Below are 53,372 nucleotides of genomic sequence, written 5' to 3' on the forward strand. Positions count from 1 at the left end.
GGTCTGCGACTTGTAGCTCAGGGCAGATACTGTGAGCACCCAGCCTGGATGTTTCTCGATGGAGAACTTACCCTGACTGTCGCTGGACACGGCTATCTTATGCCCGCGATATTGCACGCTGGCATAGGAAACGGCAAATCCATCCTCATCTATGACTCGTCCTGTTATCTTTTGTTGGGCCATCAGCTGGAGTGTAGAAACCAGCAGCAGCACAACTACAAAATACAATTTTCTAAAAACCTTCATACCTTATTAATATATAGGAGGGCATAACTGCGATGCCCCACCCTTAACTTAACTCTTGACTACTAACTGTTTTTTCGTCAACTTTCTATTTCTGGCTGCAAAGTTAAGAATATTCTTCTGAAAATCTGCGAAAACTATTTAGTAATTTAAGTTTTTTATAAGATTTAAATGCTTTGCCGCCTATTTTTTCAGATTTATATCCAAATTAAAACTGATATTACTGATATTGATATCGCTGAATCTAAAATTCAACTTAAAAAATAAGTCTGCAACTGAACTCAAGAGAGGGAGAAGGAACCAACTGAACTCAAGAGAGAGAGAGAGAAGGAACCAACTGAACTCAAGAAGAGGGAGAAGGAACCAACTGAACTCAAGAGAGGGAGAGAAGGAACCTACTAAACTCAAGAGAGAGAGAAAGAACCAACTGAGCTCAAGAGAGAGAGCCATCAGCCCACCTCAAGCAATGTATTACAGCAGATAAGCCTCCATATCAGAGAGTTTCGTCAGAAGCCCGTCAGGCACACTCTCATCGTATTCCTTCTTTTCCCATTGCAACCCCTTGATCCACAATGTATGGCAACCCAGCTGACAGGCAGGAAGAATATCCTTGCTGAAGGTATCTCCCACCACTAGCACCTGCGAAGCCGGCAAATCCAAAGCACAGACACCCAGGGCGAAGATAGCAGGATTTGGCTTGCGAACACCCACTACCGCCGACTCTATGACGCGACTGAAATAACCATCGATGCCCGCATCCTTCAACACCTGATTGATATTGCCATAGAAATTGGACACAAGAACCATCGGATAACCCGCCTGCTTCAGATGCTCCAACACCTGTTTGTTTTCGGCCAAAAGCTGCTGGGTCTCACTATTGATATAGGCAGCCATCGATGCAGAGATTTCTGCTATCTCCGACTCACTCAACTCGAGCCTTTCAGCAAGAGCCTGCTGCTTCAGGGCATCGTCCTTACCGGTTTCCAACAAAGGTGCACTGGCGAGGAAAGACAACTGGAAATGTATCTTCATGCGGAGGATATCCTCGAAGTGGTCCTCAGCCTTCACCAGTGGATGCACTGCCAGCACACGCTCACCATACACGTAAGCATCGCGGAAAGAAGACTTGCCGATGGATACACCCGGCTCCACCTCCTCATCAGCATTCACGCCGATACCGAAGTGCTCGTAGCCTTTCCACAACACCTCCGACCAGTGGTCGCCCCTTGTATCGAGCGTACCGCCATAGTCGAAAATAATTCCCTTTACATCCAGTTTCTTATTCATCATTTTTCTGTTTCAAATCCTTATTTCCTATCTTGATAAGCAGGATGCCGACAGCTATCCAGAACAACTCTCGAAGGCGGGTAATGAGACCCGTATAGACGCCTAATGCACCCGTAAGATGCAGCCCGTCCACCGCCAGAGCCAGACCACCCTCACGCGCTCCCAACTGCATCGGAGAGAAGAAGATGAGATTGCTGAAGAGCGAAGAGAATGCCAATATCAGAATACTGTCGAGAATGTTCACATCCGCAGCGAAAGCCTTCAGGATGAGATAGATTTCCACACTCTGAAGCACGCGTGCTGCCACCTCGGAAAACAACGAGAGATAGAACGTGCGCTTGTGCTGACCGTGGAGCATCGCTATCTGGTCGTCTATCTGCTCCAGCGTTTCCTTCTTAGATTCCGCAAAGCCTCTCGCCCATTTCTTCACCATCGGGATATGCGTAAGGATTCGGATGCCCTTCTGAGCCATGCCCGTGCGATAACCGCGAGAGAAGAAGTAGATGCCCAGCAGGCAGAAAGCGCCTATCAGCACCAGCATGATGCCCATCGGAACGCCTACCGGATACATTGCCACGAAGAGGAATATCGACAAGAACCAGAACCAGAAATGCGAGAAGATGTGCATCATCACATAGAGGATAACCGACGAGGTGGCCTTGCTCACTCCCGTATAAGGCTTCAGCTCCATGATGCGGTAAGGCTCGCCGCCCATCAGTCCGCAGGGCGTAGTATAGTTGAGTGCAAATCCGCTCACGGTCAGTTTGTACACGCGCCAGAAGGAAAGCCCCTTCACCTTGCCCTCGTCATTGATGATGAGATACCAAGAGAGCGTGTTCACCATATACACCGCCAGCCACAGGGCGAGTATCAGCGGAAAGTAGATGCCCGCCTGCTTCAGATAGCGCCAGATGTCGGTATAGTCCATATCCATCGTACAGAGCATGATGACGATGGCGATGATACCGAAGGCCATGAAGATATTTCTGAACCGATTATTCATAAGAAGCTATTTTAACTAAAATCTCACAACAGAGCTTTTCGTGGCGATAATGCATATAGAAATATACGGCTGTGAAGACCACAATCTCCACACAGAAGTATATCCAAGGCATACCCACCAGGATGCTCGCAAAGAGCGTAAAGCTGCGCCAGTTGAAAGTCAGGAAGTTGGCATACTTCATCAGCGGCAGACTGCCCTTGCGGAAGTCGGCACGCAGATTATCCGGCAACTGGTTAGGATACTTGTGGCGAATGGTTTTCTTGAGTTTCTGAAACCATGGTGTCTCCTTCTCCTGCGCCAGCGTATAGTTCTTGTAGAAGAACTGGAAGAACTTCTGCAGCGGCTCCCTTTTCCACTTCATCTGCTTGTAGATAGCCACCTGCTTGATGGCATCATCCATCTCGCTCCCCTCCTTGCCCTTCAGGAAGAAAAGGTGTATCTGGCGATAGTAGTCGGCCAGACGGCACTGGCGGGAGTGGCAGAGCAGACCGCTCACGGCAGCCAGTCCCCATATCCAGAAGCTCCACTCTGGCATCAGACGGATGCAGATGCAGACATAGATGGAGATGAACCACAGGTCGCCGGCAGCACCGTCGAGGATACGTCCCAGCGCACTTTTCTGATTGGTGAGTCGCGCCAGCTGTCCATCACAACTGTCGTACATATTCGCCCATACGAGCAGCAGAATGCCCACGATATTGATTTTCAAATCGTTGAAACCGAAGCAGATACCCGCTCCCACGCCCAGGAAGATAGAAAGGATGGTTACTACATTCGGCGTAACGTGCAGCATTCTGAAAAATCTCGCCCACTGATAGCCTATCGGGCGATAGAAATAAATGTCAATATGCTCCTCGGTGTCTGCAGACTTCAGAGAAGCTTGATATTCCTGATTTGCCATTTCTTTTTGAATTACTATACCTATTTATATATTATCGCTATACCTATTTATATATTATAAAGGATTTTCTTTTTTTCTATATTTACTGGATTCCCGAAAGAGATAAACTCTGAGATCTTCACAAGAAACAATCTCTGAGACCTTCGCAAGAAACAATCTCAAGGACCTCTGAAAGAGATCATCTCAAGGACTTCAGAAAGAGATTATCTCAGGGTTTTCCACGAGAGATAAACTCTGAGATTCCCTTTTTTATTCTGCTTTCTCGAAATCCGTTACATTCTCAATAAACGGATGCTTTTCGAATTCCATGCAGAGACGCTTGGCTATATAATAAGCAGCAGCATCACGGCAAGGAGCGAAGCTTGGCCAGTCGTTGAAGTCGATAATTCTGAAACTGCCATCCTCGGCTATGATGCAGTCGCCGCCGTAGATAGGAGTCTCGAGCACCGTGGCAGCCCTGTCGGCAGTCTTTTTCAAATCCTCCACCACGAATGGAATACCCTGCGCATCGCCGTTGATTACTTCAAGACCGAACTTGCTGCGATGACCGCACTTTGACGGATAGAACCAGTAGAAGAAATCAGTGCCTTCCACGCCATAAAACTTCACGAGGTCGCCCTTCAGATGTTCATTGAGAACCACCGGAGAAATGTTTCTCATATCGAAACTCTGCAATACCTTCTCAGCTTCCTCGCGGGTCTCCACATAGCAGGTATCCTCCTTCTGCTGTGCACAGGCATTCCCACGCTTCAGCCAGCATGGATAGATATCCCAGTCGCCCAGACCATCAAAAGATTCCACTATCTTGCTCTTCGGCATCGGGATACCGTCCTCCATCAGCAGGCTGGTCATCTCCGATCTCACGCAGTTCATCACGCCCACCGGAGTGTTCAGTCCCGGAAGGCCATCGGCCATAGCTACTTCCAACATCTTGAGTGCATTGTTGCTGCGAGCCATACTGAAATAGCCAGCCACATCGTTCACAAACCAAACCGTGTTCATAAACTCAGAATACTCTTCAGGCTTTGTAAAGTGACTAACTTGCTCATCATTAGAATACTCACGGCATGGATAAACTGTCGCTCCGAGAGCCTTCAGTTGCTCACTCACAGCATTAAAGATGGCAGCGTCGCTATTTACACAGTTGGGTGAGAAACTGCTATCGCGCATGATACCATCGATAATCTTGCCTTCCAAAGGCAACAGGAATTTTCTTGCCTTGGCGATATCCTCCTTATGATCCACATCGAGAATCTTGTCGATAGGATAAGCCTCCAGGCGCAGACCTTCAGCCACAAGCTGGCGCTGGAAGTTGCGCATTCGGCTCATGCCCTGCTCCATACAATGATCGAGCACATCCAGGGCCTTGTCGCCCAGACAGTAGATGCCACCAGAAATCAGATGATCGTCGCCCTCGCACTGGTCGTGAAAACCGGTGATGAGCGGCTTGTATCGGTATCCCTGCTGGTCTATGAGGCTCTCGCCCTCCACGCCGGTCTGCTCCTTCACGCCTACCCAGAGAGGCTTCTCGTCGTCCACGTAAGGAGTCACAGCCATGCAGCCGTCGATATCTTTGACGCGCTCAAAATGGCGGATATATTTCTTGAATTCCTCTTCACGGAAAATCGTATCAACAGTAGTCAGGCAGAAGCGTTCACCCCTGAGATAAGGCGACAGGGCATGAAGGCTGTGCATAGAGCTTGGGGTAGTTTTCACAATGATTTTGAGCGGCACAGGCAGATCCAGCGACTTCAGATAACGGTGCACGCTGGTACTCTGTTTGTTGATGATGACCACGATTTCCGATGCTCCACAATCCACGAAGATACGCATCAGGCGCTCTATCATCGGCTGGTCACATACAGAAACTAAGGGCTTTGGCTCCTCTACGCCTTCCTGCGCAAGGCGACTGCCCTCACCGGCAGCAATAATTGCAAACTTCATATTATATTGTTGTTTAATATATTTTTTATAGAATCGATTCCTCTCAAAGGAAATGTATTCCTTTTTATAGAACGTATTCCTTTTAAAGAATGTATATAAAGGAACGTATCAGTACTCCTGTATTTTGAACATACTTTGGATACGAAACAACATTCATAGAGACGCAGACACCCCTTTTATAATACAAACTAATATTTTTAACGGATGCAAAGGTACAATAAATTTCTGATACGACAAACACTTGTCCGCAAGAATAAAACCTAAATAACTAAATTATTTTTCATTTCAGATAATTTAAACATACTTTCTTGGCTCTTACGACAAAACTTCTTACCTTTGCAGCATGAAAAGAGAGAGAGACAACTACACTTTCCTGACTCATGCATCAGTTCATAGAGTCATTTTCACGATGGCAATCCCTACAATCATCAGTATGCTGTCGACGAGCATGTACAACCTCGCCGACACCTATTTCGTGGGCACTATCAATACGCAAAGCGTAGCTGCCGTGGGCATTTCCTTCTCGGTGATGGCCATCATTCAGGCAGTAGGCTTCTTCTTCGGTCACGGCTCAGGCAATTATATTTCCCGCCAGTTGGGAGCCAAGGAGCACCGGAAAGCAGAGCAGATGGCCTCTACGGGCTTTATACTGAGCTTCTTTGCCGGGCTTCTCATCGCCATCCTGGGACAGATTTTCATCACTCCGCTCGCCATCTTCCTGGGTTCCACACCCACCATCCTGCCCTATACAGAGCGCTACTTAGGCATCGTCATGCTCGGCGCACCCTTAATGACAATGTCGCTCACACTGAACAATCAGATGCGTTTTCAGGGCAACACAATGTCGGCGATGAAGGGCATCCTGTCGGGAGTTTTGCTCAATCTGGTACTCGCTCCGCTGCTCATCATCTACTTCTGTATGGGCATTACCGGAGCCGCCATTGCCACCCTCATCAGCCAGACTTTCGGTTGCCTGATGCTCTTTTTGATGAGTAGAAGGGGGCAGAATATCAGAATCCGCCTGAAAGACTTTACTCCTAATAAACAACTTGCGAAGGAAATCATTTTTGGCGGAACTCCTTCCCTTTCGCGTCAAGGATTGGGCAGTGTATCCACCATCCTGCTCAACGTGGCAGCCGGAGCCTACGGAGATGCTGCCATTGCTGGCATGAGCATCGTAACGCGCATCTCTTTCTTCACTTATGCAATCGTCATCGGACTGGGACAGGGCTTCCAGCCACTCTGCGGTTTCTGCTATGGCGCCCATCTGTACCAGCGAGTGAAGGAAGCCTTCTATTTCTGTATCAAATGCGGTACAGTATTTCTCTCTGTATGTGCGCTGGCAGGCTTTGTTTTCTCCGAGTCCATCATCAGCCTGTTCCGTAGCGATCCAGACGTGATCCATGTAGGAGCTGCAGCTCTGCAATGGCAGGTGCTCAGCTTCCCGCTTGTATCAACCATTGTACTCACCAATATGCTGATGCAGACCATCCGCAAACCTATCCGTGCCAATCTTGTAGCAGCAGCCAGAAGCGGGCTTTTCTTCATCCCACTCATCTTTATATTGCCTCATTTCTTTGGTCTGCTGGGCGTGGAAATGTGTCAGGCTTGGGCAGATGCATGCAGCTTTACCATGGCCATTCCTATCGCCTGGAGTGCTTTTCGGGATATGAACAGATTAAAGAAAACAGGAGAGATTCCGGTAGAATAACTCAAAAACTGGTGAAGAACAAACTACATAAATAATCAAAGAAAACTGACAAATCTAAAAATTCTTCACATAAAGAAAAGTATTACTGTCTTTTCAAAAGACCGCATATTATTGCAATTATGCATGTATAATACATAATACAAAGCATAATTATACACTTACAATTTAAAACTAAGGTACAAAAAACAAGAATTCTCTGAAGTAAATCAAAGCACCATAGGAGGCAATATCTATAAGTACCAAAAAGCAATGTCATTTTAAAAACTGAAATTACTGAAATTGACATCGCTATGTTTTCTCTGAGAGATTTTCCACTCTGATTTTATAAAATATTTACATTAAAAAATCTTCAGACCATCTATCCAAGCAATAGTTATAATCTATTCCGGGAAGTTGCTTTCTCTATCCAAGCAGGCTACTTTCTCTTTTCTAGCAGACTACTTTCTCTAACCGAGCAGGCAGCTTTCTCTTTTCGAGCAGGCTATATTCACTCTCCAACATTACCAAATCCCTCAAGAAAAGACTCAAGAACAAGCAAAGCCCACAAACATCCTACAAGCAAAGCCCACAGCCACACCACATCCCTAATGCTCAAAAAACACACGAAAAACAAGCAAATCCAGCAAAATATCCCCAATATTCTACCCTTTAACATATTTTTAAAGTCAGTTTTGAAAAAAAATCGCTTATCTCGGCTTTTTGATTTGGAGATTTCAATCTTTTATTGTAATTTTGCAACGAATTTATTGACACACTGAATAACAATGAGTAAAGATACATTAACTCATCAGCTGACTGAGACCATCGAGGAACTTTCATGCCCAGAGTCACTGAAAGGTCTGTTTCATCAGCATCGAGACGGAAATCCACTCCCTTCGGGCAAGGCGCTCGAAGAAATCATCAGTCTGTCTCGCTCCATCCTTTTCCCGGGATATTTCGGCAACTCATCCGTCAATATCTCCACCATCAAGTATCACATCGGAGTAAGAGTTGAAAAACTCTATGAAAAGCTAAGCGAACAGATTCTTGCCGGTCTCTGTTTTGCCAACAACTGCGAGCACGAAACCCCTGCTGAACTGCAGCACCAGAGGGCCAAAGCCGGAGTCATCGCCGCCAAAGCCATCATGGAATTTCCGAGACTCAGAAAGATACTCGCCACAGACATAGAAGCTGCCTACGAGGGCGATCCGGCGGCTGTGAGCCAGGGAGAGATAATCTCCTGCTACCCCGTCATCAAAGCCATCACCAACTACCGACTGGCGCATGAGCTCTACAAGTTAGGCGTACCGCTGATACCGAGAATGATGACCGAGCTGGCCCACTCTGAAACGGGCATCGACATCCACCCGGAAGCCACCATCGGCAAGCACTTCACCATCGACCACGGTACGGGTGTAGTGATAGGAGCCACCTGCATCATCGGAGACAATGTGAAACTCTATCAGGGCGTAACCCTCGGAGCCAAGAGTTTCCCGCTCGACAAGGACGGCAACCCTATCAAGGGAATACCTCGCCACCCTATCCTGCAAGACGACGTCATCGTATATGCCAACGCCACCATCCTGGGCAGAATCACTATCGGCAAGGGATGCGTAGTGGGAGCCAACGTATGGGTGACCAAGGATATGCAGCCGAAAACAAAAAAGTATAAGAAAGAAAAACAAAGTTTATTAGATATAGAATTCAATAATGGAACAGGAATTTGAACTCATTGCCAAGACCTTTATGGGTCTGGAACCAGTCTTGGCTGAGGAGCTCACCCAGCTGGGTGCCAACAATGTACAAATAGGTCGCCGCATGGTATCTTTCACAGGCGACAAGGAAATGATGTATCGTGCCAACTTCCAGTTGCACACTGCCATCCGTATTCTCAAGCCTATCAAGCACTTCAAGGCTCGTAGCGCAGAGGAAGTTTACGACGAGGTGCAGAAAATCAAGTGGGACGACATCCTCGACGTAAAGAAGACTTTCTCGGTAGATTCTGTAGTCTATTCAGAGGAATTCCGCAACTCCCGATTCGTAACCTATAAGGTAAAGGATGCCATCGTGGATTGGTTCCGTGAGAAGATGGGCACACGTCCTAACATCAGCGTTTCCAACCCAGACATCCGTCTCAATATCCACATCGCTGAAGACAAGGCCACACTGAGCCTCGACTCAAGTGGCGAGAGCCTCCACCGCCGCGGATACCGCCAGGAGCAGGTAGAAGCACCGCTCAACGAGGTGCTCGCAGCAGGCATGATCCTGATGACCGGCTGGAAGGGCGAGTGCGATTTCATCGACCCAATGTGCGGTTCAGGCACCATAGCCATCGAGGCTGCCCTGATAGCCCGCAACATCTCTCCAGGTGTATTCCGTAAGGAATTCGCATTCGAGAAGTGGAATGATTTCGACAAGGATCTCTTCGATGCCATCTACAACGACGACTCACAGGAGCGCGAGTTCGAGCATCACATCTACGGCTACGACGTAGATATGAAGGCCGTGAACACTGCCAACCTCAACGTGCGTGCAGCAGGTCTCACCAAGGATATCACCATCCAGCACCAGGACTTCAAGGACTTCCAGCAGCCTGCCGAGAAGAGCATCATCGTGATGAATCCTCCATACGGAGAGCGCATCTCTACACCTAACCTCCTCAACACCTATAAGATGATAGGCGAGCGATTCAAGAAGGCTTTTGCCGGCAACGAGGCTTGGGTGCTGAGCTACCGCGAGGAATGTTTCGAGCAGATAGGATTGAAGCCTTCTATCAAGATTCCGGTATTCAACGGCAGTCTGGAATGCGAATTCAGAAAGTACGTAATGTTCGACGGCAAGATGAAGGACTTCCGCTCTGAGGGCGGCGTAGTGAAGACTGATGCCGAGAAGAAAGAGATGGCTCAGAAGCACAGATTCAAGAAGGAACGCGAATTCAAGAAGCGCATCACTGAGGAGACTGAAAACGAGGAAGACGACATCCGTTCATTCAAGTTCCATACCCACCGACTCGAGGACTTCGAGAAGCGCCGCGAGGAAATTCGCCGTGGAGGCAGGCCTCGCATCAGCGACAGCCGCAGAGGCGATGATGACGACGACAAGCGCGGAGGCCGTGGATTCAAAGGCGACCGTAAGGGCGGCAGAGATTTCAAGCGCGGAGGAAAGCGTGACTTCTCCAACTACGACGAGGATTAAGAAAGAACAAGTTAAGACCTCAAGCAGCGAAACACTGCATGATGAGGAAATAACAGAAATATTTTTTTTAAAAGAAAAGTATGATTCTAAAGAATTCAATTTATAAAATAACTTTCGCCGCTATGATTTCAATGATGGCAATGAATGCCGGCGAGGCTTCGGCACAGGGCAAGGCTTCAAAGACTCATACAGAAACATTCCCAGTAGTGGCTGCCCAGAAGGGAGACAAGGCCTTCACACTGGAAGACCTGAACTTCGGAGGCAACAACTACCGCAACATGGTAGCGAAAAACCGCTGGTGCACCTGGTGGGGCGATGAACTCGTAAGACAGGACATCAACGCCTGCTATCTCGTCAACAAGGCGACGGGCAAGGAGACCAAGCTCTTCAGCATCGACCAGATCAACCAGTGGATAGCACCTACCAAGGATATCAAGGTAAGAGCTCTTTACAATGCACAGTTCCCATTCGCAGGCAAAAGCATCGTAATGGTGAGCAACGGCAGCAAGCTGTTCACCATCGACTTCAAGAAGCACAAGCTCATCAGCGAAATGGAATATGCTGAAGGCGAAAGCCTGCTGGAAGCCAATGCCCAGCAGAATGCATTTGCCTATCTCAAGGGCAGCAACCTGTACGTGCGCACCTTCGACGTGGCCAACTACAATGCCATGACCAAGGACAAGAAATCGCACGATTTCCAGATTTCTACCGACGGAAGCCGCGAAATCGTATATGGACAGAGCGTTCACCGCGATGAATTCGGCATCTCAAAGGGCACATTCTGGAGCCCGAACGGAGAGAAGTTAGCATTCTACCGCATGGATCAGAGCATGGTGACCGACTATCCGCAGGTGGACATCCCGGAAATCGGATTCGACCATCCAGAGACTCAGAGCTGCATCGCCACTCCGGCACCAGACAAATATCCGATGGCAGGAGAGACCTCACACAAGGTGACCGTAGGCGTATTCGACTGCCTCACCGGAAAGACCATCTATCTGAAAGCTGGCGACCCTACAGACCGCTACTTCACCAATATCGCATGGAGCCCGGACGAAAAGACCATCTATATGTTTGAGTTGAACCGCGACCAGAACGACTGCCGCCTGACTGCCTACAGCGCAGAGACGGGTGAGAAGACTGGCGAACTGTACCGCGAGACCGACGAGAAATACGTAGAGCCATGCCACCCTATCCAGTTCCTGCCTTGGGACAGCAGCAGCTTCATCATGCAGAGCCGCAAGGATGGCTACAACCACCTCTACCTCTGCACCTTAGGCAAGCACGGCAGCCGCATGGCAAGCAACACAGAGTCGCTCGAAATCAAGCAGCTGACAAGCGGCAAGTGGGAAGTGATGGACGTGCTCGGCTTCAATGCCAAGACCAAGAGCATCATCATCGCCAGCAACGAGTGCTCACCTATCCAGCGCAACATCTTCAGCGTGAATACCAAGACCGGCAAGCGAAAGATGATAGACGACTGCGGCAAGGGATGGCACAACGCTACGCTGAGCCAGAACGGAGAGTACATCTACGACAACTACTCCACTCCTACTCTGCCTCGCAAGATAGCTATCGTAAATACTGCCAACGGCAAGCGCACGGCTTACTTCACTGCCGAAAGCCCTTGGAAGGGATACAACGTGCCAGAGTACAGTTGCGGCTCCATCAAGGCCAACGACGGCGAGACAGACCTCTACTACCGCATGGTGAAGCCAGTGAACTTCGACCCTAACAAGAAGTATTCTACTATAATATATGTATATGGTGGTCCTCACGCCCACAATGTGGATGCCCGCTGGAACTACTCCAGCCGCGGATGGGAAACCTACATGGCAGAGAAGGGATACCTGCTCTTCATCCTCGACAACAGAGGCAGCGAGAACCGTGGCAAGGCTTTCGAGCAGGCTACATTCCGCCAGTTGGGACAGGTGGAAATGCAAGACCAGATGCAGGGCGTGGAATATCTGAAGACCCTGCCATACGTGGATGCCGACAGAATCGGAGTACACGGATGGAGCTTCGGCGGATTCATGACCATCTCGCTGATGACCCACTATCCAGAGGTATTCAAGGTAGGCGTGGCAGGTGGCCCAGTCATCGACTGGCACTGGTACGAGGTAATGTATGGCGAGCGCTATATGGATACTCCTCAGACCAACCCTGAGGGCTACAAGAAGACCTCTCTGCTCTATCAGGCCAAGAATCTGAAAGGCAAGCTGCAGATCATCCAGGGCCTCAACGACGTAACAGTAGTGCCTCAGCATTGTCTCACCTTCCTGAAGGCCTGCATCGCAGCCGGCACTCAGCCAGACTTCTTCGTCTATCCAGGTGAGCCTCACAATATGCGCGGACACCAGAGCACTCACCTGCATGAGCGCATCAGCAACTATTTCTTCGATTATCTCAAGTAAATACTTAGGAGTAAGCTCCCCGAGAAAGAGGAGTTTACTCCTACATCAATAACAAACAATAACTTACAGCAAATGAAAATTTTATTGTTAGGAGGCGGTGGCCGTGAGCACGCCTTAGCATGGAAAATCGCTCAGAGCGAGAAAGTGGAGAAACTCTTTATCGCTCCAGGTAATGCCGGTACACAGAATGTCGGCGAGAACGTAGATATCAAGGCTGACGACTTCGAAGCTCTCAAAAACTTCGCAGTAGAAAATGCAGTCGATATGGTAATCGTTGGTCCGGAAGACCCATTGGTAAAGGGTGTTTACGACGACTTCAAGAACGATCCTCGCACCCACAATATCCCAGTGATCGGACCATCCAAGGCAGGTGCCGTACTGGAAGGCAGCAAGGACTTCGCCAAGCAGTTTATGAAGCGCCACAACATCCCGACAGCCCAATACGAAACCTTCGACGGCGAGCACGTAGAGGAAGGCTTGAAGTTCCTGGAGACCCTGAAAGCTCCTTACGTACTGAAGGCCGACGGTCTGTGCGCTGGCAAGGGCGTACTTATCCTCCCTACTCTCGAAGAGGCCAAGAAGGAGTTCAAGGAGATGCTCGGAGGTATGTTCGGCAATGCTTCTGCCCGCGTGGTAATCGAGGAATTCCTGAGCGGTATCGAGTGCTCAGTATTCGTACTTACCGATGGCAAGAACTACAAGATTCTGCCAGAAGCTAAGGACTACAAGCGCATCGGCGAGCACGATACCGGTCTGAACACAGGCGGTATGGGCAGCGTAACCCCAGTACCTTTCGCTACCAAGGAGTGGATGCAGAAGGTGGAAGACCGCATCATCCGTCCTACCGTAGAGGGTCTGGCAGAGGAGAATATCGACTATAAGGGCTTCATCTTCTTCGGTCTGATCAATGTAGAGGGCGAGCCTATGGTCATCGAGTATAACTGCCGTATGGGCGACCCTGAGACCGAGAGCGTAATGCTCCGACTGAAGAGCGACATCGTGGACCTCTTTGAGGGAGTAGCTGCAGGCGACCTCGACCAGAGAGCCATCGAGTTTGACGAGCGTGCAGCAGTCTGCGTGATGCTCGTGAGCGGCGGCTATCCTGAGGCATACAAGAAGGGATACCCTATCGAAGGCATCGACCAGGTAGAAGGCTCTGTAGTATTCCATTCCGGTACAGCCATGAAAGACGGTCAGGTGGTAACCAACGGCGGTCGAGTAATCTGCGTAAGCAGCTATGGCAAGGACAAGGAGGAGGCTTTGAAGAAGAGCTTCGCAGAGGCTCAGAAGATTCAGTTCACCGACAAGTACTTCCGCTCTGATATCGGTAAGGACCTTTAGTTTTTAATGTAAAATTAGAAATTTTAACAATTTAGCACTTAGCATTTGACATTTAACATTGATATAGATGTTAAGAAAGAAAAGATTACAAAACAAGATAGCGGCAAGCCGCTTCTCATTACCTGTCACTGCAACCCTTGCCGCTCTGGTTTGGGTTGCAGTAGGCTTTATAATGGATAACATCTGGGCACAGTTCGCCTTTACCATCATCTCTACCCTGCTCATGGTAGAGTTGAATAATCGCAATTCACTCATGCGCACCTATAGCCGCATGGTATCTTGCAGTTTTCTGGTGCTCATCACCATGGCCAGCCTGCCCAATCCATCGATGAAAGCCAGCATCGTGACCATGTGCTTCATCGCCTTCACGCTGATCATCTGGAACTGTTATCAGGACCGTCATGCAGCGGGATGGGCTTTCTATGCCTATTTTTGCATCGGTCTGGCTTCTCTGGTGTTCATACAGGTCTTCTACTATCTGCCGATACTCTGGCTCTGCATGATATTCTTCTCCAACTGTTTCAGCGCCCGCACATTCTTAGCTTCGCTGATAGGAGTAATAGCTCCCTACTGGTTTGTATCCGGCTATTTCGCCTATACAGACAATCTTCAGGCACTTTCCGACCACTTTACGGCTATCATCGATTATCAGAAACTGTTCGATTACTCCCAGATCACCCTTCATCAGCTCATCAATTACGGTTTTATTGTCATTCTGGGTCTTCTCGGAACCATTCATTTCATCCATTCAAGCTATGCCGATAAGATACGCACACGCATGATCTACGATTCATTCATCACGCTGAGCATTGTGACTTGGGTATTCATGATACTTCAGCCCCAGCACGAGAACGAACTTTGCGGCATCATGATAGCCAACACGGCTCCACTTATCGCCCATTTTATCACCTTTACCAAAGGAAAGATTACCAATATTGCTTTCATCGCCATTATCTTGATCACGATGTTTATCACGTTGTTCAACATCTTCGTGCCTCCTGTAGCATTGCTGCAATAAAGCAGAAAAGGATAAGCAAAAGATGAAAGAGCGATGTCAATATCAGTAATGTCAGTTTTAAAAAGTAAATAAAGTGCATTTGATTATAGGATTATTAGTAGAATGGGGATATTGGGGAATGCTCTTGGCAGCATTTCTGGCAGGCAGTTTCTTTCCATTCAGCAGCGAGGCTGTAATGGCAGGCCTACAGGCAGCCGGACTCGAGCCCGTGCCACTCATCATCTACGGAAGCATCGGAAACGTACTCGGCTCTATGTTCAACTATGGATTCGGAAGGATGGGAAAGATGGAATGGATAGAAAAATATCTCCACGTGAAGAAAGAAAGTCTCGACAAAGCGGAGCGATTCATGGCAGGTCGCGGAGCATGGATGGGATTCTTCGCCTTTCTGCCGCTACTAGGAAGCGCCATCACGATCGTACTCGGACTCACAAGAGCCAACCTCCCCATCTCTATCTTCAGCATAACAATCGGTAAAGTATTGAGATATGTGCTGCTTGTATATGGGCTGAGCTTTATCTTCTGAATAAAACGCTTCTGAGTAGAAAACAAATGATTCAACAAGAGAAATAAAGCAAAAGCGAACTATAAAGAAGAACAGAAAGTCTAATCGAGTATAAAGGAGCAAAAGTCCAACCAAAGAAATGACAGAAAGTCTTATTTAAAAAACTTTACAACATTAAAATTAAACAATAAGAGAAGATAAAATGAAAAGATTCCTACACCTTATTATATTAAGCAGCTGCATGATAACAGGATGCATCTGCATGCTGGCAAGCTGCAAGAATGGCAATAGCTACAACAATGGAAAGGATGGATTAGATCCTAACAAGCCTACCGTAACTGTAACTATAGAACCATTCAGATATTTCGTGGAACAAATAGCTGGCAACGATGTGAATGTCAACGTGATGGTGCCTGCCGGAAGCAGTCCAGAGACTTACGAGCCTACCCCACAACAAATGGTTGACCTCTCGCAAAGCGTATTCTATTTTAAAGTAGGACAGATAGGATTTGAAAAAACTTGGATGAAGAAACTGCAACAGAATGCACCCAATATGAAAGTGATAGACACATCCGCAGGTATCAGAATGCTCAAAACGCAGAGCGGAAATATAGATCCACACACCTGGATGAGCATCAAAAGTGCTGATATCATCACTTCCAACATCGCCAAAGCCCTGATGGACAAATATCCTGAAAAGGCTGAGGAATACAAGAAAAGGTTGAGGGATTTCAGAAAGAACAAATTGGATAAACTGCAGAACGAGATAGACAAGTATCTGACCACCATCAAGGGAGAGAAACAGAAAAGTTTCGTTATCTACCATCCTACCCTAACCTACTTCGCCAAGGAAAACGGACTGAAGCAGTATGCGATAGAAGAAGAAGGAAGGGAACCAAGCATTACGCAGTTGAAAGGACTTATACAGCGTGCAAAGAGCGAAGGCATCAATATCATCTTCGTACAAAAAGAATTCTCAAACCGAAATATTAAGGTATTCATCGATGCTACCCATTCGAAAGCCGTGGAAATCAATCCGCTAAGCTACGACTGGGAGGGACAGATGCTCCTGATTACAAAAGAAATAGCCCAATCGGGAAAGAAATAAGTGCTATTGTTAAAAAGGAAAATATGTCAAAACCAATCATTCAAATCGAACATGTATCTGCAGAATACGACGGAAAGCAGGTGCTCAAGGATATCAATCTGACCGTCTATCAGGACGATTATCTTGGCATCATCGGTCCCAATGGCGGTGGCAAGACCACACTTATGCGCCTCATTTTGGGACTGAAGAAGCCAACCGAGGGAAGTATTCATTTCTGCAGCGAGGGAAAAGAAATATCAATGGGATATCTCCCACAATATAACGACTTAGACAAGCAATTTCCTATCTCTGTATATGAGGTAGTTCTCTCAGGACTGAGCAAAAGCCTCTTTGCCAGATATACCAAGCAACACCACCAACAAGTGGCAGAAACCTTGGAAAGAATGCAGATATCCGACTTAAAAGACAGGCACATAGGAGCTTTGAGCGGCGGACAACTCCAGCGCGTACTTCTGGCACGTGCCATCGTTTCCAAGCCAAATGTCGTCATTCTCGACGAGCCGAATACCTACATCGACCGGAGATTTCAAAAGCAGATGTACGAAATGCTGGAACAGATCAACAAGGAATGTGCCATCATCATCGTAAGTCACGACATAGCGGAGGTTCTCAATAATGTAAAACACGTGGCCTGCGTAAACCACAACCTGCACTATCATGACACGACAGATATGCCAAAAGAAAAACTGGAGGAACATTTCCTGAAGGTTTAGAAAGAATACTGATGATGCTCATTACTCTTTGCTACATACATTGTAGCATTGAGAATTAGCAAAATTTAGGAGCGAAGGCTGGTAAAGAACAGAAAATGTATAATATAATCTAAAAAACGCAACTCGCCAACAATTATATCTTTTCTTTTTATTACCTTTGCAAAGTTATATAGAAATAAAGTTATATAGAAATATAAAACATTAAAGTTTATAAACCATAATGAAACAGTACAGATTAGTGGACAATATTTTTGGATGGGTCGCATTTGTCATTGCAGCCTTCGTATATTGTTCCACAATTGAACCGACAGCCAGTTTTTGGGACTGTCCTGAGTTTATCACTACTGCTTACAAGCAAGAAATCGGTCACCCTCCTGGGGCACCATTCTTCATGCTTTTAGGCAATTTCTTCACACATTTCGCCAGCGATGCCACACAGGTAGCCAAGATGGTGAACACGATGAGCGCACTCCTGAGTGCCGTTTGTATCCTGTTCCTCTTCTGGACTATCACACATCTGGCACGTAAACTCATCATCAGTGACTGGAAAGAGATGACCACCAGCAAACTGATTGCCATCGAAGCTTCAGGTATGGTGGGCGCACTCATCTACACCTTCAGCGATACCTTCTGGTTTTCTGCAGTAGAGGGTGAGGTCTATGCGTTCTCATCTGCATTCACAGCTGTAGTATTCTGGCTGATACTGAAGTGGGAAGACCATGCCGACGAACCTCACAGCGATCGCTGGCTTGTACTCATCGCCTATATGACAGGTCTGAGTATCGGTGTGCACCTGCTCAACCTGCTCTGTATCCCGGCCATCGTACTCGTATATTATTATAAAAAGGTGCCACATGCCAATCTCAAGGGTTCTCTGCTCGCATTGATTCTCTCTTTTGCAGTAGTTGTAGCAGTACTCTATGGAGTAGTACCTGGTATCATCACTGTAGGCGGCTGGTTTGAGTTGTTCTTCGTCAACGTACTCGGTTGCCCATTCAATACAGGAGAAATCGTTTATATCATCTGCCTCGTGGCTGCCGTTATCTGGGGCATCTACGAAACATACAATGCAACAGACAAGAACGTAAAGCGACAGAACATCGCCTTCATTCTGGGCTTCGGCATGCTCGGCATCCCATTCTACGGATACGGATGGAGCGCCGTAATCTGTGGTGTGATAGTAATGGCTATCCTCTGGTTTATACTGGGATACAAGCGCAAGCAAGAAGTAACAACAGGCGTGGACGAGACAACGGGCATCACTAAGAAAAAGATGCAACTCTTGCCTATCGTTTCTGCGCGCATCAAAAACACCGCTCTGCTCTGCATGCTGATGCTAATGATCGGCTATTCCAGCTATGCACTCATCGTAATCCGTTCTTCTGCCAACCCTCCTATGGATCAGAACTCTCCTGAGGATATCTTTACCTTAGGTAGCTACCTGAGCCGCGACCAGTATGGCGACCGTCCGCTGTTCTATGGACAGGCATACACATCGCAGGTGGCACTCCAGGTGGAAGGCGACATGTGCAAACCTGAGATGAAGGAAGGCGCACCGGTATATCAGCGCAAGGAAAAAGCAACTGCAGACGAGAAGGACTCATACTTCATCGTAAGCCATAAGAACAAATACCAGTACGCTCAGAATATGTTCTTCCCTCGTATGTATGACGCAGCACATGCACAGGCTTACGAGGACTGGATGGGTGGCGTAGATGGCACAGAAGTGCCTTACGACAGATGCGGTGAAAACATCATGGTGAAGGTACCTTCACAGGTGGACAACATCCGCTTCTTCCTCTCCTACCAGTGCAACTTTATGTACTGGCGTTACTTCATGTGGAACTTCGCTGGTCGCCAGAACGACATCCAGGGCAACGGAGAACCTGAGCACGGAAACTGGATAACCGGTTTTTCATTCATTGACGACTCGCTATACGGTGATCAGAGTAAACTTCCAGATGACCTGAAGAACAACAAGGGGCACAACGTATTCTACTGCATGCCTCTGATACTCGGTCTCATCGGTCTCTTCTGGCAAGCATGGTACACACGCAAGCGCAAGGTAATCAAGAACGGAAAGGAAGTAGAAGAAATCCTTCCTATCGGTATCCAGCAGTTCTGGGTAGTGTTCTTCCTGTTCTTCATGACTGGTCTTGCCATCGTCATCTACCTGAACCAGACCCCAATGCAGCCACGTGAGCGCGACTACGCATACGCAGGATCATTCTACGCATACGCCATCTGGTGTGGTCTGGGTGTACTCGCCATCATCGACCTCCTGAAAAAGAAGGCGAAGTTGAGTGGTACCGCCATCTCTGCCATCGTAGCCGTCATCACTCTGCTCGTGCCAATACAAATGGCTTCCCAGACATGGGATGACCACGACCGCAGCAACCGCTATACTTGCCGTGATTTCGGACAGAACTATCTGATGTCACTCCAGGAAAAGGGAAATCCTATCATCTTCACTAACGGAGATAACGATACCTTCCCACTCTGGTACAATCAGGAAGTAGAAGGCGTAGGTACAGATGCACGCGTTTGTAACCTGAGCTACTTGCAGACCGACTGGTACATCGACCAGATGAAGCGCCCTGCCTACGACTCTCCATCAGTGCCAATCACATGGCCAAGACTTGATTTCTGTTCTGGAACCAATGAGTACGTAACTGTAGAACCAGGAGCAAAGCAGCAGATTCTCGAATTCTATAAGCAGAATCCAGAAGCAGCCAAGAAACAGTTTGGCGATGAACCGTTCGAACTAAAGAATGTGCTGAAATATTGGGTAAGAAGCAAGAATCCAGACCTGCACATTATTCCAACAGATACCCTCTACGTGACTATCGACAAGGAGGCTGTAAAGAAGAGTGGCATGATGATGGCTTCTGATACAATACCAGACAAGATGGTTATCTCTCTCGCAGGAAAGACCGCACTCTACAAGGGCGACCTGATGATGCTGGAAATGATAGCTCAATGCAACTGGGTACGCCCTATCTACGTAGCACTGACTGTAGGTGAGGACAACTACATGAATCTGGGTGACAACTTCGTACAGGAGGGTCTCGTAAACCGTATTACTCCTTTCACCACCAACAAACCAGGTGCTAAGAATTTCGATACAGAGAAGGCTTATCATAACATCATGACCCGTTTCAAGTTCGGCAATCTGAAACAGAAAGGACTCTACATCGACGAGACAACTATGCGTATGTGCTATACACACCGTCGCCTGCTCGCCCAGACAGCCCTCCAGTTGCTTTCAGAGCATAAGAACAAGAAGGCTATCGACATTCTGAAGAAAGCTGATGTTGAGATACCAGACTATAATGTGCCAATCGATTACATGAGTGGTGGTCTTGATATGGCTCGTGGATGGATTCTCGCTGGGCAGAAGCAGAAGGCAGCTGAATACGTAGGCAAGGTTTGGAAAACTGCCAGCCAGTATCTGAGCTACTATCTGTCACTCGATGCCAACCGTTTCGCTCAGGCACAGAACGACTGCATACGTCAGATCATGATTATGCAGAGCACCTGCGAGGTAGCAAGCATGGTAGATCAGAAGACTGCCAAGAAGTATGAAGACCAACTCAACAAGCTCTATACTTTGTATCACGGCAGAGGAGGTCAGATGCCAAATGCAGGAAATTAAGAGAAACTTTTACTAAGGAGAAACTTTCTAATAAAGAAAGCCATTAGGAAAATTCAACTGGGATTTTCATGGGAATCCTAAACAAGGTTTCCCTATAAAGAGAGTTATTAAAAGAATTCTCTTGGCAAGATTCCAGAAAATTTCCAGTAAATGTATCTCCATATATAGAATAACATGATAGGGCGGTCTGAAAACTGCCCTATCATGTTATACTGATAATTATAAAGGCACTGTTCCAAAAACTGCAGGCATAAATCAAGTATTTTAACTCTATAAATTTACTAAAAGGCTCCAAACTCACAAGTAATAGAGCCTATTAGTTTTAAAAGGCTCTAATTAAGAGGTTTCTCAAGGGAAAAGAGTCTATAAGCAAAAGGCTCCCATCAAGAGGATTTCTTTAGAGCATAGAGCCAATAAGTTTTATCAATTCATAAAAATAGGAATCAAATGTTCATAGAGCAACCAGCAAAATGGCTCCGATGGCTTTATCCGAAGGCAATCTGGAGAATGGACAAAAAAGAACATTCCGTTTATCTGACCTTTGACGATGGTCCGATACCAGAATCCACACCCATCATTCTCGAAATTTTGAGGAAATACAATGTGAAAGCAACTTTTTTCATGGTAGGAGAAAACGTACTGCGCCATCACGATTTGTACAATCAGATAGTAGAAGAAGGACACCAGGTGGGAAATCACACATTCAATCACATCGGAGCTTTCAAACACCGTGTCATCTCCTATGTGCTGAATACCAACAAAGCAAACGAATTGATTCACGCCCACTTGTTCAGACCTCCACATGGATGGATGAGACCAAGCGAATACTGGTGGCTGCACCGCACCTACAAGGTAATCATGTGGGATCTGGTGACACGAGACTATTCTAAATGGCTCACTGCTGAAGATGTGGTAAACAACGTGAAAAGATATGCCAGAAACGGCAGTATTATCACCTTCCACGACTCACTGAAAAGTATAGAAAAACTGAAAACAGCCTTGCCTCAATCCATCGAATGGCTAAGAGAACAAGGCTATGAATTTAAGACTTTTGAATAAGAAACAATGAAAAGAATAAATAGTTACAAGGCCGTAGCTTCTTTTGTGAGGGCTTTCTTCGAGGCGTACGCACGCGGTATTATCGACGCAACCGTAGGTGGAGATGACTTCAAGAAAAAGAATGATCCGAAAGAAATCAAACAGCTGATGCTCGACCACTATGGAGAGGTTAATCAATATTTCTTCGATGTTATGTTCTCTACACTTGTTCGTCTCAACTATAAGACAGCAGAGGAAGCTAACGAACGTATGAAGAAAAATTTCGAAGGAATGAAGGCAGCCGATCCCACCTTTGAGCCAAGCATGCTCGACTACCTACGTATCGCCTGCAAGAGTCCACAACTATACAAAGCAATGGAAAGTGAATATAAGCGCAATTTTACCTGGCTCTTACAAGGTAAATTCACTACTCTCGAAGAGCATGTGCGCGACTACACCCATGGCATCCTCATCAGCCTCGCTGACGAACCAATGGCCATCCATCTGCTGGTACGCATCATCGTAAAGGCATACGCTGCAGGATTGAAATGCGGTAGCAAGGAAGGCGAACAACATCAACTCCACATGCCTACCCTGCATGGAATGCTTCTCAACAATGTGAACATTCTGCTCAATGAAACTCCGCTCACAAGCAGTACGGAAGACCCAGTAGCACTCTTCAAGGAAGCCTGTAAGAATGAAGAGGAGAACATCAACGTATTATTTAATACGCTGAATGATGCCATGAAGGAACTGGCAGAAGAGTAAAATCTTACAAAAGAAAAAAGAAAGAAAAACATACCTAGGAAAAGAAAAATAGAGATAGAGAGCCCAAAAAGACCAAAGGAAGAAAAAATAATAAGAAGACAGAAAAGGAAATAATAAAAAAGAAGAGGCCATACGGTAAATTACGGTATGACCTCTTCTTTTTTTATCTAAACATCAGATAGATACAGATTACTGCATATCGTAAACTACCTGCATTAATTTCTTACCAAGTTCATCAGCCTCCTCCATGGTGGAAGCCTCGCTATATACACGGATGATAGGTTCAGTATTACTCTTACGCAAGTGAACCCACTTATCAGGGAAATCGAGCTTTACGCCATCAATATCAGTTACAGTAACATCCTTCTCCTGACCATACAGTTCCTTCACCTTCACCAAGATGGCATCCACATCGGTAGAAGGAGTCAAGTCGATACGGTTCTTTGCGATAAAATAGTTAGGGAAGGAAGCACGAAGTTCACTAACCTTGCATCCCTTATGAGCCAGACTACTCAGGAAAAGAGCAATACCAACAAGGGCATCACGACCATAGTGACTCTCTGGATAGATAACACCTCCATTGCCTTCGCCACCAATTACAGCGTTGACATCCTTCATCTTGGTAGTAACATTCACCTCACCTACTGCCGCAGCTGTATATTTGCCACCATGCTTCTCCGTTACATCGCGAAGCGCACGAGTAGAAGATAGGTTGCTAACTGTATTGCCAGGAGTATTGCTCAACACATAATCTGCAACGCTTACCAAGGTATATTCCTCGCCAAACATCTTGCCATCCTCACAGATGAAAGCCAGTCGGTCAACATCAGGATCCACAACGATACCCATATTGTATCCACCCTTCTTCAATTCATCCATGATACCACCAAGGTTCTTCTCTAATGGCTCAGGATTGTGAGCAAAGTCGCCATTCGCAACCCCATTCAAAAAGGTATATTCTACACCAAGAGCATCCAGCAATTCAGGAAGTATAATACCACCTACTGAGTTGATAGAATCTACACAAACCTTGAAATGAGCCTTCTTAATAGCCTCTACGTCCACAAGTTTCAGAGCAAGTACAGAATCAATGTGACGCTTGTTGTAAGAATTGTCTTCAGTATATTTTCCAAGATGATCTACATCGGCATATTCAAAATCTTCCTTCTCAGCAATACTCAACACCTCATTACCATTAGCAGCAGTCAAGAACTCACCCTTCTCGTTAAGAAGCTTAAGAGCATTCCACTGACGCGGATTATGAGAAGCGGTGATGATGATACCACCGGCTGCACCACTCATAGTAACAGCAAGTTCGGTAGTAGGAGTAGTAGCCAAACCGATGTTAAGCACATCGTAGCCCATGCCCATCAAAGTACCACAAACTACATTCTTTACCATCTCTCCTGAGATACGCGCATCACGTCCTACCACGATTGTATTACTCTTAGAAGCACCACTACGACGAATGAAAGTAGCGTAAGCAGAAGTAAATTTCACGATATCGAGCGGATTCAACGTATCGCCTGCTGGTCCGCCAATAGTACCACGGATACCAGAGATTGACTTAATTAATGTCATAAAACACCTTATTTAATATTTTTATCGTTTACTATAGAAAATAAAGATGCAGAAAGGCCTTAACGACCCTTCTGCAATGTCATATCATAAAAATAGGCATTCACATTAGCTGATGCCTGAGTAGAACCGTAAGTATGAGGAATCAGAAGACGCACATGAGCAATTTTCTCGCCCTCAGCATTTCCACGACCTATCTTTACCCAACTGAATGGAATAAGCCACCCGGAAGGAATAGTACTGCTATAACTACCAGTATAAGAACTGTAATTATAAGCCAAGCCAAAAACGCTCTTCTTAGGTTCAACAAGCATGCCTGTAAATGTACCGGAAGTATTCGTTACCTTCAATTTATCAATATAGTATGAATACGCTGGAAGATTATTGCTCAGACAAAGAGACTCATCTGATATATTGGCACGCGTATTGACATTATACTCATCAAAACGTACCAAAACTTCCTCTGATTTACCTTGCAGTATATAGTCACCGCAGCCCTGCTCTACTACTTGCATATAGATACCATTACTCTCAAAGAGAACATATTCGTTCTTTTCTGCAGAGGTATCAGTCAAAACAATAGCAGGATTTGTCTTCTTAGCTTCCCAGCGCTCCTTGAATTGCTTCTCGTTTATCACCGTAATTTTTTCATTACGGAGGAAAGCATTGATAGAATCACGCTCTCTATTTCGCTGATCTGCGTATGTCTCTGAATCGTTACATGCCGCCATCGAAAAGAGGGCAGCAAAGGCTATTACTATAAATAAAAATTTCTTCATTACCTAAATTATATTCATTTTAGCGACAAAGATACAAAAAAGATAACAGACTACCGAGAGATAATAGGTGATTTTATTATTATTTATCACTTATTACCATCCAAACGATAGTCTTTATCCAATACTTAACATAATTATCGCTATTATTGCAACAAATGAGCATAGGCCTCTATTGCCTTGCATGCTATCTGTTCTGCCTCTTCTATCGTAGTCATCAACTTACCGCCTGAGGCATTAAGGTGACCTCCGCCATTGAAAAACTTGGCAGCAACCTCATTACAAGGAAAATCGTCTACCGAACGAAGACTCACGAGCACGCGGTTCTTTACCTCTGTGTCTTCGCGCAAAGATATCGAGAATTTAAGGCCACGAATACGCAGCGGTTCATTAACCAATCCTTCCAAATCGCCTTTTATGAAATGATATTGCTCCATCTCCTTGCGAGTAACACAATAATAAGAGGCATGTAAATTTTCAAAAACACGCAGTTTCTTATCCATGATATGCCCGCGGAAACGGATAGAATTGGTAGAATAATTATTGAAAACCTTACGGTAAATTTTGTCCTTATCTATGTTCTTGGTTAGCAGTTCACTGATAATAAGATAGATAACGGGTTCATTAGAATTATAGACAAAACCTCCAGTGTCTGTCATCATGCCACAGTAAATGCATGTAGCCCATCGGCTATCCATCTGAGTAAAACCATCAAGTTGCCAAACGATTCTGAATATCAATTCACTCGTACTACTCATATGAGGATGAGAAATAAGTAAATCTACAGACATAAAAGGATCCAGATGATGGTCTATCATCACTTTCTTACCCTGATAAGATGTAAGAACTGGTTCCATCTCATCAAGACGGCTGGCACCATTGAAATCTAAACAGAAAACCAGATCTGCATTAGTAAAGGCTGCTTTAACTGCTTCCGGTTGCTTATCATAGCGAATAATTTCTTCTGTTCCAGGAAGCCAACTTATGGCATCTGGTATCATATCTGGTACACAGATTGTGGAATTCTTGCCCAAGGACTGCAAATAATAAAACCAGCCCAAGGAAGAACCTATCGCATCACCATCAGGTGACTTATGACAACATATTACTATACGATGAGAAGCCGCTATCATCTCTCGAAGGGTAGCGGCTTCTTGTTCTTTTAATATATTTATCTCCATGAAAGAAATATATTTACTGAAAAAGATTAGGATAAACGAATTTATCTTATCACAAGTACTTATTAGAAAAGTTTGTTTGGATAAACACCCTCATCTATCAGACTCTGAATCTTCTCAACTACGCTCTGGCGGTCTGCTGAGTATGTTACACCAAACCACTTACTTGTAGTATCCAAAACCTTGACTGTAGAAGTACCTTCATTAATCAGTTTGTTGACCATCAACGGGATAAAGAACTCAGCTTTCTTGTTCTCCATATTCTTAGGATCGCTCAGGAACTCTTTGAAATAAGCCTCACTGTGCTCGAAATAGTCAGGAGTAAAGCCCCATACGTTCATAGAAACTGGAGTATTGTCACCTACAGCTACCCACTGTCCTTCTTCGTCCTTATAAGATACCTTACCATCAATACGCATAATCTCTGTACGCTCTACACAAGTAGTCAGATTCTCATCTGCATCCTTAGAGCAAATACCACGTGCAACAGTACCATTGTCGCTCAAAGTATTGCCTACACGGAAACCTACCATTGCATAGCGATTCTTGCTACCCTCTGGAAGTTCAGAAAGGAACTTGCCGATTACCATAAAGCAATCACGATTATAGAAATCATCACAGTTGATAACACAGAAAGGCTCGTTGATAACATCTTTAGCCATCAATACGGCATGATTGGTACCCCAAGGCTTCTCACGGCCTTCTGGTACAGAAAAGCCTTCAGGAAGTGCATCCAAAGACTGAAAACAGAGTTCTGCAGGAATATGTCCTTCATATTTTGAAAGAATCTTCTCACGGAACTGATCCTCGAAATCCTTGCGGATTACAAAAACAATTTTACCGAAACCAGCCTGGATAGCATCATAAATGCTATAATCCATGATAGTCTCACCGTTAGGACCTAGACCATCAAGCTGTTTCAAACCACCGTAGCGGCTACCCATGCCTGCCGCTAAAAGCAATAGTGTTGGCTTCATATTATTTATTAATTAATAGTTGATAGTTTAATACCGACTGCAAAAGTACTAAAAATTTTGCGAGTGCCACTATTTTTTCTCCTTTTTTTTTGATTTAATCAAATAAAAGTAAAAGTTCTGTCGTTTTATAGCATTCAATGAACAATTTACTATATTCAGAAAAACATTTTACTGTATTCCGAGAAACGCCTACAACATTCTAAATGCGATGTTCAAAAATAATTTTCGACATCTATAGAAACTTTTGTCGATATCTACAGAAACTTATTCTGGTATTTCTAAAATTCCGGCATTCCTAGAAAGGATAGCCCACGGCAAAATGAAAACTATGAGAATCTTTGAATCGGTGAATATTATAAAATCCGTTTTTGCCAGTTTCGTAAGGAAGATGCAATCCAAGTCCCCAATCCAGACGAATCACAAACATTCCCATGTCATATCTGACACCAACACCCGTACCCACAGCCATCTGTTTAAAAAAGTTTCGGGCATAAAATTTTCCATTTTCGCTATACTCCTCTTCATGGATATTCCAGACATTACCCATATCCAGAAATATTGCACCATACAAATCACCCCAAATTCTTGGTCTATATTCCAGATTGGCAACAAACTTAATGTCACCCGTCTGGTCTATATATGAGAACTTACTATTAGTAGGCGCAAATTTGCCCGGTCCGATACTTCTTACATTGAAAGCTCGGATGCTATTGGCTCCTCCTACATAGAACTGCTCATAATAAGGAGCTTTTTCCGTATTTCCATAACTCCAGACTACACCAGCATTCAAATGCCCAACAAGCGTGGATTTTTCGGTCAACTTCCAATATTTTACGAAATCAGTCTCTAACTTAAGAAATTGTGCAAAAGGATTTTTAAACATCTGCTTATCCTTATCATTCCATTTTTTTCCTGCTATCAGATAACCTGTTGCCAAGACATTACCAGCTTCGCTCACCGTAGTTGACCAGGTGATAGGATGACGGTAGTTGAGCGGACTATTATAGGTATAGGTATAGCTCATCTTTGGCACAAACTGATCGCGCATAGATATCTGGAGATACGGATGCTTTGATAGTACGCTATCAAAAGCTGCCGTTCGAGCATTCATGTACTCGTAAGAAAGGACAAGAGGACTGAATGAATGATGATGCTGGGAAGAAGTGGACCAGTTATATGTCAATTCGCCAGACACAACATGACGACGAAAATAACTTGCCCTATTTAGCACATTCATAGAAGTCTTGACGGTAGTTGTCGGAGTTCCATAAAAACGCCGTGGAAAACGCCCCGCCCTGAAGCGTCGCTCGTTCTGAGCCATTGTGCGAAACATATTCCAAGGAGTTATGATTCGTGGGAAAGATAATGAAATATCCGAACCATACTCATAGGAATTTATATGAGTTGATTTAGCACCTTCTTGTTGTATAGTCTGCCATTCATAGGAACCATGCAAGTTGATATCCAGTTTTTCTCCACCTTTAAAGGCATTTCTCTTAGTCAAACCTATCACAAGTTCAGGTCCTACTCGTCCTGTAGTCTTTCCCTTTGCATTCGCCTCGATATAGAAATCATAGGGTTTGTCAAATACCAAGTCGATAGTCGCATCCAATGTATCACACAGGGATACACAGGAATCATTTACCAACACCCTGTCATTAGAAGAAAGACGTGGCGAAAACTGAATACTGGTATAGCTAAACAATCCCATTGCCTGCAGATGATTTTTAGCAGCCTCCTCATTTTCTATCTTATAGAGACGTTTTGGGAAAAGCTTTAAGTCTTTCAAAACAACTCCTGCACGTATCGGCATCTTTCGCCCATTATAGTAAAATTCCAGCTTGCCCCTTACGAAAGAATCTTTCAATTCTTCCATAAAATTTCTTTTAAAATTGAATTTCACATGACCAATGTACCATTTGCGCAAAGCCATAGTATCAATGCTGTCGGCCATAATCAGACGAACTTCTGCCTTACCCGGCGTTCCTAAAGTATCAGCCAGATAAGATGCATATCCATTTTTATAAAAATAATAACCATTATTACGGAACAACCGGGTAATACGCTGACGTTCCTCTTCGAGCCGAGAGACATTAAATGGCGAACCTGTTCGGATAACAGCCAGGTTTCGGGTAGAATCTATCAGTTGCTGACCTTCATTCGGGAATCCAAGATACTTGACAGTATCAAGCGTCCAAAGATGTCCCATATCTACATGATAAGCAACTTTAGCTTTTTTCGGATTGTTGTCAGTAACAACATCGTAAGTAACTTTACCATTAAAATAACCATACTTGTCCAACTGATTTTCTGCAACCTGCGCACGAAGTTGAGGATTTACATTCGACATCAGCTTCGGTTTAGAACCAAAAGCCTTTGTTATCCATTTAGCAACACCTCCTTCTGACTGCGAAAAGGCATTCCATATCCATAATCTTACGGGGAAAGGAGTGCGATAATAACTACTTCCAAAAAGGGCACCATTTGGAGCCGAAGCCAGCACATTCTCCATTTCCAACATTGTAGAATCTGCATAGCCCGATTTTTCGTAATTAGAATATTCAATAGGCTTCAATCCCGTAAAAAGCTGCTGCCCCTCTTTTAATGCACTCGTAGAAGAACATGCCAGCAAAAAAGGTATTGACATTATTAATGTCAACACATATATAATAATGTATAATTTACTCTTTCTCATAATCATTCATTAATCAAAGATAACCAAGAGGTATTTTATTACAGCTTCTCTCTCAACGGATCAAAGAATCGAGGCTTTACAGAAGTACTATCCTCCATTTTTTTTCTCACAATAGTATCTTTTCTGACATTTTCAACTGGAACATCTTGTTTTTCCGTCTTGAAACGGAAAATATCCTTGAAGTGTTGTAACTTTCTGCGCCACATAAAACCAACGCCATATTCACCGACCAGGCCTTCCAACCAATCGTAAGTATTGTTGTTATAAAAAGCACGGATATACTGCGAAGCACCTTCATTAAGTCTATATTGCAGCTCTACATTATTGAAGAACGAATCGTTATTTCCAGCATTCTCCATTTCTGCTCCAGAAGAAACTTTTCCACCTATGGTGAAACTCAAACGATTATTGAAGAAACGTTTGGCAAACTTGAAATTATAGTCTGTATGCAAAGCTCCGGAAGCGTTCGTAGAATTATCCACGCTCATACCAAGATCCAGTCCCAAAGATCGCATGGCAGAACCTGCAATATTATTGATTTCCGAGTTCAAGAAACTACTCAAGGCACTGTTCATAGAGAAATCGCTGGTATTTCCACCAGAAAGATACATACCTGATGCAAGCATCGTAACTGCAATTTTACCTCGTTCCTCAATACTCATTGTATTCAATTCATCCTGCATTGTCATATCATTAGGAGCAGAAATGATAAACTGAATACCAGGCTTACTCAATGTCTGGGTCAACTTCACACCACACACAAAATCCACAGAGCGACCTGTTCCCTGTCCCTCATTAACAGTAGATTTCATATTTTCTGTCGCAGTAATATTAAGAATAGGATTAAAAGGATCACCCGTAAACTCAAGGTAACTGCCATCTTGTATGGTAAAGGTCTTCAATGGAATAATTGGCAATGAGTACTTCATCGCTCCATTATTTAATGTATATTTACCAGTCAACTGAATATTATCGACAGGGTTATATTTCATTTGCAAGTCACCGCCACCCATCAAATCTATATAGTTCGTCTTTTCTTCATTCAGAGCACACAGAATATGAGCAGATTCATCAATAGACATACTGAGCATCATATCAAATCCTTCAATGGCTGGACGCACAATAGTCTCTTCCTTACCACTCTTAAAATCAGTGAACTTCACCAACTCATCCAACTGAGAATCGGTTGACAGTTCTGATTCACGTAAGACATAAGTCATATCTGTATTTCCCAACACATCCAATTTTCCACGCATCTGAAGGCTGGTCAAAGGCCCTTTCATCATTGCAAAGAAATTGACATAAGCTTTACCAAATGCCTCAGAGCGCAAATTCTCCTTAGCATCTATCAAAAGGAAGTTCTGAGCTCTCATACGTAAGTCGAGCATCATTCTGTCCACATTAGAGAAATCCAGATTTCCTTGCAGATTTAGCGGACTCTCATTGTTTGCATACATCATGAAGTTTTCGAAGAGTAACTTGCTATCTACGATACGCACAGGATCATCGTCAAAACGCATAGAAATTCCATACGGTTCACTTATCAGATATGCAGAATCCAGATAAACCTCACCTTCTACATGCGGTTTATTCAGAGCACCCTTTACAGCAAGTTCACCTTCCCCATATCCTTTCAAACCAAGCAACTGGTCTGGAACAAATCCATTGATAAAGTGAAGCGGAATTTTATCAAGCCCTACAGTAGCATCAAGATATCCGGCTCCTTCAGACTGATAGGTACCCTTAACTGTTGCCACATCCTCACCCTCATAAGTCAGAATGCCATCTACATAATGAGAACCATCGCTCTTAGGCATATAGACAAATTCAGACCCAACATCGCCCATCGGACATTTCTCATAGACAAGGTTATCAATCTTCAGATTAGAAGAAACAGAAAGTTCTTCCTTTGTCTGAATAACGTGGAAGTCACCATCCATGATGCCAGAAATATCAGGCATATAAGGAATGACGCTCAGAACCTTATCCAGGTTGAATTTACTCAAACTGACCGTTATATCCTGCAATGCGTCCTCATTTTCATCATTAGAATAGACTCGCACGCCCATACCACCAGAAGCAGTCAACAACAGATTAGCCGATACTCTCTGGTCATCAGAGAGCATCAAGTAATTATCAGCATTAGCCTTAAACTTCTTATAGCCAAGAATCGGATGCGTATCCGTAAGTGAAACTTTGATTCCATTATCCTGCATCAAAGCCGCTAATCCTACATCAAGACCTAATTTATTATTGGCATCATAGAGCTTTGCCTTAATATCAGAACCTTTTTCCTGTAATTCACCATCCACCAAGGCACGGAAAACATATTGTGGATTTTTCTTATTATTTTCAATTCTTGCAGAATAGTGGATGGTGTCACCCTTAGTATGCACAAGAGCACGTATCGTATCCAACTGAACACCTTGGACCACCATAGAATCAACATGAAAAAATCCATTCAATCCCATAACAGGAGAGGCATTCAGATCCATCTCTATAGTTTTAAACTGATATCCACAATATTCGATGAAACGGGAAATAAAATTATTTTTTCCTGAAGAAAGATAAATATGCCCCAAAGGAAAATTCTGGCGAAGACGAATCTGGTCTATCTTGCGATTCTTCATCTGACTGAATAATTCTCGTTGCAATCCATCTATATGTCCAAGCAGTTTTTTATACCCTCCATGAGCATCCATATTAAGATGAAAATCACCACAATCTACAATAGCATGAGTTGTATCCTTACGCGTGAACACATCCAAGAGAACATCTACAGGTCGATAAACTTTATTTGCTGTACGCAAAGTAATATCACCCACAGAAGCTTGAAGATTATAAAAATCTTTCAAATCAGTATTGACATCCATGTAGCCACACAAAGCTGCCTTCATCGGTTTTTCTACCAATTGCAACAGATAAAGGTCTGCCTGTCGGACATCTGCTTTTATTGTAGCCTGCACCTTCTTCGTATTAGTCAGTGCATCCAAACTTACCAACCCTGTAAGAAATTGATTTTTACTATCCACATCAGCATGCACCTTTCCGTGAGCAACATGAGCAATCGCCAGTACATTATTTATCTTATATTTCCCATAATGAACTGAAGATACTTGAGCCTTAGCAGCCAAACGGGTGGAAGGTGACAAGAAATCAGTACCCACTCCTTTGGCTTTTATATTACCACTAAAAGCATACAAATCCTGTTTTGGAAGGAAATGCTTCGCCTGAACATTCTTGGCCTGAATTTTGGCATCGTAAGCCAGACGTCCCAAATCTATTCCACCAGTAGAGTTAGTTTTTGCGATAACAGAAGCATCTATATTCAAGCTACCTCTACCCTCAGTTAAAGCCAACTTGGTAGCATATCGTTGACCATCAACATTTATATTTCCCTTAATTCCAATACCATTAGGAACACATATTTCTTTCATCAAAGAAGGCTCCAACATGGCTGTAATGAAACCTAAGTTGTAGGTACGAGCATTTAAGTTGACATTTGCCTTCAACTTATTCATATCCGTCAAACTGCCCAATGTTCCATGGGCGGAAATATCAAAGGCAGAAGGTAAGACAGCCTTCAACCCATCAAAGGCCAATTGCTGCAAGTTTCCTTTTACCGATCCTTTCAACTTAAGAGGGTAATAAGGCCACATTTTTTTCATTTTTTCAGGCATTGCATCGCCTGCAAAAAGCATCAAATCAGATTTACCCAGACTTCCATCAATCAATGCAGCGAGATGTCCAGGATTACTCTCAGCGAAAGCATCCATATCCATATCCACAGTAGCCTTCAACTGTGATACAGGAGTCTTGAGATAAAAATCCGGCAATGCTAATTTGGTAGAATCCATCACGAATCTACCATTCATTTGCGATATAGACAAGCCGCTCTTTTCCTTAAATTGCGCCTCACGAATTTTGACATCTATTTTGGAATCACAATAATAGAACGAATCCGCCTTCAAATTCATCCCAGATAAAGCCAGATGATTGAAGTCTATACCAGAAACGGGCTTTTCGAAATTATTGTCATAAGAGACCCATCCGTTTTCCCAATCCAACTTCTTAACCTGATATAATCCTTTGAAAAGATCAAGATACGTTTCTTGAGCTAACGCATTTCCAAAATAAGCACTTACCTGAAGAGTATCCCCAGGCATATGCAACGTAAGATTAGTGTTTTTTAATTTCAGCTTTTGTAGATTGATTTTCCAAAAGTTTTCACTTGGGGCAGTATCTGCAGGTACAGTATCACTTAGTTCAACAGCCAATTTAGCGTCAGCGAGCAATGCATTCTCTACTAAAACATGCTCATTGGCTAAATCAATACCATGTGCCTGGACACTGAGTTTTCCGACATTTCCTTTGATACGCGCCTCGTGAATAAAATTGGCAGTATTCACTTTCATTCCATCGAAATCCAACTGATCAACCATCACTTGACTATGGAAAATAGGCATCAGTTGAACATCAACTATCATTTTTCTAATGTCAGCAATAGTATCTTTTTTTCCACGCAATGAAAGATTTGTGCTATTTTTAAGAGAGTCTATAGGTTGCAGAACCTGCACACCTTCCACGCCAAGCCGTAAAGGGAATACCAGTTTTACGTGATCCACAGTAACATCCATGCCCGTAGATTCAGAAGCATACGCTGCCACATGCCTTACTGCCCAATTCTGAACGGGTGGCAAATAAAGCATAACAGCAAGTATCATGATGAGGAGTATCGGAGAAAAGAGAATGAAAACACTCCATTTGATATACTTCTTCATAGGCATAAAGGTTTAGATGACTAAAACACTTCTAAATTGGTGCTATCGCTCGCCATAGATTATCATCCGGCAACGGAGCTTCAATTGATATCAACTCCTTAGATACAGGATGTAGGAATTCAACATGATGAGATAAAAGACAAATACTTCCATCAGGATTGCTACGTGGGGAACCATATTTCAAATCTCCCTTGATAGGACACCCCATTTTAGCAAGTTGACATCTTATCTGATGATGACGGCCAGTCATAAGGTTCACTTCCAATAATGTATAATTGTCTGTACGACCAATTACTTTGTATTTTAGAATTGCTTTCTTGGAATTTTTCACCTCATGATCATAAGCATAACTTTTATTCTGCTTTTCATTTCTAACAATCCAATGAGTCAAAGTCGCCTCTGACTCCTTAGGCGTATTCTTTGTTATTGCCCAATAAGTCTTATGCACATCTCCATCACGGAACATATTATTCAAACGCGAAAGAGCTTTAGACGTTTTGGCAAAAACTACAAGCCCAGCAACAGGGCGATCAAGGCGATGTACCACACCCAGGAAAACATTTCCCGGTTTGTGGTACTTGTCCTTAATATATTTTTTCACAGTCTCCGAGAGAGGCTCATCACCGGTTTTATCACCTTGAACGATTTCACCACTTCTCTTGGAGACTATTATAATATGGTTGTCTTCGTAAACTACCTGCATTATTTTTTAATAAAGGATAGATTACATATTCATACCACCATCGATCTGGATAACCTGACCACTTACGTAGCTAGACATATCAGAAGCGAGGAAAAGGCAAACGTTAGCGATATCCTCAGTCTGACCACCGCGACGCAAAGGAATCTTCTTCATCCAATCCTTACGGATATCCTCTGGCAACTGTGCAGTCATAGCAGTCTCAATGAAACCCGGAGCAACGGCATTAGCACGTACGCCCTTAGGACCCAACTCCTGAGCAATAGACTTAGCAAGCGCAATCATACCAGCTTTAGAAGCAGCATAGTTACACTGACCAGCATTACCATGTACACCTACAACAGATGCCATATTAATGATAGAACCACCACGCTGGCGAAGCATAATAGGAGAACAAGCATGAATGAAATTGAAAGCAGACTTCAAGTTAACATTCAAAACTGCATCCCACTGAGCCTCACTCATACGAAGCATCAAACCATCCTTTGTAATACCTGCGTTATTTACGAGGACATCAATAGAGCCAAAGTCTTCATGAATCTGCTTAACGGTCTTCTGTGTCTCCTCAAAATCAGCAGCATTACCTGCATAAGCACGGCAAGTTACTCCAAGAGCTTCAATTTCTTTACGGGTAGCCTCCAAACCTGCTGCCATTTCGTCATTGAGTACAAGATCTGTAAAGGCGATATTAGCACCCTCAGAAGCAAATTTCATAGCGACAGCTTTACCTATGCCGCGTGCAGCACCTGTTACAAGGGCTGTCTTACCTGTTAATAATCCCATTTTGTAAATATTTTAATTGAATTAGTACTTCTTTATCTATTCAGATAATATCAGATAATAAAAAATTCTCGAAATAATTAAAGTTTCAGACCGGATTTTCCTAAAGCACCATATACAACTTTGGCAACCAAAGGCCTACTAGACTCAACATTCAATCCATGTCCCAATCTGCCATAAATAAATGGAACTTCCAATCCTTTAATACAATAATGCGTAATATCCGCCACTAAGTCAACATTATCTATGTCGAATTCTCCTTCTTCCTTGCCTTCGGCATAAACACGTCTGAGAAGTTCTATTTCATCTTCATCAAAGTTTTTTCTTGCCTTTTCCACCATCCATATATTACGGAAGAATTCAGCTCTCAAGTTTCCATTACGCACTACAGTTTCCTTAATCATACTTAAATGCGTATAAATCAACTCAATAATCTTATCCTGTGGTCGGATTTTACTTGTAGCAACCTCATCCAGTTTATCAGAAAGGCGCTCCAATTCAGACTCTATCACAGCATAATACACATCTTCCTTTCTACTGAAATATGTATAAAGAGTGCGACGTCCTTTACCAGAAGCCACAGCAATATCATTCATGGTAGTATTAGCAATACCATTCTTAGCGAATAGTTGTCTAGCGACATCTACCAATTTCTGTCTCGTTTTGGATATTGACATGATCAGATACCTCCATATTGATTTTAGTTGCACAATAATTTATCAATGTGCAAAAGTAGTAGTTTTATTCGACATAAACAAAAAATAAGTGTTAAATCTTTGCACATGGATAAAATTATTAGGCAATTAAGGAAACAAGAGAGATATAAAACAAAAAAATGGTAAGAAGAAAAACTTCTTACCATCATTTAGTTGCGGCGGCAGGACTAAACCTTCTAACCGCCCAAACTACTAAGATAAGTTGTTAATACCAAGACCAAATTAATATTAATTGTACCTGTTCCTTATTATAGAAGAGTTATTTTACTAACTTTCGTTCGTATTTAGTCTCTATTTTCCTTACTTTCTAACAATTTTATATAATTTTCTAACGTACAGATGCGCTTGTCCTTCTCCAAGATTAACTCTTTTAGATACTGGGATTCAAGCGAAGCATTACCAATAGCGACCGTGGACATTACATTATTTGAGCCCACAACTGCTCCCGTCCCACTCGAAGCCCAAGATGGTGCGGTAAAGAGATCATCCATAGAGCACTTCAATACATCACGCAGACGCTCAAGAGTATCACTACGGAGATTCTTTGCTTTCTCCAGATGGTAGAGGTCGGTGGATTTACTACCGAACATTTGCTTTTCAAACTCTTTTTTAGTTAATCCAGCATTTGCTATTAACTGTCTGAGTATCTGACCATTAAACATAATTATACCATTTAATTAATAATATTTAACTAACTATCATTAGTAATTTTACTTATTATCGTTAGTCTTTTCTAATTTTTATTAGTAACTTTGCAACAAAGTTAATAATAATATTTCAATTATGGAAGAAAAAAAGCAAAAAAATGATGAGAAAAATTCATTGCTCGACTGGTACAATGAAATTCCACGCAAAAAGAGAAGCAAGTTTATACTTGCCCTCCAACTGAAGTTCGGTATGTCTGCATCTGGCATCTATGACAAAATTAAAAAAGATAACTGGTTGCCATACCAAAAAGATATTGTCGATGAAATTATCAACGAAGGAGCATGGGAAAAATTGTAATAAGATGCAATCATAAGCAACTTGAAGCCATCAACAAAGACTTCGAGGATGCAAATGTCAATGCGGAGGTTTGCTATGGAATTTTCCACAAAGGCACGACTAATGTCGAAATTTCATATGATGATGCAGAGGTTGGCATCGTCGAGGGTATTGTCAAATATAGAATGAAGAACAATGAAAAAGAAGATTAAAATGAAATCTATCGAGGATGCCATCACAGAAAAGTTCCCCGATGTTATCATACACGAAGTCAGAATTAGTGCCAAGTTTGGTATTCGCATACTTGGCACTATTCCTGCCCAAGACGAATATGATAAAGATCATATCGTAGAATGGACTGGGGACGGAAGAGCCTCAGAGTGCTACATCGATAGCAGAGACTACAGGGAAATTGCTTGGAACGAGGAGGAGCAAAGACCAGAATATATCAAAGCCAAGCTTCTCATCCACAACGATAGATTTAACGTACAGGTAGATGCCTCCAAGTAAATGTCTAAGTTGCCCAATAGGGGTGAACTGTATCAATGGAAGATACTGTCCCCTATTTCGCAGATATGTAGAGCATAAATCTGAACCACTTGGATGCACCCCAAAAAAAATTAGCGATTATGAAAGCAATAATAACGTTAGAAACAGGCTATAAGGTTATCTGTGATATCCTTACCCCCCCACACCGTAAAGAGCGTGAGACGCAGGCCGAGTACGAAAGACGTTTTGTCTCGGAACTCAACCTGTCCCAACCAAATGCTGTCAACAAAGTCATAAAGTGTCATATTCTAAGGCATTAAGTCTATCGACAGTAAGTATTTTGTTTTGAGCTTGCTTTGCAATAACTTTGCAAGCGAATTTTAATAAGGGAAAAGAAATATGATCAAAGCAGAACAAATTTATCAAGCGACAAATGACGGCCTGGACATTATCTTCGCACTATATCCAGATGCTAAAAATTGCTTCGCTAAATACTGTATCAATGGCAATGTCAAAAAACACTTTGCTATAAGAAACGAAAAGACCCCTTCCTGCAGCATCAAAAAATACGATGCCTGCTGGAAGGTGACGGACTTTGGAGGCGAAGGTGTAGCAGAATCACCTATCGACCTCTATATGAAAGAGAAAAACATCAGTCGCTTTCCTGACGCTATTCTACGATTGGCTGCAGAGTTCAACGTCAGCGACGAGTTGAAGAAGGATGTCAACAAGCCAACCTTCGCTGAGCGAGATGCCACCATAGAGGAGAAAGACGGCACTCGCATATTTGAGCTCAAGGAGAAGTTTACCGACAACGAGCTGAGTGTACTTGGTCCAAACGTCAAACAGGAGCACGTCGATGCGCTCAACTGGCACTCTGCCAAATGGATTGGCTACGTAAAAGACCGCAAGGTTAAAATCAAGTACAGTAATGAGCACTATCCGATATTCATGCGTGAGTGCCTTGTATCTCCGGCTTCAGGCGATAAACCGGAAGTCAAGTTCTTTAAGATATACGAGCCTCTTAACTATCAAAAGCAATGGCGATTCTCTTATACACCTGAAGGCATAAAACCAAAATCATACATCAATGGGCTTGCCGAGCTGAAAGCAGCTTACCACGAATTTAACAGACGTGAGGAGGCCGAATACAACAAGACCAACACCGATGAGTCCAAGCCTTACAAGGAAAAGAAGTTACCTGAAGCTTTCATCTGCAGTGGAGAGCGTGACAGTCTCTGTTGCCGATCCTTGGGCTACCACCCTCTATGGTTCAACTCCGAGACTTACAAGTTGAGTGAAGAAGAATACAAAGAAATCATGAAATATGTCGAGGTACTCTACAATATACCAGACATTGACGAGACGGGCATTGCTAAGGGTACAGAGTTAGCTCTGCGCTTCATCGATGTTCATACAATATGGCTGCCTTCATGGCTTCGTACTTACCATGACAACCGTGGTAAGGGGCGCAAAGACCTACGAGACTGGATGGAGTTGCGCAATACACGCAAAGACTTCCGCAATCTTATGACACTTGCCATGCCAGCTCGCTTCTGGGTGAGCAAGCTCAACAAAAAGGCCAACACCTGGGACCATTACATTGACACTGCGTGCCTCTATAATTTTCTTCGCCTCAATGGTTTTTACACCTTACATGACGACAACTCCACAATTACTAAGTATGTCCGCATCACAGGCAACATCGTCAAGCTCATAACAACAAGAGACATCCGAGAGTTCTGCCGTCAATGGGTCATCGATAGAGCTGAAAAGCGAGATATCCTCAACCTGGTTCTGAATACCCCGAAGCTCTCCAGCGCTGCGCTCGACTCACTGCAAGAGATTACGTTAGACTTCACCAGCTACACCAACCACTCACAACTATTCTTCTTTCCTCGAGTCAGCGTAGAGGTCAGCAAGGATGGCTTGACGGAGTATCAGCGTGAAGGCAGTTCGTTGAAAAACTACGTGTGGCAAGAGAATGTCATCGATCACAACTTCAAAAAGTTAGACGACATGTTCGCTATCTCTCGCACCATAGATGAGGATGGAAGACCGAAGTTTGACATTGAGATCAAAAGCGTGAAATCCCATTTCTTCGGATACCTCATCAACGCCTCACGCACCTATTGGCGCAAGGAGCTGGAGTATGCTTTCGAGGACAAAAGTATTGATGAAAAGGAGGCTTACCATAAGGCTCACCTCTTCGATATAGCAGGCGTTGGTCTCGCCGACACTGAGATCCAGGAGCAAAAACAGAATCTGATAAACAAGATTTTCACATTCGGCTATATGCTCCATCACTACAAGGCACCATCAAGAGCATGGGCGCCAATGGCCATGGATAATAAAATCGGCGAGAATAACGAGTGCAATGGTCGTTCCGGCAAGAGTTTCTTCTTCAAGACCCTCTCCTTGCTGATGAAGACTGTTAAACTTTCCGGGCGCAACCCGAAGCTGATGGACAACCCTCATGTCTTCGACCAGGTTACCCAGCACACTCAAATGCTGTTGCTTGATGACTGCGACCGATATCTCAACACAGGTCTCTTTTACGACAACATTACTTCAGATATGACAGTAAACCCAAAGAATAACCAAAGCTTCACGATTCCTTTTGAGGATAGTCCGAAGATTGCTTTCACCACTAATTATGTGCCTGCAGACTTCGACCCATCCTCAGAAGCAAGATTGCTCTATATGGTATTCTCAGACTATTACCACCAGCGCACAGAAGAAAACGACTACCAGGAGACACGTAGCATCCGTGATGACTTCGACGAGGATCTGTTCTCAAAGACATACACCGAGGATGAATGGAATGCGGACATCAATTTTTTCCTGCAGTGCTGCCGTTTTTACCTCTCCTTGGCCAATGAACCCATCAAGATCATGCCACCGATGGATAACATCATCAAGCGTAAGTTCAAGGCAGACATGGGCGTTAACTTCGAAGATTGGGCTGCCACTTACTTCTCAGAGGAGAGCGAGCGACTCGACAAATTCATCGTGAGAGAGCGTGCTTTCAACGACTTCAAGCAATTCTCAGGCATCAACAAGGCGACAACTCAGAGCTTCACCAAGAAGCTGAAGGCGTTCGTTGAGTTGTGTCCTTACATCAAAGAGCTGAACCCAGAGGATCTCTGCAACAGCCAGCATCGCATCATCAGACGCGATCCGGCCAATCCAGATGGCAGCCCTGTTGAGATGATTTATCTCAGAAGCAAAAAGAGTGATGTTAAAAAAGAGGATACTCAAGCAAACCAAGGTGATATACAACCCACCATTCCTTTCAACATGACAGACGCAGGTGGATGTACTGACCCTTTCTGACCATCTATAAATAAAAGAATAGATAGCCCCAAGTTATAGTGCAAAGGTACAAAAAATATCTGAATTATGCAAATATTTTGAGCAAAATTTTCAAGCAAATTTTGCTGATTTTATAATTCTTTTCCCATGTTACGAGGGAGCGGTGAGCATTGGCCCATCGCTCCCTTTTTCTTTGGCCAAGACCTCCTCACCAGTCGTTCTGACCGTCTCCCCTACTCTATTTTCACGCCCATGCCGTCGTTTTCCCCACACCCCTTTCTTTTATTTTATACAAATCCTTTGTAACTCTGTAACAGAATGTTAGCAAAAAAGATAAATAACTGATAGATAGGGAGTTAAGCCACATTTGCGGTGTTTACAAAGTTGCGTTACAACTACTTTACAAAAATTTTCAAGTTTGTAACAAGCCCATTCTAATACTGGTTATTAACTCCGCGATTTGTCTATGTAACAAAATCGAAAGTGTTACATTTTCTGTATCACAAAATTGTATCATACAAAATACACTGATTATCAGCTACTTACAAAGCCAAGTTTGCATGATACAAAAATACAAACTTTTCGGACGAAATTATATCACACCAACTTTACTGATAAAAGTTAGTTTTTACTGATTATCTTTAGTATTCTCAAAAATTCTTCGTATCTTTGCCGCAAAAAACGCATATATATATGAATCCAGTCGTTTATATTAAAATTCCCACTCACATCAGGCAATGGGCATATCATGCCTATGGCACCCCTGTCATCTTTCCTGTCGGTGGCAATGAGGTAGCGGTGATCCGCAAGTTCACCACTAAACCTCCATCGGCAAAACTCTCACTTGTTGAACAGGAGAGTCAAACAGAGCAGGAGGCTGCAGACTCCACAAAGCTTCATCAGAGTGCTTCTCATATATTTAAGGATAAGGAGTTCGAGGAGAGCCGTTGGCTCACTCATCCTGATGAATATCTCGCTATCATGCTCCCTGACTCCAAGGCTAAACCTGTGCGAGAGTACTGTTATCTCGGTCCTCGAGCAAGACGTGCCATCAAGGAGGTCATCATCGACCTCTTCAAGATGGATCTCTGGGCATCGCTTAAGGATATTGCTGACCGATCATGCCGCATATCTTCCATCATTTCTGCATGGTGCGAGCAGCATGGTATTGGTATCGATTATGAGGATACTGTGCGTCAATGCTTCTACAGAATGCGTGATCAACACGCAAAAAAAGGCGTTATTTTAAATTCTACAACAAGATTTAGTAAATGTTAGCATAAAATTTTCCGTCGCTGCGAACAACTCCGAACAAAACCGAAATATCCAAACAAACCCGAACAAGTCCGAACAACTTAGAAATATTTCAAAGCTTATGGCATACATCAAAAACATCATCAAAATAGAGGCGGCTGAGGCAGAGAAACTCAAGAGTGTGATCTTCCCAGCACGTCATCTTTGCATTCTTCCACAGGATGTCGAGTTTAGACAGATTCAGTGCAAAAATCCGTCAAGTTGTGAAATCTCCGACAAAGTAGAGTCTAAGGTTCGTATTTTCACGTCGAAACTCACCTTCAAGTCGTGTGAGCAAATTAATTCTGACGACATACCACTCGCATACAGGGTGACAACCGCCGATGGGTGCCGATACCTCATCGGGCGCGACCATCGCCCGTTTCCTGTCCTCACTCGCTCCGAGCTTATGCCGAGCTCGCACACCGACAGTTCACTCATCGCCTATACCGTTACATGGTCTGATGTGATAAAACCGCTCCAAATCATCGAATAAAAGTTTTTTTATTCTTCCCTCATATTATATAACTTTGCAGTGTTCTTATTCGCAAAGCTATATGAAATATCAAATATCAATCACTGGCTACATTGGGTCGTGGACTAAGAGAATGGTCCACGACATTCTCAATGACAACAAAGGCAAGCATGTAGATGTCTCCATCGACTCGCTTGGTGGAGAAGTTTCCGCCGGTCTCGCCATCTGCCAGATGTTCAAGTCACATGGTGATGTCACCGTTGACTTCCAGGCTGGCTTCTCTGCATCCGCTGCAACCATCTGTGCGATGGGTGCCAACAAGATCCGCATGAGCAAATACACTTTACTCCTCGTCCACAAATGCTCCACAGAGCAGTTCGTATGGTCTGCGCTCAACGAGGAAGAGATTGGATCTCTCATCGAGCAGCTTCAGAAACAGCAGGAAAACCAGCAGAAAATAGACAACATTATCGCCAACGTTTACTGCGACCGCTCCGGCAAAAATCATGAAGACATCATCAAGGTGATGTCTGAAGCTCGCTGGCACACCGTTGATGAGTGCATCGAGCTTGGTTTTGTCGATGAAGTCATGGATGGCAAGCCTGCCGAGATTACCGAGCAGACACAAGACTTTATCAAGTACAACAACCTTCCAGTATTGCCAGAGGTTGTCAATTCATGGTACGAGAAGAAGCCAGGCTTCCTTGACCGTCTGTTTGGAAAAGACAAACAACATAACATTATTTTAAATATGATCAAGAATTGGACTCACATTAACAATGTCCTCAACATTGAGGGTATTGAGGCAGAAGATTCCGCAAAGGACTGCACCATCTCCAAGGAGCAGATGCAGAAGATTGAGGACAAGATGGCTGCCGATGCCAACTCCATCCATGACAAGGACGAGGCACTCACCAAAGCCAAGAATGAAAAGACGGCTTTGGAAGGCAAGGTCAAGGAACTCGAAAAGGAGAGAGACGACCTGAAGGATAAAGTGAAGGATCTGGAGGATCAGCCAGGTGGTAGTACTTCTACAGCTGTAGAGGACACCAAGGCACAGGACTACTTCTCAGGTCAAGTGTTTGACGCTATTAATCAATTTGCATAACATGGCAGAAGAAAACAAGTTCATTGCCCCTGCAAATGTTCATGAACAGTTGCAGAAGACTGCTGCAACATACCGCAAGCAGTTGATTACCATGCCTACCAAGGGATTGAAGAAATCACTCTCATACATGACACTTCGCCCAGGCATTCGTGTTTCAGAGACAGTCGGAGAGTTGACTGGTAACGCTGAGTTCGGTCCATATGATGAGAACCGTACTGCCGATAGCGGTGCAAAGATCACGCCTCGCACCTTGGAAGTGTTCCTTGGTAACGTCGACGTGAAATTCTCACCTAACTCGGTATATTCCACCATTTGGGGTGCCAACGCCATGAGTGGTGATGCTCTCAAAAACGTACCTATCACCCTGCAGGTTCTCCAACTTCTCGCATTGAAACTTGGTAAGAACCTTGATAAAGTGCTTTGGAATGCCGTGCGCAATCCCGCCGGTAATGGTTCGAAAGACCTTTTCAATGGTTTTGATACAATCGGAGCCAAAGAATTGACAGCAGGCACACTGTCAAGTGATCTCGGCAACCTCATCAAGGTTTCAGACATCTTGGGTAGCGGTCAGGTCCTCAATGACGACAATGCAGTTGACTTCGCACAAGCTATCTGTGAATCTGCTGACGAGGAGTTGATGGCAGAAGATAATCTGCTGCTCTTCGTTCCTCAGAGTTTCGTTAACATGTACAACCGTGCATTCCTGAAGAAGTTCGGATCTGTTCCATACAACAACGGTTACAACCACAATTCCATCGTGGGATTCGAGAATGTACATTTTGCTCCACTGAGCAATAAGAAGAATGCTCCATTCTTCCAGCTCACAACTCGCAGCAATATGCTCGTGGGTGTCAACGAGGCTAACAACAACGATGCAGAGAAAATCAGTGTGGAGAAATATCACCCATGGAAACTCGACTTCATCGCCACCAAGTTCTTCGGCACTCAGTACGAGAGCATCAACAAAGAGCGCATCATGTTCATCACTGATGATGGCCAGAAGCCTATCATCCAAAAGAGCGCTACAGCCGAAGATACAAGTCTTAACGACGAGCAGGATCCTGTCGATGACACAAACCCAGCCGATGGCACAGGTGCTGAGAGCAAGGAGTAAACTTTCACCTTATTATATATAGGAGATTAAATTATGGTTTGCACAACAAAAGATTTATATAAATCAGTCCGCAAATGTCCAGGAGTACGCATTACTCCTGGCATTCGCCCTAAGTTCTTGGCTATTCTCAAGTCAAAGATTCTCACATGGCCAAAGCTTCCTGATGACATAGAGGATAAAGCTACAGACATGACCGCACTTGCCACATACAAGGGCAACTTCGCTTTGGAAGCCGATGCTAAGTGGCATGTGGTTGACCTGGTCTCCCTCAAGTCAAGCATTACCACCGAGACACAGGGAGAGGCTCCTTCAGCCACATTCCTCAACAAGGCTGAGTATATCATCGGTGGCATGGATGCCGACATCACAGGCTTCGGCCGCATGGTTATCAACGATGAGATGATTTACGCTCAACAGATGCCTAATGGTCGTTTCCGTATCTTGGGTTGCGAGATGTTCGCACCTAAGTCCACATTTGCTCAGAATAGTGGTGCGGGTGCTACAGACTCCGTCACCTCTACACTCAGCGTTGAAGCCACAGACGTTAGTCCGGCACCTTTCTATGAGGGCAAGCTGGAGACCGACGAGGGTGACATCAGTGGTCTTGATGGCTCCGTATGGACTGAGGTTTCACAGTAGACGCTATTTTACTCATAATATCAAAAATGTTTCAGCAGCTTAGGTGGCTCTCGCTTCGTGCCTGAGCCACCTTTTATTATTTTCGCATATATGGATCATCAATTCACCAAACAAATACAAGCATGGCTCAATGCCAAGCATGAGAGCGATGCAGACGTCATTAAGGGGGCAAACATGCTCTTCCGTCTCAACAGAGACCGCTTCTATCATGCCCGTGCCACCAGACAGCCACAGGCATACCGTTCCAACATCGAGTATGAACTGGGCAAGTTCCTCAAAATTCGTCTCGACAAAATGACCATCGATGAGGTCAAGCAGATGGATAGTCTCGTCATTCCAGAGGCACAAGCCATCATAGACGAGGGTGCACCAGTGGCTACGACCGAAGAAACGACCGGTACGACCGCCAAAACGACCGATTCCAGCGAGGAAGAGTCCAACAACGATGATGCAGAGCTGCCGTCCTCCGAAGAAGATGGTGTCGCGGTCATCCGCAAAGGCAAGCGCAAGGATCACGATTTCCTGCCCGAAGAAGTTGCAGCTCTCTGGGATATTAACACCAAGCGATACAAGGAGATAAAATCTACCTTCGAGACACTCAAGTCTATGGAAGATAAAGAGCCGTGCGACCGATACGAGTATCTCAAGATACTCTCCGACCTTGACAAGAAGTATCGTGCCGACATGCTCGCCTACGACTCATACGTGGTCACACGTGCCGACCGTGACCGTGTTGCTAAAGCCCGCCTCGCTGAGAATGGCAACCAAGGCTAAGGTAGCAGACCTACTGAAACCCATCGGCGAAGTCCAGACGCAAGCCTATTTCGGGCGACACATCCACACCCTCGGTCTCATCAAGTGGATTCTCTCACAGACAGGCTCTGCAGAAGTGTGGGTGTCATCCTATTCTACCTCCGAGGAGTTCCTCCGTGGGTTCCGCCTGATGCGGCAGTCTGATAGCATCCGTTCGGCAAAGATGCTGCTCGATGTCAAGGCGAGCAAGAAGACCGTGCAGCTTTGGCGCATGATGCAGGCTTGCTTCGACGAGGTATATCTGGGCGAAAATCACTCCAAGGTAATCCTCTTCAGAGCCGCCGATTGCGTGGTGTCGGTCGTTACCTCACAAAATCAGACCTATGGCAGCCGTGATGAATCGACCATCGTCACTACAGAGCCACAAGTCTTCTATGATCTGCTCCATGGTTACCTGGAGCACTGTACTAACAAAAGTTTGAAAATCAATGGAAATTACACAGGAATTGATGAAAAACGTGCAAGACTTGGCAGAGACTTTAACTCCGATATCGGAGATGTCCGTCCTTTTGGATATTAACGAGGACGATCTGCGTGAGGAGATCCTGAAGCCTTCGTCTAAGCTTCACCGTGCCTACTACCTGGGAATGGCGACTGTGAAGCAGCAGCATCGCAAGAATGAGCTTGACCTCGCTGCAGCCGGTTCGCCGCAAGCCGTGCAGCGCACACATGAATACCTGAACCAAATGTTAGAGGAGATTAGAGTATGAGAGAACCAGCCAACATCGATGCCATCATCGAACTCATGGATCGCACACCCGAAGAGATGGATGCGCAAAATGTACTCGCCCCTGTGCGTGACCGCATTTTACGCATCCGTGCCCTCTATTCCTGGTGGCTCGTCAATCCCCGCAAGACAGACCAGGAATTGGTCTTCAAGGATATGCAAGACTATCGTGTGCAGCGCATGATGGCATACAATGATCTGCACCTCATCAAGCTCATACTGGGCAATCTCCAGCGGGTATCCAAGGACTTTGCCCGTTTCCGCTTCGACCAGATGATACAGCGCACCTACGATAAAGCTGAGTCCATGGGCGATGCCCGTGCCATGGCTGCTGCAGCTGCTGCCTACGGTAAATATCATCTCCTGGATAAGGAAGATCCTGTGGATAATGGCTACGACCAGATTCAGCCTCAGGTCTTCATACCTACTACCGATCCTCGTCACTTGGGTCTCAAGCGCATTCCTAACGTGATGACCACCATCAAGAAGCTCATCAAGAAATACACCGACAACTCCATGGATCTTGTCAAAATCGAAGCTGAAGACTATGATGAGCAACTCTTGGAATATACACCAACAGAAGAAATCAAGGAGGATGCTCAATGATCGATCAATATCTAAACCCAGCACAGATGGAGGTCAACTTCATCAACGCTCGAGACAACGTGGTAGTGGGCGGTCGAGGCATAGGCAAGAGTGTACTCCACTCCATGTTCAACCTGCGCAACATGCAGCGCATGCCTGGCAGCAATGGTGGCTTTGTCTCCGCCAACGCAAAGCGATGTCTCACCAATACCATACCGTCCATGCTTCAGCACTGGGAGCGATGGGGCTTCCATCGGGGCAAGCATTATCTCATCGGGGTCAAGCCACCTAAGAAATTGGGATGGCCTGACCCGGTCATTCCTCCTTCCAACTGGGAGAACACCATCTCGTTTTATAATGGAAGTATAGGCACCATTATCTCGCAAGACCGCAAGGGCACGTCTAACTCCCTCTCGCTTGACTACCTCGACATCGACGAGGCGAAGTTCATCGACTTCGAGCAGCTGAAGGATGAGACCTTCCCTGCCAACCGTGGTAATGTCAACCTCTTTGGTCAGCATTACTACCACCATGGCATGCTTGTCACCTCCGATATGCCGGTCACTAAGAAAGGTTCCTGGTTCCTCAACTACAAGAAGGATTGTGATCCTCACCTCGTGGAAGCCATCTCCTCGCTCGTGGTCGAAGAGTTTGACATCCGCAACCGCATCAAGACATCGGGGCACGTCAGTCTATATGCCAAGCGTCGCCTGAAGGAGATAGGCTTGCTACTGGCACAGTTGCGTTCCAAGACACTCTTCTACAAGGAGTATTCCTCTGTCTATAATGTAGAGGTGCTCGGCATGGAGTTCATCAAGCAGATGAAGCGAGACTTGCCTGCACTCACCTTTCAGACTTCCATCATGTGCAAGCGGCCATCCATCTCGCTCGATGGCTTCTACTCCAACCTGCGTGATGTCAACTTATACACGGCTCCCAACCTCGACTTCCTCGATGGCCTGGAGTATGACATCGATAAGCTACAGCATGTGGATGCACGCATGGATGCAGACGTTGATCCTGACCGTCCGCTGTGCATCGCGTTCGATGCCAATGCGCTCATCAACTGGATGTGCGTGGGACAAGACAACCTGCGCGGCGAGGCTCGTTGCCTGAAGAGTTTCTTCGTGAAGTATGAGAATAAGCTGCCTGCCCTGCTCGATAAGTTCATGGAGTATTACCAGTACCAACGATGCAAGGAGGTTAACTTCTACTACGACTCTACCTTCGTGGGCAACAACTACGCCCTGATGAATGACGACTTCCATACCTTCATCGCCAACTATCTCACAGACCATGGCTGGTATGTCAACGAGGTCTATCTGGGCAACCCGATGGGACACCTGGAGAAGATGCTGCTCATCAACCGTATGTTCGTGGGCAAGGCTGAGCACCGTGCCATGATCAACAGCGAGAACAATGAAGATCTGCTCATATCCATCCGACTTGCTGGTGTGTATAATGGCAAGAAGGATAAGCGAGGAGAGAAACTGGCAGAGACAGAGGAGGACAAGCTGGAGGCTCGCACCGATGGCTCCGATGCCTTCGACACACTCATGATTGGCATAGAGAAATTCCCGCAGTCCGATGGCTATATCTCCACTGGCTCCATGCTCTGATATTATTTTTTTTCATACGATTATAGATAGGTGGTTAGCATTCTCGCTTGACCGCCGTTTGGGGGAGTTCGCAGCGATGCGGACTCCCCTTTTTATGTTTAGCACTCTTACAAACTTCTTAATACTTGTTTACATATTCCGTCTTTTCAAAGGGTCGGGAAGCGGGCTCGGGCGCAGGGCGGTGGGGGGTCGTTTCCGACGCAAAGGGGAATTTCTTCCCCTTTGAAACCCCAAAACCACGATAAAACCGAGGTTTCCCAATCCATGGGTGTGGAAAACCTGTCGTAAAACGACACATTTTGCATCCTCTAAACCGAGGTCGAGAGGTGCAAAATGTCGTGATTTCATCGCTCTAAGGTCTGTTTTCCATGCAGAATGCCTGAAAAACACGGTTTTCTTGATACGCAAATTTTCTTTTTACCCATTTCTATACAGATGTTAAAATTTGCGCTGTTCAAACGTCACAGAGGCTTAACACCAAGGTAAGGCAAAGCCTTTTCTTTGTCCGCTTTATCCGCTCCGAGAGCAGCCCTTTATAGGTAGCCCATCAGACTTTATCCCTTTTTCCTCAGCAAATTTACGGCGGACGGTACCTACCAAGTACTGGTTCCCGATTTCTGCGAAAACTTCCTGGCAGCCTTCCACAATCACAGATTGGGTATTCCTGTAACTTTTAGCCGAAATTCCTTGGTCTTCATACCTCTTCTCCGCTCGTCTCATTGCACCGTAAAAAGTGACAAAAAAGCCTGACGGGCAGAATAAAAAAAACTCTCAGACGGGCAGACAAAGACGAGTTCAAGTAAAAAGCTCCTTTAGCCCTCTGGGTAGAATAAAAATTTTAAAGCGTATGAAGACTTTCAACTATTACGAGTACAACTCCAAGCGTTTCGACCGCTCAGCCAAGGCAGAGCAAGTAAGAAACTTCATCTTCGCCTTCAAGGATGGCAAGAAGTGGGCGACAGACTATGCAGCCGACATGGTGGCTAAGTCATTCTCTCAGACCTATGGCGACAAAGCCGGCAACTTCGTGCTTGTTTGTGCTCCAGCCGCCAACTCAAAGAAATACACCAAGCGTTTCTCTCATTTCGCCTCCAAGGTGAGCCAAGAGGCTAAGGTACAGAACGGTAACGACCATCTTTTCATCTATGGCGAGCGCACAGCCAAGCACAACAGCGCAAACCATGTTTCTGAAAGTTTCGGCTACAGGGTGGCACTCGATAGAGAGTACTTCAAGGGCAAGAAGGTCATCATCTTCGACGATGTGATAACAAGCGGAGCGACCGCCCAAGAGTTTGCAAGCCAACTCGCTGAATGTGGCGCCGAGGTCATGGGTGCCATGTTCCTCGCAAGAACCAAAAGAATGTATAACTAATAAAGAAATATAATGATGATACGACAAAATTATAACGACCTTTGCATGGAGGAAAGACCTCAATACAGAGCCTACAACTACGGCATGGACACCCTCAGCAACGTGGAACTTCTCTCGCTTGTAATGAACAGAGGGGCAGGAACAAAAGAGAGCCTACAGCAGGCACGACAGATTTATAATATCATGGGCGAGAGCCTACGTAATATCAAGCGTGCGAGAATTGAGGAACTCGAAGTGGTGCAGGGTGTAGGCGACTGCAAGGCGATAGCCATACAAGCCGCCATCGAACTCGGAAGACGCTACCAAATGGAAAAGGTGGCTCGGCAGACCGACCTCGGCAGTAGCTTGGCACTCTATAACTTTCTTCTCCCTCAGATGGAGGACAACGAGAAAGAACGTTTCTTCGTGGTGCTGATGAATCAGAACTTCAGGCTGATAAAGTGCATCAAACTCAGCGAGGGAGGACTGACGGAAACAGCGGTCGATGTACGATTGATAATGAAAGAAGCGGTGCTCAACAATGCCACCATCTTAGCCGTGGCGCATAACCACCCGTCCAACAATGCCACGCCAAGCAAAGCTGATGAAGAAGTAACTTTGAAGATACACAAGGCTTGCCAAATCATGCGCCTTTTCTTCATGGACCACATCATCATCACAGAGGATGGCTTCTATAGCTTCCACGACAAAGGCAAGCTATAATATATAATAAGGTACAGGGAAGACATTTCTGTCTTCCCTGTTTTCGCAAATTTTTCGCCTGACGGCGAAAGTAGTCTGGCAAGAGCCTAAAAGTGGTCAAACATTACCCATTTTTATGTTCAAATGTTAAATTTTAGTTAATATAGCGAAAAAGCTACCTAAACATTTGGTAGTTTGTAGCTTTTTAGCTACCTTCGCAGTGTCATTCAGACAAAGAGTTCTTTAACATGTTTAATTACAACAATGAAACACAATCAATTGTACAATGAGTTGACTAAAGCGGGATGCTTTATCACTCGACATGGTGCCGAGCACGATGAATGGTTCAATCCCAAGAATGGGATGAAAATCAGAATTCCAAGACATGGTAGCCATGAGGTTAAGACAGGGTTGCTTAGACGCATTAAAAAGACGTTGCTCGGACAATAAGTCCGGGCAACTGCCCTTAACCTTGCAATTGATTACTTTCTGTAATGGATGTGTGGAGAACTCTTTTTATATGGATTTTAAACAAATAAGATATATGGCAAAGAATGTAATGCTGATTTTAGAATATGGTGATGGCGGATATTCTTGTTACAATGATAAGCCATTGGGTAATTATGCAGTAATTGATGGCGATGGGGCTACCGCTGAGGAGGCAAAGGCTGATTTCATGAAAGCTTTGCAGGAGTGCAGGGATGATGATCCTGATAACAAGGACTTGCAAGACTTGACTTTTACATATAAGTACGACGTGCAAGCCTTCTTCAAGGAATTTTCGTTCCTCAACGCCACGGAGATTGCCAGACGTGCAGGCATCAACCCATCGCTCATGCGCCAGTATGTAAGTGGAGTCAAGACCGCTGGAGAGAAGACATACCAGCGACTCAATGCTTGCATGAACAATATTAAAGCGGATTTACAAGCAACCGTCTTCTGATGGTTGTGTTTTCATAAAGTAATTAAATGAACTCTTGAGCCCCTGGTGCGAGATGCATCGGGGGCTTTTTCATTCCCTTTTCATTCCTCACCCCCATGTTTTTATGCTCTAAAACATAAAAAAGTCATTTTCTTTAAAATTTCTCGCTTTTTTTTTGGCGGTTCCAAATATTCTTCTTACCTTTGCCACCGCTAACAAAGATGATAGTAGT

46 protein-coding genes (1 of these 46 only partly in view) are annotated in these 53,372 nt (G+C 44.7%); 30 read left to right on the top strand and 16 right to left on the bottom strand.

Annotation, left to right across the window (positions count from 1 at the left end):
• The 5 genes from DW917_RS04530 to DW917_RS04555 all read right to left on the bottom strand — a co-directional run.
• On the bottom strand, window positions 1-246 hold the 5' portion of the coding sequence (locus tag DW917_RS04530) for a DUF5686 and carboxypeptidase-like regulatory domain-containing protein (protein WP_199545485.1). 2,307 nt of this gene lie to the left of the window's left edge; only the first 246 of its 2,553 coding nucleotides appear in the window; its start codon is at window positions 244-246; its stop codon lies beyond the left edge, outside the window.
• A gap of 468 nt (window positions 247-714) precedes the next feature.
• Window positions 715-1,533, bottom strand: a complete 819-nt coding sequence (locus tag DW917_RS04540) for an HAD family hydrolase (protein ID WP_233524630.1) — start codon at window positions 1,531-1,533, stop codon at window positions 715-717.
• On the bottom strand, window positions 1,523-2,533 hold the full coding sequence (locus DW917_RS04545) for a lysylphosphatidylglycerol synthase transmembrane domain-containing protein (protein ID WP_118116880.1): 1,011 nt from the start codon (window positions 2,531-2,533) through the stop codon (window positions 1,523-1,525). The genes DW917_RS04540 and DW917_RS04545 overlap by 11 nt, the downstream gene beginning before the upstream one ends.
• The gene (locus DW917_RS04550; protein WP_118116881.1) at window positions 2,526-3,434 is read right to left on the bottom strand and encodes a CDP-alcohol phosphatidyltransferase family protein; all 909 of its coding nucleotides are present in this window, start codon (window positions 3,432-3,434) and stop codon (window positions 2,526-2,528) included. Before DW917_RS04550 ends, DW917_RS04545 begins: the two co-directional genes overlap by 8 nt.
• A gap of 249 nt (window positions 3,435-3,683) precedes the next feature.
• Complete coding sequence (locus DW917_RS04555) at window positions 3,684-5,378, bottom strand: NTP transferase domain-containing protein (RefSeq protein ID WP_118116882.1); 1,695 nt, start codon at window positions 5,376-5,378, stop codon at window positions 3,684-3,686.
• A 343-nt stretch (window positions 5,379-5,721) separates the two neighbouring features.
• On the opposite strand from DW917_RS04555, the gene DW917_RS04560 reads away from it, so the two are divergent.
• The 12 genes from DW917_RS04560 to DW917_RS04615 all read left to right on the top strand — a co-directional run bounded on the left by DW917_RS04560 (window position 5,722) and on the right by DW917_RS04615 (window position 22,823).
• A complete protein-coding gene (locus tag DW917_RS04560; RefSeq protein WP_118116883.1) occupies window positions 5,722-7,089 on the top strand; it encodes an MATE family efflux transporter in 1,368 nt (455 codons plus the stop codon).
• A 764-nt stretch (window positions 7,090-7,853) separates the two neighbouring features.
• On the top strand, window positions 7,854-8,795 hold the full coding sequence (epsC, locus tag DW917_RS04565) for a serine O-acetyltransferase EpsC (RefSeq protein WP_118116884.1): 942 nt from the start codon (window positions 7,854-7,856) through the stop codon (window positions 8,793-8,795).
• Window positions 8,779-10,263 carry a class I SAM-dependent RNA methyltransferase gene (locus DW917_RS04570; RefSeq protein ID WP_118116885.1) on the top strand — a complete coding sequence of 495 codons (1,485 nt, stop codon included), beginning with the start codon at window positions 8,779-8,781 and terminating at the stop codon, window positions 10,261-10,263. The genes epsC and DW917_RS04570 overlap by 17 nt, the downstream gene beginning before the upstream one ends.
• A gap of 122 nt (window positions 10,264-10,385) precedes the next feature.
• Complete coding sequence (locus DW917_RS04575) at window positions 10,386-12,677, top strand: DPP IV N-terminal domain-containing protein (protein ID WP_233524631.1); 2,292 nt, start codon at window positions 10,386-10,388, stop codon at window positions 12,675-12,677.
• A 72-nt stretch (window positions 12,678-12,749) separates the two neighbouring features.
• The gene (gene purD, locus DW917_RS04580) at window positions 12,750-14,018 is read left to right on the top strand and encodes a phosphoribosylamine--glycine ligase (protein ID WP_118116887.1); all 1,269 of its coding nucleotides are present in this window, start codon (window positions 12,750-12,752) and stop codon (window positions 14,016-14,018) included.
• A gap of 67 nt (window positions 14,019-14,085) precedes the next feature.
• Window positions 14,086-15,036 (top strand): hypothetical protein, encoded by a 951-nt coding sequence (locus tag DW917_RS04585; protein ID WP_118116888.1) that lies wholly within the window; start codon window positions 14,086-14,088, stop codon window positions 15,034-15,036.
• A 118-nt stretch (window positions 15,037-15,154) separates the two neighbouring features.
• Window positions 15,155-15,562, top strand: coding sequence for a VTT domain-containing protein (locus tag DW917_RS04590; RefSeq protein WP_187349080.1), 408 nt, complete (start codon window positions 15,155-15,157; stop codon window positions 15,560-15,562).
• A 181-nt stretch (window positions 15,563-15,743) separates the two neighbouring features.
• Complete coding sequence (locus tag DW917_RS04595) at window positions 15,744-16,649, top strand: metal ABC transporter solute-binding protein, Zn/Mn family (RefSeq protein ID WP_118116889.1); 906 nt, start codon at window positions 15,744-15,746, stop codon at window positions 16,647-16,649.
• Window positions 16,650-16,672: 23 nt separating this feature from the next.
• Window positions 16,673-17,362, top strand: coding sequence for a metal ABC transporter ATP-binding protein (locus tag DW917_RS04600; RefSeq protein ID WP_118116890.1), 690 nt, complete (start codon window positions 16,673-16,675; stop codon window positions 17,360-17,362).
• Between the two features lie 220 nt (window positions 17,363-17,582).
• Window positions 17,583-21,017, top strand: coding sequence for a DUF2723 domain-containing protein (locus tag DW917_RS04605; RefSeq protein WP_118116891.1), 3,435 nt, complete (start codon window positions 17,583-17,585; stop codon window positions 21,015-21,017).
• Between the two features lie 447 nt (window positions 21,018-21,464).
• The gene (locus tag DW917_RS04610; RefSeq protein ID WP_022109951.1) at window positions 21,465-22,076 is read left to right on the top strand and encodes a polysaccharide deacetylase family protein; all 612 of its coding nucleotides are present in this window, start codon (window positions 21,465-21,467) and stop codon (window positions 22,074-22,076) included.
• A gap of 6 nt (window positions 22,077-22,082) precedes the next feature.
• On the top strand, window positions 22,083-22,823 hold the full coding sequence (locus tag DW917_RS04615) for a hypothetical protein (protein WP_118116892.1): 741 nt from the start codon (window positions 22,083-22,085) through the stop codon (window positions 22,821-22,823).
• 189 nt (window positions 22,824-23,012) lie between these two features.
• On the opposite strand, the gene glmM is transcribed toward DW917_RS04615, so the two are convergent.
• From glmM to DW917_RS04665, 10 genes are all read right to left on the bottom strand, one after another.
• On the bottom strand, window positions 23,013-24,404 hold the full coding sequence (gene glmM, locus DW917_RS04620; RefSeq protein ID WP_118116893.1) for a phosphoglucosamine mutase: 1,392 nt from the start codon (window positions 24,402-24,404) through the stop codon (window positions 23,013-23,015).
• 59 nt (window positions 24,405-24,463) lie between these two features.
• The gene (locus DW917_RS04625; protein ID WP_118116894.1) at window positions 24,464-25,180 is read right to left on the bottom strand and encodes a DUF4827 domain-containing protein; all 717 of its coding nucleotides are present in this window, start codon (window positions 25,178-25,180) and stop codon (window positions 24,464-24,466) included.
• Between the two features lie 143 nt (window positions 25,181-25,323).
• Window positions 25,324-26,358, bottom strand: coding sequence for a bifunctional oligoribonuclease/PAP phosphatase NrnA (locus DW917_RS04630; protein WP_118116895.1), 1,035 nt, complete (start codon window positions 26,356-26,358; stop codon window positions 25,324-25,326).
• Window positions 26,359-26,420: 62 nt separating this feature from the next.
• Complete coding sequence (locus DW917_RS04635) at window positions 26,421-27,332, bottom strand: nucleotidyltransferase (RefSeq protein WP_022109941.1); 912 nt, start codon at window positions 27,330-27,332, stop codon at window positions 26,421-26,423.
• A 295-nt stretch (window positions 27,333-27,627) separates the two neighbouring features.
• Complete coding sequence (locus tag DW917_RS04640) at window positions 27,628-29,979, bottom strand: BamA/TamA family outer membrane protein (RefSeq protein WP_233524632.1); 2,352 nt, start codon at window positions 29,977-29,979, stop codon at window positions 27,628-27,630.
• 86 nt (window positions 29,980-30,065) lie between these two features.
• Window positions 30,066-34,808 carry a translocation/assembly module TamB domain-containing protein gene (locus DW917_RS04645; protein ID WP_118116921.1) on the bottom strand — a complete coding sequence of 1,581 codons (4,743 nt, stop codon included), beginning with the start codon at window positions 34,806-34,808 and terminating at the stop codon, window positions 30,066-30,068.
• A gap of 31 nt (window positions 34,809-34,839) precedes the next feature.
• Window positions 34,840-35,511, bottom strand: a complete 672-nt coding sequence (locus DW917_RS04650; RefSeq protein ID WP_022109938.1) for an RluA family pseudouridine synthase — start codon at window positions 35,509-35,511, stop codon at window positions 34,840-34,842.
• A 21-nt stretch (window positions 35,512-35,532) separates the two neighbouring features.
• Window positions 35,533-36,291 (bottom strand): 3-oxoacyl-[acyl-carrier-protein] reductase, encoded by a 759-nt coding sequence (gene fabG, locus DW917_RS04655; RefSeq protein ID WP_118116896.1) that lies wholly within the window; start codon window positions 36,289-36,291, stop codon window positions 35,533-35,535.
• 77 nt (window positions 36,292-36,368) lie between these two features.
• Window positions 36,369-36,965, bottom strand: a complete 597-nt coding sequence (locus tag DW917_RS04660) for a TetR/AcrR family transcriptional regulator (RefSeq protein WP_022109936.1) — start codon at window positions 36,963-36,965, stop codon at window positions 36,369-36,371.
• Window positions 36,966-37,288: 323 nt separating this feature from the next.
• Complete coding sequence (locus DW917_RS04665; protein WP_118116897.1) at window positions 37,289-37,666, bottom strand: helix-turn-helix transcriptional regulator; 378 nt, start codon at window positions 37,664-37,666, stop codon at window positions 37,289-37,291.
• Between the two features lie 121 nt (window positions 37,667-37,787).
• Between DW917_RS04665 and DW917_RS04670 the strand changes: the two genes are divergently transcribed.
• Genes DW917_RS04670 through DW917_RS04680 form a run of 3 tightly spaced genes read left to right on the top strand, consistent with a single transcriptional unit; the run spans window position 37,788 to window position 38,498 of the window.
• Window positions 37,788-38,009, top strand: a complete 222-nt coding sequence (locus DW917_RS04670; RefSeq protein ID WP_118116898.1) for a hypothetical protein — start codon at window positions 37,788-37,790, stop codon at window positions 38,007-38,009.
• Complete coding sequence (locus DW917_RS04675) at window positions 37,994-38,200, top strand: hypothetical protein (protein ID WP_118116899.1); 207 nt, start codon at window positions 37,994-37,996, stop codon at window positions 38,198-38,200. Before DW917_RS04670 ends, DW917_RS04675 begins: the two co-directional genes overlap by 16 nt.
• The gene (locus DW917_RS04680; protein WP_118116900.1) at window positions 38,184-38,498 is read left to right on the top strand and encodes a hypothetical protein; all 315 of its coding nucleotides are present in this window, start codon (window positions 38,184-38,186) and stop codon (window positions 38,496-38,498) included. Before DW917_RS04675 ends, DW917_RS04680 begins: the two co-directional genes overlap by 17 nt.
• 137 nt (window positions 38,499-38,635) lie before the next feature.
• Here the strand turns inward: DW917_RS04680 and DW917_RS17175 are convergent, their stop codons facing one another.
• Window positions 38,636-38,782, bottom strand: coding sequence for a hypothetical protein (locus tag DW917_RS17175; protein ID WP_158570069.1), 147 nt, complete (start codon window positions 38,780-38,782; stop codon window positions 38,636-38,638).
• Between the two features lie 94 nt (window positions 38,783-38,876).
• Between DW917_RS17175 and DW917_RS04685 the strand changes: the two genes are divergently transcribed.
• The 15 genes from DW917_RS04685 (at window position 38,877) to DW917_RS04760 (ending at window position 53,161) form a co-directional block, all read left to right on the top strand.
• The gene (locus DW917_RS04685; protein ID WP_199545487.1) at window positions 38,877-41,813 is read left to right on the top strand and encodes a hypothetical protein; all 2,937 of its coding nucleotides are present in this window, start codon (window positions 38,877-38,879) and stop codon (window positions 41,811-41,813) included.
• 672 nt (window positions 41,814-42,485) lie between these two features.
• Window positions 42,486-43,070 carry a hypothetical protein gene (locus DW917_RS04690; RefSeq protein WP_118116901.1) on the top strand — a complete coding sequence of 195 codons (585 nt, stop codon included), beginning with the start codon at window positions 42,486-42,488 and terminating at the stop codon, window positions 43,068-43,070.
• Window positions 43,071-43,167: 97 nt separating this feature from the next.
• Entirely contained in the window at window positions 43,168-43,581 is a 414-nt protein-coding gene (locus tag DW917_RS04695) for a hypothetical protein (RefSeq protein ID WP_118116902.1), read from the top strand.
• 61 nt (window positions 43,582-43,642) lie between these two features.
• Window positions 43,643-44,668, top strand: coding sequence for an ATP-dependent Clp protease proteolytic subunit (locus DW917_RS04700; RefSeq protein WP_118116903.1), 1,026 nt, complete (start codon window positions 43,643-43,645; stop codon window positions 44,666-44,668).
• 1 nt (window position 44,669) lies between these two features.
• Complete coding sequence (locus DW917_RS04705) at window positions 44,670-45,782, top strand: hypothetical protein (protein ID WP_118116904.1); 1,113 nt, start codon at window positions 44,670-44,672, stop codon at window positions 45,780-45,782.
• Between the two features lie 33 nt (window positions 45,783-45,815).
• Complete coding sequence (locus tag DW917_RS04710; protein WP_118116905.1) at window positions 45,816-46,421, top strand: hypothetical protein; 606 nt, start codon at window positions 45,816-45,818, stop codon at window positions 46,419-46,421.
• Between the two features lie 90 nt (window positions 46,422-46,511).
• A complete protein-coding gene (locus DW917_RS04715; RefSeq protein ID WP_118116906.1) occupies window positions 46,512-47,195 on the top strand; it encodes a hypothetical protein in 684 nt (227 codons plus the stop codon).
• Entirely contained in the window at window positions 47,179-47,754 is a 576-nt protein-coding gene (locus DW917_RS04720) for a C4-dicarboxylate ABC transporter (RefSeq protein WP_118116907.1), read from the top strand. The genes DW917_RS04715 and DW917_RS04720 overlap by 17 nt, the downstream gene beginning before the upstream one ends.
• On the top strand, window positions 47,732-47,944 hold the full coding sequence (locus DW917_RS04725; protein ID WP_147344116.1) for a hypothetical protein: 213 nt from the start codon (window positions 47,732-47,734) through the stop codon (window positions 47,942-47,944). Before DW917_RS04720 ends, DW917_RS04725 begins: the two co-directional genes overlap by 23 nt.
• The gene (locus DW917_RS04730; RefSeq protein WP_118116909.1) at window positions 47,941-48,567 is read left to right on the top strand and encodes a hypothetical protein; all 627 of its coding nucleotides are present in this window, start codon (window positions 47,941-47,943) and stop codon (window positions 48,565-48,567) included. The genes DW917_RS04725 and DW917_RS04730 overlap by 4 nt, the downstream gene beginning before the upstream one ends.
• Window positions 48,564-50,165, top strand: a complete 1,602-nt coding sequence (locus DW917_RS04735) for a hypothetical protein (RefSeq protein ID WP_118116910.1) — start codon at window positions 48,564-48,566, stop codon at window positions 50,163-50,165. Before DW917_RS04730 ends, DW917_RS04735 begins: the two co-directional genes overlap by 4 nt.
• Window positions 50,166-51,012: 847 nt before the next feature.
• Window positions 51,013-51,537 (top strand): phosphoribosyltransferase, encoded by a 525-nt coding sequence (locus tag DW917_RS04745; protein WP_118116912.1) that lies wholly within the window; start codon window positions 51,013-51,015, stop codon window positions 51,535-51,537.
• 12 nt (window positions 51,538-51,549) lie between these two features.
• Window positions 51,550-52,239 (top strand): DNA repair protein RadC, encoded by a 690-nt coding sequence (gene radC / locus DW917_RS04750; RefSeq protein ID WP_233524634.1) that lies wholly within the window; start codon window positions 51,550-51,552, stop codon window positions 52,237-52,239.
• Between the two features lie 243 nt (window positions 52,240-52,482).
• Complete coding sequence (locus DW917_RS04755) at window positions 52,483-52,668, top strand: type II toxin-antitoxin system HicA family toxin (protein ID WP_118081782.1); 186 nt, start codon at window positions 52,483-52,485, stop codon at window positions 52,666-52,668.
• Between the two features lie 94 nt (window positions 52,669-52,762).
• Entirely contained in the window at window positions 52,763-53,161 is a 399-nt protein-coding gene (locus DW917_RS04760) for a pilus assembly protein HicB (RefSeq protein ID WP_118116914.1), read from the top strand.
• Window positions 53,162-53,372 lie beyond the last annotated feature (211 nt).

It is taken from the genome of Prevotella sp. AM42-24, from assembly GCF_003461825.1.
Lineage (GTDB): Bacteria > Bacteroidota > Bacteroidia > Bacteroidales > Bacteroidaceae > Prevotella > Prevotella hominis.

What these genes read in the sequence shown, in the direction of transcription:
- DW917_RS04710 (WP_118116905.1), top strand. Translation starts at nt 45,816, where the DNA reads ATGGTTTGCACAACAAAAGATTTATATAAATCAGTCCGCAAATGTCCA.
- glmM (WP_118116893.1), bottom strand. Translation starts at nt 24,404, where the DNA reads ATGACATTAATTAAGTCAATCTCTGGTATCCGTGGTACTATTGGCGGA.
- DW917_RS04735 (WP_118116910.1), top strand. Translation starts at nt 48,564, where the DNA reads ATGATCGATCAATATCTAAACCCAGCACAGATGGAGGTCAACTTCATC.
- DW917_RS04635 (WP_022109941.1), bottom strand. Translation starts at nt 27,332, where the DNA reads ATGAAGCCAACACTATTGCTTTTAGCGGCAGGCATGGGTAGCCGCTAC.
- DW917_RS04605 (WP_118116891.1), top strand. Translation starts at nt 17,583, where the DNA reads ATGAAACAGTACAGATTAGTGGACAATATTTTTGGATGGGTCGCATTT.
- DW917_RS04595 (WP_118116889.1), top strand. Translation starts at nt 15,744, where the DNA reads ATGAAAAGATTCCTACACCTTATTATATTAAGCAGCTGCATGATAACA.
- DW917_RS04650 (WP_022109938.1), bottom strand. Translation starts at nt 35,511, where the DNA reads ATGCAGGTAGTTTACGAAGACAACCATATTATAATAGTCTCCAAGAGA.
- DW917_RS04585 (WP_118116888.1), top strand. Translation starts at nt 14,086, where the DNA reads ATGTTAAGAAAGAAAAGATTACAAAACAAGATAGCGGCAAGCCGCTTC.
- fabG (WP_118116896.1), bottom strand. Translation starts at nt 36,291, where the DNA reads ATGGGATTATTAACAGGTAAGACAGCCCTTGTAACAGGTGCTGCACGC.
- DW917_RS04725 (WP_147344116.1), top strand. Translation starts at nt 47,732, where the DNA reads ATGTCCGTCCTTTTGGATATTAACGAGGACGATCTGCGTGAGGAGATC.
- DW917_RS17175 (WP_158570069.1), bottom strand. Translation starts at nt 38,782, where the DNA reads ATGACACTTTATGACTTTGTTGACAGCATTTGGTTGGGACAGGTTGAG.
- DW917_RS04760 (WP_118116914.1), top strand. Translation starts at nt 52,763, where the DNA reads ATGGCAAAGAATGTAATGCTGATTTTAGAATATGGTGATGGCGGATAT.
- DW917_RS04645 (WP_118116921.1), bottom strand. Translation starts at nt 34,808, where the DNA reads ATGAAGAAGTATATCAAATGGAGTGTTTTCATTCTCTTTTCTCCGATA.
- radC (WP_233524634.1), top strand. Translation starts at nt 51,550, where the DNA reads ATGATGATACGACAAAATTATAACGACCTTTGCATGGAGGAAAGACCT.
- DW917_RS04590 (WP_187349080.1), top strand. Translation starts at nt 15,155, where the DNA reads ATGCTCTTGGCAGCATTTCTGGCAGGCAGTTTCTTTCCATTCAGCAGC.
- epsC (WP_118116884.1), top strand. Translation starts at nt 7,854, where the DNA reads ATGAGTAAAGATACATTAACTCATCAGCTGACTGAGACCATCGAGGAA.
- DW917_RS04610 (WP_022109951.1), top strand. Translation starts at nt 21,465, where the DNA reads ATGTTCATAGAGCAACCAGCAAAATGGCTCCGATGGCTTTATCCGAAG.
- DW917_RS04730 (WP_118116909.1), top strand. Translation starts at nt 47,941, where the DNA reads ATGAGAGAACCAGCCAACATCGATGCCATCATCGAACTCATGGATCGC.
- DW917_RS04685 (WP_199545487.1), top strand. Translation starts at nt 38,877, where the DNA reads ATGATCAAAGCAGAACAAATTTATCAAGCGACAAATGACGGCCTGGAC.
- DW917_RS04560 (WP_118116883.1), top strand. Translation starts at nt 5,722, where the DNA reads ATGAAAAGAGAGAGAGACAACTACACTTTCCTGACTCATGCATCAGTT.
- DW917_RS04755 (WP_118081782.1), top strand. Translation starts at nt 52,483, where the DNA reads ATGAAACACAATCAATTGTACAATGAGTTGACTAAAGCGGGATGCTTT.
- DW917_RS04670 (WP_118116898.1), top strand. Translation starts at nt 37,788, where the DNA reads ATGGAAGAAAAAAAGCAAAAAAATGATGAGAAAAATTCATTGCTCGAC.
- DW917_RS04675 (WP_118116899.1), top strand. Translation starts at nt 37,994, where the DNA reads ATGGGAAAAATTGTAATAAGATGCAATCATAAGCAACTTGAAGCCATC.
- DW917_RS04705 (WP_118116904.1), top strand. Translation starts at nt 44,670, where the DNA reads ATGGCAGAAGAAAACAAGTTCATTGCCCCTGCAAATGTTCATGAACAG.
- DW917_RS04550 (WP_118116881.1), bottom strand. Translation starts at nt 3,434, where the DNA reads ATGGCAAATCAGGAATATCAAGCTTCTCTGAAGTCTGCAGACACCGAG.
- DW917_RS04600 (WP_118116890.1), top strand. Translation starts at nt 16,673, where the DNA reads ATGTCAAAACCAATCATTCAAATCGAACATGTATCTGCAGAATACGAC.
- DW917_RS04555 (WP_118116882.1), bottom strand. Translation starts at nt 5,378, where the DNA reads ATGAAGTTTGCAATTATTGCTGCCGGTGAGGGCAGTCGCCTTGCGCAG.
- DW917_RS04700 (WP_118116903.1), top strand. Translation starts at nt 43,643, where the DNA reads ATGAAATATCAAATATCAATCACTGGCTACATTGGGTCGTGGACTAAG.
- DW917_RS04665 (WP_118116897.1), bottom strand. Translation starts at nt 37,666, where the DNA reads ATGTTTAATGGTCAGATACTCAGACAGTTAATAGCAAATGCTGGATTA.
- DW917_RS04625 (WP_118116894.1), bottom strand. Translation starts at nt 25,180, where the DNA reads ATGAAGAAATTTTTATTTATAGTAATAGCCTTTGCTGCCCTCTTTTCG.
- DW917_RS04690 (WP_118116901.1), top strand. Translation starts at nt 42,486, where the DNA reads ATGAATCCAGTCGTTTATATTAAAATTCCCACTCACATCAGGCAATGG.
- DW917_RS04640 (WP_233524632.1), bottom strand. Translation starts at nt 29,979, where the DNA reads ATGTCAATACCTTTTTTGCTGGCATGTTCTTCTACGAGTGCATTAAAA.
- DW917_RS04575 (WP_233524631.1), top strand. Translation starts at nt 10,386, where the DNA reads ATGATTTCAATGATGGCAATGAATGCCGGCGAGGCTTCGGCACAGGGC.
- DW917_RS04660 (WP_022109936.1), bottom strand. Translation starts at nt 36,965, where the DNA reads ATGTCAATATCCAAAACGAGACAGAAATTGGTAGATGTCGCTAGACAA.
- DW917_RS04570 (WP_118116885.1), top strand. Translation starts at nt 8,779, where the DNA reads ATGGAACAGGAATTTGAACTCATTGCCAAGACCTTTATGGGTCTGGAA.
- DW917_RS04715 (WP_118116906.1), top strand. Translation starts at nt 46,512, where the DNA reads ATGGATCATCAATTCACCAAACAAATACAAGCATGGCTCAATGCCAAG.
- DW917_RS04745 (WP_118116912.1), top strand. Translation starts at nt 51,013, where the DNA reads ATGAAGACTTTCAACTATTACGAGTACAACTCCAAGCGTTTCGACCGC.
- DW917_RS04540 (WP_233524630.1), bottom strand. Translation starts at nt 1,533, where the DNA reads ATGATGAATAAGAAACTGGATGTAAAGGGAATTATTTTCGACTATGGC.
- DW917_RS04615 (WP_118116892.1), top strand. Translation starts at nt 22,083, where the DNA reads ATGAAAAGAATAAATAGTTACAAGGCCGTAGCTTCTTTTGTGAGGGCT.
- DW917_RS04545 (WP_118116880.1), bottom strand. Translation starts at nt 2,533, where the DNA reads ATGAATAATCGGTTCAGAAATATCTTCATGGCCTTCGGTATCATCGCC.
- DW917_RS04680 (WP_118116900.1), top strand. Translation starts at nt 38,184, where the DNA reads ATGAAAAAGAAGATTAAAATGAAATCTATCGAGGATGCCATCACAGAA.
- DW917_RS04630 (WP_118116895.1), bottom strand. Translation starts at nt 26,358, where the DNA reads ATGGAGATAAATATATTAAAAGAACAAGAAGCCGCTACCCTTCGAGAG.
- purD (WP_118116887.1), top strand. Translation starts at nt 12,750, where the DNA reads ATGAAAATTTTATTGTTAGGAGGCGGTGGCCGTGAGCACGCCTTAGCA.
- DW917_RS04695 (WP_118116902.1), top strand. Translation starts at nt 43,168, where the DNA reads ATGGCATACATCAAAAACATCATCAAAATAGAGGCGGCTGAGGCAGAG.
- DW917_RS04720 (WP_118116907.1), top strand. Translation starts at nt 47,179, where the DNA reads ATGGCAACCAAGGCTAAGGTAGCAGACCTACTGAAACCCATCGGCGAA.